Source organism: Acinetobacter sp. YH12129, from assembly GCF_013418685.1.
In the GTDB taxonomy this organism is placed as follows: Bacteria; Pseudomonadota; Gammaproteobacteria; order Pseudomonadales; family Moraxellaceae; genus Acinetobacter; species Acinetobacter amyesii.
Window position 1 is genome coordinate 1 of sequence record NZ_VPBP01000018.1, and the last position, 57,671, is coordinate 57,671.

Genomic DNA, 57,671 nt, shown 5'->3' on the forward strand with positions numbered 1-57,671 from the left:
ACTTAAAGCAGCGTAATAAAATAGAGACTTTATTTAGCCTGTTAAAAGGGAAATATCATTTGGTGACGAGTAAAGCGAGAAGCATTGAAGGATACTTAGCTGGAATTTATGCATCTCTATGTGCTTACCAGTTATGCCATCAAAACAAGCCAACCATTCGAGTAATGGAATGATTGGCTTAAGCAGGATTCAGGTTAAACTTAATATTTTATATTACAAAGAACCCATGTGTGCCATCATTCTTAAGCTGATCGACTAAACCGAACTCCCAGTCTAGATAAGATTGCATTGCTTCTCTTGAATTATCGGTACCTTCATAAGGGCGTTTATATCGATCAATCTCTTCTGAAAGTAAATCTAATTCTTGCTCTAATGGCAGACCTGTCTGCACCCAAGCAGCATTACCACCTTTTAAGATATATACTTTTTGATTTGAATTAAGTTGAGCTTTGATTTCTGGCACTGCATATTGAGCAAGCAAACTAGAACCACAAGTTACAACAATGGCATCTTTGTTTGTAAATTCTGACTGCTGGATCAGTTTAGCTACATCTGCTTTTAAAACCCATTGTGCATTTGGAATATGCCCTTTTTTGTAGTTAGCTGCAGTAGTGAAATCCCAAATAGCAATATTTTGTGTTGCTGAAAGTTGTTGCAGCTCTTCTGGAGAAATAAATAAGTCAACATCTATCTGGGGTGTAGCAGGTTTCCAGCCTCCCGCTTCAGCCAGAAGTTTTACAAAATCATCTTCAAGTACATAAACATCCCAGTTCATTTGTGCTAACCAAGAACCGGTCATATATGCCCGAACAAGTTGATCGTCAACTAAAACAATACAAGCACCACGCACTGCAGCATAATGGTCAGTTTCCTGTACCAGCTGACCACCTGCTACCCAACGACTACCAGGTAAATGCCCTGCTGCATATTCCTGCTCAGTACGTACATCAAAAATATAAGTGGTTTTATCTTCTTGTGCCTGTAGATCCTGTAAGTCAGTTAAACTGATTTGCTTTACACCTGCTTGCTTTGCCAATTCTTCAGCATTTTGTTTTGCCTGCTCGTCAATCTGGGTATCAAGAGCTACAAATGAACGTTGCTGACCATGCTCTAGTTGTTGTCCAGCGAGTGTCCAGCCAATCGTTCCATTTCGTAATGCAAAAATTTCATGAGGCAACTTAGCATTAATTAGTGATTGAGTACCAATAATACTGCGAGTACGACCAGCACAATTTACAATAATCTGGGTGTTTTCATCTTTAACCAATGAAGGAGCACGCAGAACCAATTCTGCGCCTGGAACACTCATCCCAGTTGGGATACTCATAGTCTGATATTCATCAAAACGTCGAGCATCTAAAATGACGATATTTTCTTGAGCATCAATTTTTGCTTTTAGTTCCTCGGCACTAAGAGATGGTGTGCCCTTATGATGCTCTACAAACTCACCAAATGCTTTACTGGCAGAGTTAACATCAATGAATAATTCACCACCATCACGTTGCCATGCTTCTACGCCACCTTCTAAAACTGCAATGTTACTATAACCATACTCGCTAAGTTTTTTATAGGCGCGCTCAACACGACCATCGCCATCATCATAAATAACCGTGAGTGTATTTAGACGAGGAATACGGTTATAAATTTCAATTTCGAGACGTGATAAAGATATATTTGTCGCAAATAAGGGGTGATTTTGAGCGAAGATATGCTCTTCCCTTAAATCTACAATAGCAACTTCCTCGCCAGCCAGTAATTTTTCACGGATTTCTTGATAAACGATAGTTTTCATTCTTTTAACATCACTCTTTAAAAATTTGAATAACCAGAAATAAATGGTTTAGCTGTACCGTCTAGTTGATAGGTAAAACGCTCAACTTTGCCTATATTTGCACCATAAATATGGATACTGATTGAGACTTTATCCTCAAAGGCATTGTTAACAGCATGAATATCTCCCGTAGTTGGTGTAAACCAGTCGATATCTCCCACTTCGAGATACTCGCCTTGAGCAACTGAATGTAAACCTGCCTCATCACAGGTATAAGGTGTAGAGACTTCTGCACCTTCAAGCACACCAATTGCACCCCATACTTCGTGGTTATGAATTGGTGTTTTTTGACCTGGTCCCCAAACAAAGCTGACAATGGAAAAACGCTCTTCAGGATCTAGATACAATAGATATTGTTGATAATATTCTGGATGCGGTTTTTTAAACTCTGGTTCAAGCCAGGTTGAATCCTGGAGGAGCTTTTTAAACTCAGGTGTAAAGCGCTGAATTAAGTTTTGCTCATCCAGTTGTTCTACTAATCCTTGCTCAATAGCATTAATTACAGATGCTAAAGCATTCAGATATTTAGTCATATTAATTTCCTGCCTGCTTTGTATTAAACTCACGATCAAACAGACCGCTTACATCAATTTTCTGATTTAATAATTGGTGTTTATGATAGAAATCTGCTGTGTCTTGCGAAGTGGCAATTACATCATCAGTAATACTAGTCCATGTGGCATTTTTTCGTTTGAATGCTAATGTGGCTGGTTCTTCTGGAATTCCGGTGATTTTTGCAAGTTCTTTACCAAATGACTGGTAGTTTTTATTTACCCATTCCTGAGATTCTTCAAGCCGGTAGATAAAGTCCTGAATAGCTGCACGCTTCTGCTGATCATTTAAAGCTTGCTCTGTACCGGCAAGGAATGTAAAACCTGAATATAATCCACGTCCATTTTCAATGATTCGAAAACCATCAATGACTTCAGCATAGGCAGTGTATGGATCCCAAACTGCCCATACATCAACATTGCCATTTGCAACAGCAAGTTTGCCATCTGCTGGTGGCAAAAATTTAAAATTTACATCAGAAGCTTTCAAGCCAGCACGTTCTACAGCACGTAATGTAACCAGCTGACCAATCGAGCCCTTATTCGCTGTAATAGTTTTTCCTTTGATATCCTGAATGGATTTAATCGGACTATCTTTAGGCACTAGTAAAGCTACTGCATACGGATCATATCGGTTAACCGCAATTGCACGTGCATGACCACCATTTGCATTTGCAAAGATGAATGGTGCATCTCCAAGATAACCAATATCAATCGCGGTAGCATTTAATGCTTCGGCAACTGGAGCTGCTGCCGGGAATTCATACCATGAAATTTTATAATCGATACCATCTAGAAGTTTTGATGCCTCTAGCTGGGCACGCATATTTCCTTTTTGATCACCAATTTTGAGTTCAATTTGTGCTGAATTTTTAAGTTTAGTCACTTCTTTTGTATTTTCAGCTTGATTAACCTGTTTATCACAAGCAGTTAAACTTATTGAAACAGCACTAATAATGCCAACTAATATTTTTTTCATTTCAATCACACTTTTTAATATTTTGTCAGCAAGGCCTAGGCAATCTTGTTTAATTTATCCAGTTCGGCTGTTTTATAACGGATGCTTGGTAGTAGTTCTTTGCCGTATTCAATGACATCATTTAATGGGTCAAAACCACGAATCAATACGCTGTTAATACCTAGCTTATAATATTCTGCAATAGATTCTGCTACTTGCTCTGGTGTACCTACTAAAGCTGTAGAGTTATGGTTGCCATGTACTAAGGTAGAAATGCCAGTCCATAAATTAGTGTCATGCACTTCTTGTGATGCCAACTCCACTAAACGCTGGGCTCCTACACTTTGAGCACTTTGTTTATCTTTGCGCAGACCGCGGTTTTCAATTTGCTCTCGAGTCAGACTGTAAATATCCTGTGCCTTTTCCCAAGCCTGTGTTTCGGTATCTGCAATAATTGGACGGAAAGAGATATTAAAATCCAGTGGATTTTTACGCTCAAAATTTACTTCATTTGCTCGAATATTTTTTATAAGCTCTTCAGCACCAGCTAAAGGCTCACCCCAAAGTGCAAATACATCTGCATGTTCAGCAGCTACATTTAATGCTTCTTGAGAAGAACCTCCGAAATATACTGGCAAATGAGATTGATAAGGTTTGATTTCTGAGAAACCATCTTTGACTTGATAGTATTTACCACTGTACTGGAAGGGGTTATCGCTGTACCAGGAAAGCTTAGCGATGTCTAAAAATTCTTTTGTACGGGCATATCGTTCGGCTTTAGTTAAGAAATCACCATCACGCTGCTGTTCTGGATCACTTCCCCCGGTAATAACATGAATTGCTAAACGACCTTTAAGTAAATGATCTAGAGTTGCATACTTACGTGCAGCTAAAGTTGGCGCTATAAAACCTGGACGATGTGCTAATAAAAACTTTAATTTCGAAGTATTTGCACCTGCATGAGCCGCCACAATAAAGCCATCGGGCTGATCTGACCATTGACCAATCAATACCCGATCAAATCCAGCATCCTCATGGGCTTTAGCAAAATTTGCAACATAATCTGGATTAAATACTGGGCCTTCTGCTGGGATCGTTTCCGAAGCAAGACGATGGCCAATCATGCCTAAAATTTGAATTGTCATTTCAATTTCCAAAATATTTTTTTGAACTTGAAACAACTGTAATTTAAAAATTAGTATGTGTTAAATAAATATTTATCATAAACTAATATTAATTTTACGCATAAGAATGCGTTTTTAGATTACGTTAAATGCAATTTTTGGTTAAAACGTTCCATAATTACATCAAACAATTCAGTTTGTGCATGGCTCAGGTTTTCTCGACGTGCATTGTAAACAATGACATCTAGATTTAGTTCTCCAGTATCTATAATTGATAATTGGTGAAAATGAGGAGTTTGAAAGATTAATTCCTGTGCCAAGAAACCTGCACCAACTCCCTGTTGTATTAAATCCAACTGGATTCTAGTTCCAGTAACTTCAATCTTTAAATTTAGCTGTTTATACTGTTTTTCTAATTGTTCAGTTAAAAATTCTCTAAATCCACATCCTTTATTATTTAAAATCCAACCTAGATCCTGCAAGTCTTCCCATGTTGAAACACCTGATCTGCTTAAAGATTTTGCTACTACAGGTCTAATATGTAAGGTACCCATAATTTTCAGAGAATAATCTTTTGGAAAAGCATTATGTTCTTTTGCAGTAGAAATCACGCCATCAAGTTCATCGTGAGCTAATTTAGATAATAATTCCTTACCCCACCCTGTACTAATTTCAATTTTTGCAGAGGGAAAATCTTTTTGGAGGTCTTGTATCATTCCAAAAATACCAGACTCTGACAGGCTATTTGGAATTCCTATCCTAAGATGTGTTGAATCTGCACTTTGTAAAGCAATGATCTGCTTCAATCTATTGAACTCTTGCTCGATAATACAGCACTGTTCATATATTTCTCGTCCTTTTGCGGTTAACTTTAAAGGGCGAGTATTTCGGTCAAAAAGTTGAACTGAACAGGCTTGTTCTAGACTCTGGATGCGACGTGTAACTGCAGGTTGTGTGATACCTAATTGTTGAGCAGTAAGACTCGTGGATTGCAATTTAACAAAAGCAATAAAAGCATGGATGTCTTCAATCTTCATTAAAAATTTAACCTCGGCATAATCGCGCTGCACAGCTGTCTGCTTGAAATCTAATTTGATATTTGAATAGCTCATATCATACTGGCTATCAAATTTATTTAAAAATTCAGGAGCTTATTCTATGTGAATTTAATATGAATTATTTAGAAAGATCAGTATTCTCTTCATTCATACAAAGGAAATTTTCTAACAAAAAATACTCAATTAAGGGTTTCTAGTTTTTAACAGAGCGAATCAACTCCTATTCACCTAAATTGAGTATCTAAAGTAGATGGTGCAAGTGACTATCTTACAAATTAACTTTGAATATTTAGATTAAATTATAACAAAAGATATTAAAAAACAAATTCTTAGCTATAAATTGATCTATATTCATTTTTCGCGGATTCTAGATTCCCTCTAATTTAAAGCGAAGTGAATATAATTCATATGAAAAGATAAAATTCAGAATAAGCTATGTTTTGTTTATAAAAGAATGAAAGTAACGTTATTATCTCAATCAATAAATTACAGAAATGTTTTTAATAAATATTACTAACACACTGATATAATTAACAAATTCTATACTAAAGCATAATTTTTCATTATAATTTTATTAGAATTATTGATATAAATCTTCTGTAAAGGGTGGAGAATAGATCAATCTTAAATTTAGCATTCATTATTTTTATATAATTTTATTAAAAATATTTATTTTAAACATATTAAATTCTCATTTATGTTGAGCTGAATAGGACTACTGCATCAGTGATGCTGAGCTAAACATAGAGAATAAATGATGATACAACTACAGGATCTTAAGAAAACATTTATCCAAAAGGATGGTCAATTCACGGCTGTTTCCGATGTTAGTCTAAATATTCATCAAGGTGATGTATTTGGCATTATCGGTTTTAGTGGTGCAGGAAAATCAACATTATTGCGCATGATTAACCTGCTAGAACGTCCCAATACTGGTGATATTAAAATAGAAGGTGTTTCCCTTTTACGATTATCAAAAAAGCAATTACTCGAACAGCGTAAATCCATTGGTATGATTTTTCAGCATTTTAACTTGCTGACCAACCGCACTGCTCTAGAAAATATTGAGTTGCCGTTAGAATTTTCAGGTGTGCCAAAAGCAGAACGTCATAAACGTGCTTTAGAATGCTTGGAAATTGTTGATTTGTTAGATAAAAAAGATGCTTATCCAAGTCAACTTAGCGGTGGACAGAAACAGCGTATTGCAATTGCCCGCGCTATTGTGACCCAGCCCAAAATTCTGCTCTGCGATGAGCCAACTTCTGCTGTCGATCCACAAACTAAAGAATCGATTCTGCATTACCTGTCAAAGATCAATAAACAGTTTGGTATCACCATAGTAATCGTGACTCATGAAATGCAACTAGTACACAAAATCTGTAACCGTGTGGCGGTAATGGAACAAGGCCAAGTCATTGAAGAGTTTGACCTCAATCAGCCAATCCAGCAACCAGTCAAATCTATTATTTCAAAATTATTACTCAATGATGTCAGTACTAGTTTAAAAGAGGCTTCCTAATATGTACGAAAAAGTAATTGGTATTTGGCCTGAAATTCAAACAGCACTTGGCGAAACCTTTTATATGCTGTCTGTCACGATTCTACTTGGCATTATTTTTGGTGGAATAGTAGGCACTGCCCTGTATTTAACTCGTGATGGCTCAATTTCTAGCAATAAGTTGGTAAATGGAGTTTTAAATGCTGTGGTGAACTTCATACGTTCTTTCCCTTTTTTAATTCTCGCTATTTCCATTGTGCCCTTAACACGCTTAATTGTGGGAACTTCAATTGGTACAACAGCCGCCATTGTTCCTATGACAATTAGTTGTATTCCATATTTTGCCCGTTTTGTTGAGGCAGCTTTGCTAGAAGTCAACCGTGGGGTAATTGAAGCAGCGGAAGCAATGGGCGCAACTAAATTTCAAATTGTACATAAAGTACTGTTTTCAGAAGCACGTGCAGCAATTGTTAACTCAATCACTATCGTGACAGTAAGTTATTTTTCCTATTCCACGATTGTTGGCATCGTTGGTGGTGGTGGTATCGGTGACTTTGCTATTCGTTATGGTTTTCACCGCTTTGAAACCGACATTCTGATTGTAACTGTACTCATCATTATCTTTATTGTTCAAGTAATTCAATTTACCGGGAACTATTTTGTTAAACGTTTAGATAAGCGTATTTAAAGAATCAAATTCAACATGACCTTACAGTGGAATAACTTTTAAGAAGGTCACTTGGAAAAAATGAATTACACATATTAGGAAAAGTTTTTATGAATATTAAAGTTCAGGAGGTAGAGAATAGTGTACGTCCCTATCATGAACGCAAAGAGTTTCTTGCACTAATTGAAACTATTAAAGCTGATTTGGCTATTCGTGATGCAAATGGCGAACAGCCACCAGCACAGATTATTCAATACTTAAAATCTCAGAAAATCGGTGCATTGCGCTTACCCAAACAATATGGAGGGCAAGCACTAAGTATTGAAGAGTTATTTGCTGTAGTTATTGAATTAGGTCGTGTTGATTCTGATGTTGCTCATATTTTCCACTCACATTTTAACTTTACAGAAGAAGTAATAAGGCATCCTGATCCAGCTTATCGCGAGAAATGGTTCAAGCGTATAGCTGGTGGAAAAATTATCAGCAATGCACTTGCAGAACCATCATCAAATAATGTCGGTAGTGGCAAGGTAAATACAAAAATTCTTAATGAAAATGGTCAATTATTTTTAGACGGTAAAAAGTATTTTACTACCGGTACTTTGTATGCAGATTATGTATTGGTATTCGCACAAAGTCATCTAGGTACTTTATGTCATGTTGTTGTACCGACTAATCGAGAAGGTGTAGAAATTTTTGATGATTGGATCGGGATTGGACAACGAAATACTGCTAGTGGGACTACGGTATTTAATCATGTAATCATATCTGAGGATGAGATCCGTTGGCCTAAACCCCATGGTTTAATTAATAAACCATTCGCACAACTGTATATTCAAGCGATCATTGCTGGTCAAACAAAAGCTGTAGAAGATCGCACTGCAGTACTGCTTGCTAATCGAGGTCGAACTTTTAATTATGGGAATGCTGAACAAGCTCGTGATGAGCCCCTCTTTCTCGAAAAAGCAGGAGAAATATCATCAATTGCTTTTATTGTAGAACAAGCAGTATTACGAGCGGCGCACTCACTAGACCAGGTTATTCAGCATTTAAACCAGCCGACTTATGATGATTTTTTGCAGAAAGCTGCTATAGAAACTGCAAAAGTAAAAGTTTCAATTGATCCATTAGCACTCAAAGCAGCCAATTTAATGTTTGAAGTCATTGAGGCATCTGCTATGGGGCACGAGACATTGAATGATCGACATTGGCGCAATATTCGTACCTTATCTACCCACAATCCAGTTAGCCTCAAGGCAAAGGTATTGGGAGATATTCTAGTGAATAAACGCACTGTACCCAATATTAGTTATTTCTAATCTAACCATATATTTAACCATTCTCAATATTTGAATGTAATTCTAAAAAGTAGCGCTAATAGCGCTTTAGGGGCTATTTATTTATGAAACTTAAATCTTTATTAACTGCTGTTTTTACAGCATCAATTGGTCTTGGATTAACAGGCTGCTCTAAACAGGAAAAAACAGTTTCTAGTGAAAGTAGTGAAAAAAAAGTAGTTACCTTACTTACACGTGATAACCCTCCATATCCACAAGTTGCTGAATATGTAAGGGATAAAGTCAAAAAACAAAATATTGAACTGAAAATTAAATATGCTAATGATGGCCTGATTCCAAATAAATCTGTGGCAGAAAATGAAGCAGATTTAAACTATTTTCAGCATAAGTATTATATGCAGTCAGCAAAAGAATTAAATAATTGGGATTTAATAGCAATTGCCTCTACTTTTAATGGAATGTTCGGGGCATATTCCCCTAAATATAAAAATATCAATGATCTTCCAGATAAGGCTAAAATCGTAATTCCATCAGATCCTTCAAATGGTGGACGTGCATTAAATCTATTGGCACGAGCAAAATTGATCGAGTTAAAACCGAATACTGGTGCAAAAACAAGTTTAAAAGATATTACAGCTAATCCAAAGAACTTACAGTTTTTAGAAGTTGAACATGCTTTAGTACCAGTTAGCTTTAAAGATTCAGATTTAGCAATTATGGCTGGTGCATATACTATTCATGCTGACTTATTGCCAAAACGTGATTCAATTTATCTTGAACAAGATAATCAAGAATACGATAGCGTTCTCGTATCCAATAGCAAAGCATCTCAAAAACCTGAAGTACAACTTGTTAAAGATGCTTTTATTGCAGACGATACGCGTGAATTTGTTTTAAAAAATTATGCCGAAACGGTTACCTGGCCAAAACGATAAAACTGTTTCATAACTTTATAGGTTGTCTCAGACCTCTACGTTGACATAGTGGAGGTTTGGGAATTTTTCATTTTTAACTCTAAAAAAACATCGAATTCATCAAGTTCATGAACTGGAAAAATTTAAATATTAAAACTATACAGACAAGTTGTTGATTTTATTAATGTTTAAATGATGTTTTTCTATGTGCTAGACTTTAGGTGAACATAAGTTAAATAGAATATCCAAGACTGTGGCCTACACAACGCATCCGTTGCCACAGCTCGACATCGTGAATCTGTAAAATTATCATTCACGATGCCGAGTACGCTAATGAACATAATATACGTTATGCCGAAATCAGAATCTTATCAATTGGCGAATCTGACGTTCCTGATGTTTAAATTCAAACCCTCTCATTTTTTCAACTCGCTCAGGTTATAATAATGGTCTCCCAAAATATGATTGATCTAATATGAGCACCTCCAATGACCCTTTACACGGCAAAAAACTTGCTGACATCTTGGATGAATTATTGGATTACTACGGTGGTTTTGAAGGCTTAAGCCGCAAAATTGAAATTAGATGTTTTTGCATAGATCCAAGCGTTAAATCATCACTACGATTCTTACGTACTACACCTTGGGCACGTGAAAAAGTAGAAAGCTTATATTTGTATGTCTTACGCCAAAAAGCCAAACAGAAAGCGTAACGATTAATACCTACGCTCAAATAATCTTGTATAGCAGTTTGTGTTTTAAGATAAAATGAAACTGCTGAATCCTTCTAGCTATTCCTTGCACGCAGTATTTTCGCCTCAGATTTAATTCGATCCCTATTATGAGCAATACTTTTTCCCAGCATCCTCAAATTGGTGTAGTCACTACATTTTCTGAATTGATTCATCGTCATTTCGAAGGTCAAATGAATGCGCTTTGCTGGCAACGCAGCATACAAGGCGACTTTAAAGAAATAGTCGAAAAACTCGAACTGATTGAAAATATAACCGAAATTTCTATAGATGATCTGATGAAGTTAACACTTTCATCGCAAGGCCATTTAGCCAGAGAAGTTATTTTAAATGATCTGCAACAATTAACAGCATTTGGTGCATCACCTTCGTTGAACTTGCTCAAATGTTATGAACGAGATGATGAATTCGATTTCATCTCAACCGATGTTTATTCCTTTCATGTCGATCGATCACCTATCGCTACCGATACCTTTTTATGTACATATTATGGTGCTTCCAGTGATATTGTGCCAAATGATCAAGTGACACAAAGAATCTTAATTCCTAAAATACGAGAACAACTTAAAGATTTGTACGATGGCCCTACCTCAGAATTTGATGATTTTTTAGCGGAATATTTTTTTGATTTACATTATCAGCTCAAAGAAAATGCTGTGCCTGTAAATCTAGGCAATGGTCATCTTTGGCGTTTAGCGGTGGATCATCCTACACAGCAAGTTTTGCCTTGTGTGCACCGCGCACCTGTAGAAAATGTAGGTGAATATCGGCTTATACTGATTTGCTGATTTTAGCTGTGTTTAAATATTGATAAATCGTAAGTCCATACGATCCATTCTGTCTAATGAATGAACCGTATGGGTTAATGCAATATCGTTTTAATCAAAATTGCTTAGTCTAGATTATTGAGATCGAGCTGTATTAAGCCAGCGGTAAAGCACTGGCAATAGCACCAAGGTCAGCAAGGTGGAAGAAAGAATACCGCCGATCACAACCGTGGCTAAAGGCCGTTGCACTTCCGCACCTGTACCTGTTGCCAAAGCCATTGGTACAAAACCTAAAGAGGCAACACAGGCAGTCATGAGTACTGGGCGTAATCGAAGTACAGCGCCCTGCCATACGGCTTCATGCAATGGATACTTGTCCCCCAGTTCTTTAATGAAGGTCAGCATGACCAGGCCATTCAGCACAGCAACACCTGAGAGTGCAATAAATCCAATCCCTGCAGACATCGAAAGCGGAATATCTCTTAACCAAAGAAACAATACACCGCCCGTTAAGGCAAAGGGTACGCCAGTAAAGACCAGCAGACTTTCTTTCACATTATGAAATACTGCCATTAATAAAATAAAGATGGTCAGTAGTGCTAAAGGAATGACAATTTGCATTCTTGCTTTGGCAGATGCAAGGTTTTCAAATTGACCGCCATATTCAATCCAATAACCGCTTGGTAATGCATATTGTTTCAGCTGAGTCTGCATACCCGCCACAAAAGAACCTAAATCACGGCCCTCAACATTGGCAGTCACTACAATACGGCGTTTACCATTCTCACGGCTGACTTGATTGATCCCATCTACATTAGACACTGTGGCAACATTTGAGAGTACAATACTGCCACCATTTGGCAACTTTAACGGTAGTTGTGAAATTGTACTTACATTACGATCTTGATCATTTAAACGAATAACAAAATCAAAACGGCGATCACCTTCTAAAATCTCCCCTACACTTTGTCCACCGACACTGGCTGCCACAGTATCCTGTATAGATTTAACGTTTAAACCATATTGCGCAGCCAAAGCCTTATCTATTTCAATATTTAATAAAGGTAAACCTGAAGTTTGTTCAACTTTTACGGCGCTGCTCCCCGCAACTTGCTGCATAATTTTGGCGATCTTAGTGGCTTCTGTGTTGAGCACTTGCATATCATCGCCAAATATTTTGACGCCCACATCACTACGCACACCTGAGATCAACTCATTAAAGCGCAGTTCAATAGGTTGGGAAAACTCACTGTTATTACCTGGAATTGTAGCCACATAAGCCACCATACGGCCACGCAGTTCATCCACACTTTCTTTAGGGTTTGGCCATTCATTACGTGGTTTGAGCATGATATAACCATCGGAAATGTTCGGAGGCATTACATCGGTTGCTACTTCTGCCGTACCTGTACGAGCAAATACAGCCTGAATCTCTGGGAATTTTTTCAACAGCAGTTTCTCAGCGTTTTCCTGCATTCTTAATGATTCTTCTAAACCAGTGCTAGGAGAGCGCATCAGTTGAACTGCAAAATCACCTTCACTCAGCTGTGGTGCAAACTCACTGCCAATTTTGGTGCTTAAAAGCCCAGTAATGAGCAGTAAACACAGTGCAAAAGTCATCACTACAGCCTTGTAATGAAAGGCTTTATTTAAAATTTGAAGATACTGCTTTTTCAGCCAATTCATCCAACGGCTTTCTGTTTCTTTAATTTCACCTTTCACCCAAAGCGCTACAGCAGCAGGTACAAATGTAATAGACAGAATGATCGCCGCCACAAGTGCCAATACCACAGTTAATGCCATCGGATGGAACATTTTTGCTTCTACACCACTTAAAGCAAAAATTGGCAAATAAACCACTAAAATAATTAACTGACCGAATATCAGCGGACGGCGCGCCTGACGTGCAGCCAAAAAGACTTCTTTAAAGCGTTCATTTTGCGTTAATGGACGTTTCAAAATTTGCTGTGCATGGGCTAAACGTCGTATACAGTTTTCAACAATCACCACTGCACCATCAACAATAATCCCGAAATCCAATGCGCCTAAGCTCATTAGGTTCGCGCTGATATTCTTTTGTGCCATGCCGGTTAAGGTAAACAGCATGGATAGTGGAATAACGCAGGCAGTAATTAAGGCGGCACGGATATTACCTAAAAAGATAAATAAAATGATGATGACTAGAATTGCGCCTTCAACCAAGTTCTTTTGAACGGTTTTAATGGCTTTTTCCACCAATGTGGTACGGTCATAAACTGTTTCAATGATCACGCCTTTGGGTAAGCTGGATTGAATGTCTTTAATTTTGACATCTACAGCTTTCGAGACAGTTCGGCTATTTTGTCCCATGGCCATCATGGCAATACCTAAAACCGTTTCTTCGCCGTTATAGGTTGCACCACCTGTTCGCAAATCATGCCCTATCGATACTTGTGCAATATCACCCACCCGAATTGGACTGCCATTAGGGCTGTCAATCATGGTGTTTTCAATATCTGAAATGGTGTTTAAGGTTCCCGGCACTCGAACTGTTAACTGCTGACCATTTTCTTCAATAAAACCTGCACCACGGTTTTCATTATTTTCCGTAAGCGCTTGCTGTAATTGTTCTAATGACAGATTCAGCTGTTGCATACGGTTTAAATCAGGTGAAACCACGTAGGTTTTATTAAAGCCACCAATACTGTTGACCTCGGCAACACCTTGTACACGCTGTAATTGCGGACGCACAATCCAGTCCTGAATTTCACGCAAATCCATCGCGCTATATGCCGTGCCATCTGCTTTTTTTGCATTGGGTTCTGCTTTCAGCACCCATTGATAAATCTCGCCCAAACCTGTCGAAACGGGCGACATCGTCGGAGAAACCTGAGCAGGCAATGTCGACTGAACTTCTTGTACCCGCTGATTAATTTGCTGACGCGCCCAGTAAATATCCGTACCATCTTTAAAGACAATCGTGACTTGTGACAGGCCATAACGTGAAATTGAGCGGGTCAGCTCCAAATCTGGAATACCTGCCATTGCATTTTCAATCGGATAAGTAATCCGCTGTTCAACTTCTAACGCTGTAAAGCCATTGGCCTGCGTATTAATTTGCACTTGGGTGTTGGTAATATCAGGTACTGCATCAATCGGCAGTTTTTGATAACTGTAAATCCCGACGGCAATCCATGTGCAGACAAACAGCATCACCCAAATTGCATTTTGAATTGAAAACTGAATAATGCGTTCGAATAGACCTGCTGGCTTTGGTAAATTTGTGTTCGGATTCTCTGAATTAGTGTTCATGGCCAGCCTCGTCTTTTTCCAGTTCCGATTTCAGTAAAAAACTGCCTTGGGAAATATACTTTTGCCCTGCATCAAGACCCGAAATCACTTCTAGCCATTGCCCATCACTGGATGCTTGTCCAAGTTTTAGCGCTTGCGCTTTTAAATGCACTTGACCTTTTTGTTCAGATTCAACAATAAAAATACTGTCTTTACCCTCTATGCTTTGCACGGCGGACTTTTGCACCCGTAATACATTTTTAGTACCTGAATCTGCCAATAGCACGTTGACCATCACATTCGGGCGAAGCTCAGCAGATTGTTGTTTTAATTTGGCACGTACCACCAAGCGTCCCGTTTGCACATCTGCCTTTGACGTCAGGCTTTGTACCTCTGCGCTATAGAGCTGATCTGAACTATTGATTTTGAAAGAGACGATTTGACCCGTTTGTAATTGTGCGGAATATTGATGAGCTAAGTTAAATTCCAGCCACAAATCTTTAAGCTGTTCGATGGTGAACAATTGGTCTGCCAATTGCACATTTTCACCCACCACAATATCTTTTTGACTAATCACGCCAGCGATTGGCGCACGAATAATAAATCGTCCGTTTTGACCGCTATTCGCGCCCAAAGCTTGTAAGCGCGATTGTGCTGACTGTACGCTAATTTGAGCCTGACGATAGGCATTTTCAGCACGCTGGAAGTCCTGTTTGGCAGAAATTCCTTGAGACCATAGCTTTTGCTCACGCTGATAATCTTGACGGGCTAAATCTAAATTGGCTTCTGCCATACGTAAATTGGCTTGCTGATCAATCAATTCAGGTACTGACAGCACAGCTAAAGTTTGACCTTTTTGTACAGTTTGACCGAGTGCTACACTGACTTGTTCGACATGACCGCTGAAGTTTGGGGAAATATGTGCCTGCTGATCTGTATTGACCGCCAATTTACCCGGCAATTGAATAATATTTTCGACCAGACCATTTTCTACAGTCGCAATTTTAATTCCTTGTTCCACCATTTGTTGAGTGGTGAGTTGCAGTTCACCTTCTTCCGCATGTTCTGCTTCAGTATCACTCTTTTTGGCTTCGCTATTTTCACCTTCCGACTCAGTTTTATCCGCATCGGATTTATTTGTACTTAACCAAATAGCAGTACACAGCATCAGCGTTAGGCCAACCAAAACTGCAATCATCAAAGGCTGTGAAATTTTTCCATCTTGTTTAATTTTCATGTGATTAACTGCCTTATTGTGCTGATGCGCTGTTGATGAGATTTTGGGATGCCTCAATGGCTTTCTTATTGAGTTGGCTATAAGCATCTGAACGGCTGATTTCTTCATAACTGGTTCCAATACTTAAGGCTTCAGCACTGAGTGCGCTTTGCCAAGCCTGCGCCAAAATTTGCATTTGGCTAAGTCGAAGGTCTTGGAGTTGTTTTGTGGTTTGCTGTACGTCTGTAATAGCAAATTTACCTGCCTGAAAACCTTGCAAAGTTCGGTTTTGAACCTTTTCAGCCAAACCAATCTGATTGCCTGTGGCATCAAACTGCATACGCAGACCTTTAAGCTGGTGAATGCTATTGGCAATATCTAAAACTTGCTGTTTTAACTCGCGCTGTTGCTGATGATTTAATAAAATTTGCTGTTTTTGCGCCATTGGAATGGCATATTGCTGGCGGTTAAAAATATTGAGCGGAATATCCACACCAAGTACCAAGGCCGTATCATTGGCGTCAGTTGGAGATTTGGTACGTGACATGCCCATATTTAGGGTTGGGTTTGGGCGTGCCTGTACTTTTAAATGTTCAATTTGCTGATTTGCCTGCTGAATATTCAAGGCATACAATTTTTGTAACCAACCTTCCGATAAATTACATTCAACTAAACTTTGGCTCTGTTCAGGCCAAGGCGTAACGCTGTTATTCAACGCGATTTGCGACGTGGATTCACCCCATAAATTAGAAAGCTGACGTGCCGCAGTTTGCTGTTTTAAAACTGCCTGTTGGTATAAACGCTGTATTTCCAAAGCTTCAATTTGAGCGCGCTCCACATCTACCAAAGCGATACTGCCAGCTTGATAACGTTTTTGTGCACTGTCCAAATTAGATTTACTGAGTTTGAGCTGTGTAGCGTAAATTGATTGCTCATTTTGAGCGATGGCTAGCTGTGACCATGCAAACTTCACAATCAGCTGACTTTGCGCATTCCAAATCTGCTGTTGCAACTGAATTTGCTGTGCAGAGGTACTCGCGAGTGCTTGATTGATTTTACGTTGACCGAATACATCCAGTGGCTGACTGATTCCGATACTGAGCTCTTGATCTTGATTTTTACCAAAACCATTTTGTTCAATCGATAGACTTGGATTCTGCCAAAGCTTGCTTTGGCGCACATTAAAATCTGAGATTTGCTGTTGTTGTTGCCAAATATCTGTTTGTGCTTGGTAGTTTTGTACTTTGGCAAATGCAGATTCAAAACTACTGACATTTTCGGCAAACGTACTTTGTAAGGCCGTCGAAATACCGACAGCTAAGCCTAGACGTATAAACGCCGTAAAATATAAAGACATGATTTTTCCCACTCATTTATTAAAAAAAGTGGCGGGAATTTTTTAGGCTACCCCGCCATTAGCGGGGCATAAACAGGAGGAGGTGTTTGCAGTAATAAATCAGGGGCTTGATAAAGATTCTTCCAAACAAATTTTGGCGAATATTCAAAGCTCTGATGTGCAATAAAAAGAATCGATTGTTGATTTTGCACAATCAAATGCGTCATAGACGGCAAATGGTCTTGATGATCTTCACCGAGTTGCAGATCGTTAGCGATATTTTTGACTGGTTTGCTACTGGATTCATCAGATGCTTGATGCAACGAATGCTGTGGATCGGTTTCATTGCTAACGCATAAGATATTTTGATGATGACCAAAATGATAGCTTTGAACAACTTGAGTTTGCTCTTCATGCACACAGAAAGCGGCTGCCACGTTCCAAAGGCTTTGGAACATGAACAATCCAACTAAGACTGTTATCCATGTCGCAGAACGCATATTGCATCAATCAAGAAAATTTTAACGATTATAAAGCTTGGAGTCGGTCGAAGGTCAAGTGAATCTTTGAATTTGTCTTAAAAATGGATTGCCATAGAGATATAACGTAAGGCATTCGCTTTAATCCCCTGACACGGCACATGCTAAAGACAATCCATTGGTTCATGATTACGATTTTTATCGGCGAAACCTTTATTTTTAATTCAGTTCGGAATCATTCTTTACTCTAGATTTTCTTGTCACAACTAAGCCGCAGATAACCACCAATGTCGTAACACCTAAAGATAATGAAGTTTCATAACTGTAGGCTGGAGATAAAAACATATAGATCAGCACACTTAAGATCACCAAAATGACTGCCCATGTGAGCCATGGAAATAGCCACATTTTAAACGCAACCTCAGTTCCATTTTTTTCGATTTGTGTTCTCAATTTAAGCTGTGAAAATGCAATCACTAAATAAACCAATAAGGCAATTGAACCTGTTGTAGACAGTAAAAATCCAAATACTTGGCCTGGAAATAAATAATTGACTGCACAGCAAATTAAGCCCACTACAGACGATGCAAATACTGCAATTGCAGGTACACCAGAGGCATTAATGGATGTGACCCATTGAGGTGCTTCTTTACGTGTCCCCAATGAAAATAACATCCTTGAAGAACTATAAAGTGCGGCATTCATACAACTTGCAACCGCAATAAAGACCACACTATCAATAATCAATTTTGATTGTGGGATATTTAAGCTGACCAAGACATACTGGAAGGTGCCTAATTGTTGTAATTGTGGTGAACGCCAATCTACCAGTGCAACCGTTATAAAAATTGAAACCACAAAAAATAAGATGACCCGATACAGTACTAAATTGGTTGCACGTTTAATTTTTTGTTCAGGATCTTTTGATTCTGCTGCAGCGATAGACAGTATTTCTACACCAAAGAATGAAAATGCTGAAATCAATATTGCTGAAAGTACACCACCCAGGCCATTTGGCATAAATCCATCATTTTTAAACAGATTTTCTACACCACTTACATTAGGTGCTAAGGGCCAAAACCCCAATATGGCGGTGAGTCCAATGCCGATAAAAATTACAATAGCCAAGACTTTTATCAGAGAAAACCAAAATTCAAACTCACCAAAACTCCGAGTACTAAAAAAGTTCGCTAAACTGAGAAGCACAATAAAGAATGTCGCAAAGACAGCGCTGGATATTGATGGAAACCATGCATGCAGAATTTCTGCACCAGCGATTGCTTCAATTGGAATAACTAAAACCCAAAACCACCAATATAACCATCCGATGGTAAAGCCCGCCCAAGGCCCAATGGCTTTTCTTGCATAGGTTGAAAATGAGCCGGTGTCAGGTTGAGCTACAGCCATTTCTCCCAACATTCGCATGATTAAAAAAACCAAAATACTGGTAGTAATATAAGCAAGAACGGCGGCAGGCCCTGCTTTTGCAATCGCAGCAGATGATCCAACAAACAGTCCAGCACCAATTACACCACCAATACTGATCATTGTAATATGCCGATTAGATAGCCCTGCACCCAGTTTTGCAGTTGAATTATGTGTGGCTAAGCTATCATCATGCATCGATTAGATTCCCTGTCTGCACGGTCAGTCGTACAAATCATTATTTCCAAGATCATTAGGAATAAAAAAGGGAAAACGCTGTGTTCTCCCTTGTTTTGTAACAATTTAATCTAGAAAATGAGTTTTTCATAGTTCTAATCAAAACTTTAAGATGCAGCTTAATACCATTTTTTCATCTAATTCACTGTTATTACTTATATAATTTATATTTATTTAAAAACTTATTTGACCATTTTCTAGATGCAAAATATGGGCTTTTAAATAATCTAACTCATCACTATGATGCGTGACATATATCATCGGCAGCGCCGACTGTTCTTTCACCGTGTTTAAAAATGGCAATATTTGATCTTTCAGCCTGCGGTCAAGTCCTGTCAGCGGTTCATCTAACAGCAGTAAGTCAGGCTGTGACAGCAATGCGCGTCCTATGGAAACGCGCTGCGCCTCACCGCCAGAAAGTTCATGCGCCCGCCGTTTGAGCAGTGGCTGTAACTCAAGCAGATCCGCTACTTGCTGAAACTGAAATTGCGCATTTTCCTGAGCGCTTAACTTCTCTGCATATTGCAGATTTTGCTGCACATTCATATGTGGGAAAAGCCATGCTTTTTGGAAAATCAGCGCAATACGGCGTTTATGCATTGGCAAGTTAATTTTTTGCGCCGCATCGAACACTTCACACTGATTCAGCGAAATAAACCCTTGCTGCGGCTGCAGCAAACCAACCAAATTTTTCAGCAGCGTAGATTTCCCACTACCTGATGGCCCCATAATGCCCAGCAGCTGATCCTGCATCTGCAGCCGAGCCTGCAACTTAAAATCGGTGTATTGAAACTGAAAATCACACTGAAGCATGGCCGGCTCCGAGTTTTCGCTGATAGCGCTGTAAAATATAATAATTGGCAATCAATGCGCCAAAAGCCGCCAGCAATGAAAGGATCACTAAACGCATTGCGGATTCTTCGCCATTGGGCTGCTGTATCAGCGAATAAATGGCGATAGGAATGGTTCGGGTTTCATCAGGAATATTACCCACAAAGGTAATGGTTGCGCCAAATTCGCCCAGACTGCGGCTAAATCCTAAAATACTGCCAATTAAAATCCCTGGTAAAGCCAGCGGCAGGCTGATTGAGACAAATACCCGTAAAGGATGTGCGCCTAGTGAGCCTGCAACCTGCTCCAGCTGTTGATTGATCATTTGAAAAGACAAACGGATTGGCTGCACAACCAGCGGAAATGACACAATCATCGAAGCCAGTACTGCACCTTTCCAATTAAAAGCCAGTTGAATTCCCCATTCAATTAGCATCTGTCCAATCCAGCCATTTGAACCAAACAGTACTAGCAGCAGATAACCCAAAACCACCGGCGGCAGCACCATCGGCATTTGTAACAGCGCTTCGACCAAAAATTTCAAATGAAACTCATAACGTGCTAAAACCCATGCCAGCCCAATAGCAAATGGCAAGCAAAATACAGTGGCGCAAACGGCAACTTTAGCCGATAGATACAATGCGCTCCACTCTTCTAGGCTCAGCATGCTTTAGCCTTTCACACCAAAGCCATAATACTTAAACAGCATTTTGCTTTGCGCATGGTCTTTAAGATAACGGTAAAACTTCACGGCCTCAGGTTTAGCTGCGCCTTGCTGTGTTAAAGCCAATGGGTAAATGATCGGTTGATGAGTATGATTTGGAAAAATCCCGGCTATTTTAACTTTAGAACTGATCATCGCATCGGTACGATAAACAATCCCCGCTTGGCACTCACCTCGTTCGACAAAAGCCAGTGCTGAACGTACATCATCTGTTCCAACAATGCGGCCATTTAAACTCGTCAGCCATCCCAACTTGGTCAAGCTTTGTTTAGCATATTTTCCTGCAGGTACAGATTCCATATGCCCTGTACATAAGTGACCTTGAAATGCCTTGGCAAAATTAAACTGCGGCACGGCCCTAAATTGCATATTCACCGCTTTAGGCGTAATCAGCACCAAATCATTGCTCAGCATATTGAACACTTGCTTTGCAGGTATTTTCTGTTTTTGCACCAAATAATTCATCCAGTCCACATCTGCTGAAAAATACAAATCACTTGGCGCACCGGCTTCAATCTGTTTGGCTAAAGCAGATGACGCGCCAAATACCGGTACAATTTTGATGTCTGGATTCTGTGCCTGATATTGCTTTGCAATATCGCTGATAGCATTGCTTAAACTGGCTGCAGCATAAATTTTGACTGTTTCCGCCTGAGATGCGCCAGCAATGAAGCTCACTCCTAGTGCTAAAATAAATTTGAATCGCATAGCAAACTCCTAATGCTGAATAAATACGCCTTGAAGAATTTGTCCTGCTTGCACAGACTGCCCTGCAGGAATCCGAACAATGCAATTAGCTTGCATTAAATTGCTCAACATATGCGACTGCTGTTTAGACAGGCTGGTTAGTTGAAGCTTGCCTTGCTTATCAAAGTGCGCCGACATTCTTAAAAACCGCTCACGTGCATCTGCTTTTAGGTCATGTGTCATGACTGCGCTGAACCAGTCCAGCTCAGGTGTTTGACCTTGTAGGGCTTTCATTAATGTATCTGTATAAATTTGCATGCCGACATAAACAGCAGCGGGATTGCCCGGTAGTCCAAGTAAATAACAGGAGGTGCTGTCTGGACGTAAGTATTGTGCAAACAGCATCGGTTTGCCGGGTTTTTGTTTTACTTTCCAGAAAATTTGCTGAAAGCCGATGTCCAAGGCTGCCGGCCGAACAAAATCATAATCACCGACAGATACGCCGCCAGTCGTTAAAATTAAATCAAAGCTGTCTTTTAAGCGGTTGAATAAATCTAAAACCGCTTGTTTTTTATCTGCAACATGCATAATTTCAACTTGTACAAGCTGAGCCTGAAACCACGCAGCGATTAATGGCGCATTGGCATCAAAAATCTTACCCGCGCTATAGTCCTCGATATTTTCTGCGACTTCATCACCTGTAATTACAACTGCAACCTTGGGGTAAGCATAGACCTCACAATCTGCTATGCCTGCCATACTCAGTGCTGCAATTGCTCCCACGGACAGTTTTTGGCCTTTGCTTGCCAACATTTGGCCTATTGAAATTTCCTCACCTGCATCTCGTGTATCAGCATGCTGTTTTAGCGCTGTTGTCAGTACAATTTTCTGCTCAGCCACATTTACGATTTCTTGGCGCGCTACAGTCGTTGTCCCATCTGGAATTGGCGCACCAGTGAAAATACGCACCGCCAGCCCATTTTTTAATGCGACATCAGCTGTTTGCCCTGCGCGGATTTCTCCAATGAGCTCAAATTGCGTACCTGCTTTAATTTCACCCGCCGCGCAAATGGCATAGCCGTCTACAGCGCTTTGAGCAAATAAGGGCAGCTGAATTTGTGAATGCACATCTGCCGCCAAATAACGGCCTAAAGCGTGTTGAAGTTCCAAAGTTTCATGCGCCAAACTTTGCGTATGTGTCTGAATCAGCGCAAGAGCCTCGTCAACTGAAATCAGTCCAGCCTCAGCACCGCAGCCTGTATGCAATACAGCTTGGTTCATTGATAGCCTCCTGCATGCGGAATATTCTTCTGAACATCAAATAGATGTACCAAGGCAGGTAAAATGGCAATAAGTGATTCTTTTGCGCCTTGTCTGCTGCCCGGCAATGTAATGACAAGGCTGTTATCTATATAGCCCGCAACACCACGGCTAAGCGCAGCATAAGGTGTGCGTTTTTGACCAAAACTGCGTGAAGCCTCCATCAAGCCCGGAATTTGACGTTTTAGCAGTGGCTGTATCGTTTCTACAGTTAAATCTTTTGGCCCTAAACCCGTACCGCCAACCGTCAATATCAGCGGGTATTGATTTTTTTGCTGCTCAATCAAGGTAAGCAGCTGTTCAGGACTGTCTGGTATCACTTGATAGCTGATGTTGCTGAAGTTTGCTTCTTCTAAAATTTCGAGGACATTTTGCCCCGCAGTATCTGGTTTTTTACCGGCAGCAACTGTATCTGAAAGCACAATAATCGAAGCCGATAAGCTTTCTTTTAATACACGGGTAAAATGTGATTTACCGCCTTTTTTCTTTTGCAGTTTCACTTGATCTAAGCATAAATCTTCAGGTTCACAATGCGGTTTCAGCATGTCATACAGCGTTAAACCGGCAAGACTGACCGCAGTCAAAGCTTCCATTTCCACACCCGTTGGACCAATGGTTTCAACCACTGCACTGATTTCGACATGCGCCTCAAATAATTCATACTCCACATCTGCACGGTAGATTGGCAGCGGATGACAGAGCGGAATAAGTTCATCTGTACGTTTAGAGCCCAAAATACCTGCAATACGTGCGGTTTTCAGCGCGTCGCCTTTTTCTGTATTGCCATTTCGCAGCAGTTCAATGCAATGTGGCGGTGCATGCAGTATTCCAGTTGCAATGGCTGTACGGTAACTTTCCGCTTTCATGCCCACATTTTTCATTGCTTTGTCCTTATCTTATTCATTTGCATGTGCAGTATTAAATTTGAGGTTTTATAGATGCCATTGATAAATATTGGCATTCAAATGCATAGTCTGATGGCTGCTTTGGTGTGAATGTTCACATAACTCGCCATGGATATGTGTATGCTTCGTTTCGTGATCTGCCACTTCAGGCGCGTGATCCTTACGAATACAGCAGCCCTCTACATATTGACTGCTGCCATCCATATAAAACTCTTCTTTCCACACCGGTACTTCATGCTTAACCCGCTCAACCGCTTCTTCACAGGCTGCAAAAGCCTCACGGCGGTGCGGCGCATAGGCCATGGCGATAATGGCCATATCACCGACCTGCAGCGCGCCAATACGGTGTACAACACGGACATAAGACACGCCGTATTTGGCTTGAATTTCCTGCTCAATTTGACGGATCATTTTTTCAGCCACAGGCGCATAAGCGGTATATTTCAAAGCTTTTACAGATTTGCCTTCATGGTGATTACGCACCGCGCCAATAAATACACCTATACCGCCACATTCAGGAAATGCCTCAATGCTGTCAAAATCAGCTTGGCTGAATACCGTATCTTGTATGCGTGAAATATGCTTGAGCTCCATATTCAGCCTCCCGCTACAGGTGACAGCAGCACAACGGTGCTGTCCTGCACCAATGCGGTTTGTCTTGGTACAATATCTTCCCCAATGGCACAGGCGCAGCGTTCAAGCATGCTGAATGACTCCGGAAATTGATCTGTAACTTGCTGTAAAACCTCTGCAATTGATTGCTGTGCCAAGCAAGTCAGACTCAAATTCGCTGGCAGCAGGCGTTCAATAGCACCAAAAGATTCTATTTTGATGGTGATCTGACTCATCATTAGCCTCCAATCATATGCATGCTGATTTTTCTAGATGGACTGGATTGAGCTGTTATGGCATGAAAGCCTTGCTCCTTCTGCCAAATATAACTGCCTAATTTTTGCTGCAAAGCCATTGCATCGAGCGGCATTAACTCTGTTGTTTTACTGCTTTTCAGCTGCTGAATTTCATGACTGAGATTTAAACCTTTTCGGGCAAACAGGCAGTTAAAAAACTCGCCTTGCGCATTCAGTCTTAGACGGTCGCAGCTGCCGCAAAAAGAATTGCTGATGGTTGAAATAATACCTATAGGCAAGCCGTTGATTAAGTAAGATCTGGCTGGTGACGCACCTTGACCGTGCAATGTTTGCACGTCAAAAACAGTCTTGAGTTTATCCAGTATGTCTTGTTCGGTAACGACCGCAGCTTTAGACCAGTTTTGATCACCATCCAGCGGCATAAACTCGATAAACCGCAGTTCGAAACCTTGTTGCAGCGCCCATTTTGTTAATGCAATGATTTGCTGTTCATTTAAACCTTTCATTAACACGGTATTGATTTTTATTTCAAAGCCCGCTTGCTGAGCCGCTTCAATACCTTTTAATACAGGCTGTAATTGTTTTTGTGTCAGCTGGAAAAATTGCGCTTCATCCAAACTGTCCAAGCTGATATTTATGCCATCTAGGCCAGCTTGTTTTAGGGCCTGTGCATATTGCTTCAGATAATGTCCATTGGTGGTCATGGAAATACGTTTAAGGCCTAGCTTTCTCAGCTGCTGCAGCTGTTCAATAAAATGCACAACGCCTTGACGTATAAGAGGTTCACCGCCGGTGATCCGGATTTGATCAATCCCGCGCAGCACCATAAACTCACAAAAATTGTAAAGTGATTCAAAACTAAGAAGATTATGTTTTTTCATCCATTCAGGATGCTCAGGCATGCAATAGACACATTTAAAATTACAGCGGTCTGTCACTGAAATGCGCAACTTGCGTTTTTCACGGCCAAACTGATCCTTAAAAATGGTCGCTGGCTGTAATTGTGTCATGCTGTTCATGTTTATCTTCCATGGTGCTGTCATTTGCCCTGTCTTAGCTCAGTACAAATTTTGCGCCTTCTTTTCTTGCAGTAAAAATTGCAATAAGTGTTCCAACTTTGCGCTTTTTTAAATATTTATTTCAGAGGATTTGGTTTATTTTTTTGACATACAAAATCAACAACTTACAAACAACCAATAGCAATTAAAAATATAAATTGCCGTTAAGCCCATTATCAAAGGTATAAAAGCAGTCTGTTTTATCGCTATATATCATGCTCAAAAGCTTCATATTGGCTGTAAATTTTCTCTCTGGGTTCAAAAACAGCACATTAGGCTCATCATTTAAAATGAAAGCTCCGCAAAAGGTACAGCTTTCAGAGAAAATTCAGCTGACGGTGCTGCTGCAGCTCATCTAAAGAGTTAATACTGTGAAAAAAGAGTGCATTATTTTGAAAACGTGCAACCTGCATGTGCATTTGACTGAAACACCCCTTCAAACTGCGCTGTTTTTGATCAAGATGGGCTTGCAGCATTGTGAGACTGCTTCGTTTCAGCAAACAAAATGGATACAGCGCTTTGCCATTAATTTCCACAACTGCCACTTCACACAATGGATCCCGCTGCATGGCCTGATGCAGCCTAGACAGCACTTTCTTCGGAATATAGGTCACATCGCACGGCACAAACAGCACATAATCAGACTCAACATGTGACCACGCACTTTTCATCCCCATCAATGGCCCTAAAAACCCGGCTTCATCATCTTGATAAAAGCGGATCGAGGGAATGAGCCGTTTATAAATCGAATGATCGCGATGGCTGTTGATCCAGACATTTTCAGCCCGTGATTTCAACTGCTGATGGATCTTAATCAGCTGAATTTCATCATCAAATTTTTGTAAAACTTTATTTATACCGTTCATTCTGCGGGCTTGACCGCCCGCCAAAATGACCAAGTCTGTTTCTGGATAGCCTACTGATTTGGTGATTTTCTTCATCATTCTGCGTACTCCGTCTGACAGGCTTTAATTAAGCCTCGAATTTCTGATAAGCACGAACCGCAATTGCCGCCGGCCTTTAAACATGCAGTAACTTGTTTTTCATGGCTAATATTCTTTTCTTTAATGGTTTCGATAATGGTATTTTTACCGACTTTAAAGCAGCTGCACACCAGCGGACCTGCACTGTTGGTCATGTTCATCGGCTGACCTGCAAGCAGCGCTTTGCGGTGCATTGCGCTGAGTCGTTCACGCTTAAACATGCCAGCAATCCAATCACGGTCTGGCAGCATAGAGCGTTGCGCAATATATAGACTGGCAATTAAATGCCCATCTTGCAGCACCACGGTATGGCTCAAATCGGCAGTTTGATCTTCCAAATTCAGCCATTCAAATGATTCGTCAGTAAATGGCAGTAATGTTTTCAGCTGCTGAACCGTGTTTCTAAATTTTTTACGATCGGCCAACTCAAAACGCGTCGCTTTCGCTGTTTTAATTTTGGTCCACCACACCGTGTTTTGAATGGTGTTTTGCACCATTTGCTCAAAGCCGTCACGTACATACAGTACACCTTGCCACTGTGTATAAAACGGCTGTACAAATACAGGTGTATGTTTAAATTCAGGCTCACCAGATAGTGCATCGACCACAGGATTCACCACTTTGCCTATACGCGCATCCGATGCGACTTGGTCATTCCAATGAATTGGCGCAAAGATTTGACCGCGTCGAATTTTACTGCTGACCTGTGCACGTAAAATACATAAGCCCCACTGTGATTTCACCTCAACCAGTTCACCATCTTTGACACCAAATTTCAGTGCATCTTGCGGGTGTATTTCACAAAATGGCTCAGCGATATGCGTACTCAAATTTGCAGATAAACCTGTACGGCTCATGGTGTGCCATTGGTCACGGATACGGCCAGTATTTAAAATCAGCGGATATTCGCTGCAAACCTTATTTAGAGGATCAACAGCGGTTGTCGCGACAAATTTGGCTTTTGCATCGGCATGACTGAATTGGCCTGCTGCAAACAAACGGCTGACTGCATCAGCGCACTGATCTAACCGCCAAACTGGCCATTGCACAGGCTTTAATTCATCATAATCTTGTGCAGATAACTTACTTAAACCCTGCAAGTTAAAGTAGCGGAAAGACTCAGTTGTATCACGTTGATCTAAAGGCGCATTTTGATAAGCAGATAATTTTGCATGTTCAATAAATATGTCATAGCTGCTGCTGTAGTCAAAACCGCTATAACCCATCTTTTTCGCAACTTGTGCAATAGACCACCAGTCTGCTCTGGATTCACCCGGCGCATCTAAAAATGCAGTTTGACGTGAAATACGGCGTTCAGAATTGGTCACGGTTCCGTCTTTTTCACCCCAGCCCAATGCAGGTAAAAGCACATCTGCATATATTGCTGTGTCTGTGTCTTTGCAAATATCCGACACCACTACAAACTCGCATTGCTCTAAGGCACGTTTGACTTGATCTGCATCTGGCAAGCTCACAACAGGATTTGTCGCCATAATCCAAATGGCTTTGATTTTCCCGCTTTCTACAGCCTGAAACAGATCAACTGCTTTTAATCCCGCTTTATTGGCAATAAATGGACTTTGCCAAAACTCTTGTACTAATGCCTGATGCGCCGTGTTATCGACATCTAAGTGCGCAGCCAGCATATTGGCTAAGCCGCCAACCTCGCGGCCGCCCATCGCATTGGGCTGACCTGTCATAGAAAATGGCGCTGCACCTAATTTTCCGATTTTGCCTGTAAGTAAATGGCAATTAATAATACTGTTGGCTTTGTCTACACCGCGCGAAGACTGATTAACCCCCATCGAAAATAGCGACATAACTTTGTCAGTTTGCGCAAATTTTTCAAAAAATAGCTGTAATTTTTCTAAAGAAATACCTGTACGTTCAGCAACTGCTGTCATAGAAGTTTCTGTTTCACTTTGCTCCAGCGCTTGCATCAAACCTTGAGTATGTTTGGCGATAAAATCTACATCACTATGATTATTTTGTACTAGATACTGCAGCAAACCGTTGAACAGTGCGACATCTTGCCCCGGTAAAATCGGCAAATGCAAATCTGCAGCCTCACAGGTACTGGTAAAGCGCGGATCAATGACCACCACGAACAAATCACGTTCTTCTTTGGCTTTCATAATGCGCTGATACAGCACGGGATGGCACCATGCTGTATTGGATCCGACCAGCACCACCATATCTGTATGCTCAAAGTCTTCATAGCTTGCTGGTACAAGGTCTTCACCAAATGCACGCTTATGTGCCGCCACAGCCGATGACATGCAAAGCCGTGAATTGGTGTCAATATTTGCCGTACCTAAATAGCCTTTGACAAATTTGTTAACGGCATAGTAATCCTCCGTCAGCAGTTGGCCCGACACATAAAAAGCGATGCTTTCACGTCCGTAAAGATCTATACATTGCTGAAATTTTTCGGCAATCAAAGCTGTTGCTGTGTTCCAGTCTGTAGCCTGACGAGTATTAAATGGTGATGTTTGACGCCCAAGCATTGGCTGTAAGACACGTGTTTCTAATCCAATCGTATCGGCTAAGTTACTGCCTTTAATGCACAGCTTGCCATAGTTTGATGGATGGTTCGTATCGCCAGTCACACTGACTTTTTGCCCTAAAGCAGTCTGTTCAACTGTTGCGCTCACGCCGCAGCCGACACCACAATATGGACAGGTGGTTTGCGTTGTTTTAATTTTATTTTCTGTGGAGCTATGCAGTTCCACGATCGGGATGCTATTCACTTCTGCCGGCTCCTTTTTCCAAACTCAATTAATTGAGTGTTACGACCAATTTCAAAAGATGACTAAATTATTTAAATTTAAGTTAAAACTAACTATCGTGTGGTGGCATGGATGCCATCGTTGGGCGGGGTATAGGATGTACCCTTCGCCCAACAAAGGATTTTTGTCACTTTTGATCCTTCAAAAGTGAGGCAACACCTACGCAAATACAAATTTCTTAAAAATGAAATTGCGCGGTCGTGACTATATTCTTTGATTAATAATGAATCACCCTGCTTTCTTTAATGCAAAATCCTTACCAAACAGCAATTTGTTTCGGATACTTGAAATTGGAGTTTGATCTGAAATCAATTCTGCATACCACGCACCGTCTTCTGTATCACCAAACAGCACAGCGCCAATCACTCTATCTTTTTGAATAATAATGCGTTTATAAATTTGACGCTTTTCATCATTCAAAATGATGTCTTCAAAATCATCCTGCGGTTCAAAGTTTCCTGCTGAAAATACGTCACAGCCGCTGACTTTTAACTGCGTCGGAACCATAGGCGCTTTGAAGGTTAAGCTGCCATGTTCAGCCAAATGTGATGCACAAATGAAAGCCTGTCCCCAAAGCGGTTCAACCAGACCAAAGGTTTGACTGCGGTGTTCAATACATTCCCCAACGGCATATATACTTGGGTCAAAGGTTTGCATGGTGTCATTCACCATCACACCGCGTCCGCATCGAAGCTCTGCACTTTGTGCCAATGCAATATTTGGACGAATACCAACTGCAAACACGACAAGATCTGCAGCTAATACCGTGCCATCCTGCAAACGTAATTGCGTCACATGACTATCTTGCCCAATTAACTCTTGGGTATTCGCTGCAGTCAAAATCCGAATGCCTTTTTGCTCAATCGCTGATTTCAGCATCAGGCTGGCTTTTTCATCCAGCTGACGGTCCATAATACGATCCATCAAATGCAATACCGTAACATTCATGCCACGCTGTTTCAGACCATAAGCTGCTTCTAGCCCTAATAAACCGCCGCCAATCACCACTGCATTTTTCTTCGTTTTGCAGTAGTCCAGCATTTTGTTGACATCATAAATATCACGGAAGCTTAAAACGCCTTTGAAGTCAGTTCCCGGTATTGGTGGAATAAACGGCTTAGAACCTGTTGCTAAAATCAGACGGTCATAATCGATGACCAAGCCTTTTTCTGTGTATACCTGCTTGCGCGGACGGTCTATGCGTACCGCCGCATCACCTGCTACAAAACGGATATTTTTGTCTTTATACCAAGCATGTGAATGCAGCATGATATCTTCAATGGTTTTATCACCTGAAAGCACAGGTGAAAGCATAATTCGGTTGTAATTACCCCAAGGTTCTTCACCAATGACCGTAATTTCATAACGCTCTGGGGCCATATCCAGCAGATCTTCTAAGCAACGCATACCTGCTAAGCCATTGCCGACCAAAACAAGTTTCATCAACTCAGACGATGGCGCGTTATTGGTAATATAGGTTTTTTGAGCAGTTGGACTAATCAGCACACGGCCATTTTCAATTTTGCTTGGAAAAACCAAGAGTTTTTGGTCTTTATCTTCTAAGCAGCGTCCAGTAGCAAGGCTGAAATGCTGTTTATAAATGGGTGATGCCACAACACGCTCACCCTGCAAGTCACCAATAATACCGCGGGACATAACATAGGCTTGACTAAACGGATCTTGATTGCTCAGTGCATAAACCCGCTTTTCTTCACCGACACGGAATATCGCAATTTGCTGATTTTCAATCAGTGCGCCCACACCTGTATTTGGCGTAATATCATCTAATGCACAAACATCAAACCAGTCTAAATCATTCATTTCTTTTAAAATTGTCATATTCTTGATCCTTTTTAAACTTCTTTTAGATCACTATCTTTTCATTTTCGCCTTAGCGAGAAACCGAATAAGGATGTAAATCAAATAAAAGAAGTTTTAAATTCGTTATTCTCTTAAGCTTCAACCACTGGAATGCGTGTCGTATCGCGTTCAGCTTCTGTTTTGGGTCTGATTTGACCGCGAACGGATGCAAACTGAATATGCGGATCATTTTGCTGTTCTGCTTTTGCATTCACGAAAGTCACAAAGCGTTTACGTACTTCAGGATCTTCTACAGCAGTACGCCATTCATCTTGATATGTACCCACAACATGGCTCATACGGCGTTCAAGTTCAGCAGCTACGCCAAGCGAATCATTCACAACGACATCTTTCAGGTAATCTAAACCGCCTTCCATGTTGTCGCGCCATACAGAAGTACGCTGCAAACGGTCTGCTGTTTGAATGTAGAACATAAAGAAACGGTCAATGTATTTGATCAATGTTTGCGTATCTAAGTCTGATGCCAAAAGCTCTGCGTGACGCGGCTTCATACCGCCGTTGCCGCATACATAAAGGTTCCAGCCTTTTTCAGTCGCAATCACGCCAACATCTTTACTTTGCGCTTCAGCACATTCACGGGTACAGCCTGATACTGCCATTTTCAATTTATGCGGTGAACGCAGGCCTTTGTAGCGGTTTTCTAGGAAAATCGCCAAACCCACAGAGTCGTCTACGCCGTAGCGGCACCAAGTACTGCCGACACATGATTTCACTGTACGCAATGATTTACCGTATGCATGACCAGACTCAAAACCTGCAGCAATCAATTTTTCCCAAATTTCAGGCAACTGATGCACTTGTGCACCAAACATATCGACACGCTGACCACCTGTCAGTTTGGTATATAGACCATATTCTTTCGCAATTTGACCTACGGCAATTAATCCATCCGGAGTAACTTCACCGCCTGCCATACGTGGCACGACTGAATAAGAGCCGTCTTTTTGTATGTTGCCGAGGTAGTAGTCATTACTGTCTTGCAAGCCTGCATGGCTTGGTTTAAGTACAAAGTCATTCCAGCATGACGCTAGGATATTGGCTGCCGTCGGTTTACAGATGTCACAGCCTAAACCATGGCCATGCTGTTGAATCAGGTCATCAAAGGTTTTGATTTCGTTCACACGTACCAAGTGATAGAGCTCTTGGCGTGAATAAGCAAAGTGTTCACATAAATGGTTATTTACAGTGACACCTTGACGCTGAAGCTCAGATTTAAGTACTTGAGTGACTAATGGCGCACAGCCGCCGCAAGCTGTTGCAGCTTTGGTGCATTTTTTCAATGCGCCTAAAGAGGTCGATCCGTCTGCAATGGCTGAGCAAATATCTGCTTTAGAGACATTGTTGCATGAACAAATCGTGGCGCTGTCTGGCAGCAGATCGACACCGCTGCCGCCCGATTTACCTGTAGATTGTGCATAGCCAGGCATGATTAGGCTTTCTGGGCTTTCAGGAACGTCTAAGCCATTCAGCATCATTTGCAGCAGGTCATTGTATTCTTTAGCACAGCCCACCAATACTGCACCAAGTAGCTTGGTTTTATCAGCATTCACGACAATTTTTTTATAAACCTGAGCTGCTTCATCTGCATAGAAATAGCTTAAAGAATTTGGTGTCATTGCATGCGCATCGCCTACAGATGCAACATCAACTCCCATCAGTTTCAGCTTGGTGCTCATATCTGCACCAGCGAAAAGCGTGCAGTTTTGTTCCATCACATGCTTTGCTGCAATACGTGCCATGTCATAGCCCGGCGCAACTAGGCCATAAATTTTATTCTGCCAAAGCGCACATTCACCAATGGCATAAATGTCAGGGTTTGAGGTTTGGCAATAATCGTTAATTACAATACCGCCACGCTCACCAATGGCTAAACCACTTTGGCGCGCTAATTCATCGCGTGGGCGGATACCTGCAGAGAATAAGATGATGTCGGTTTCCAGTTCAGAACCATCACCAAACTTCATTACATGCTTCGCATTTGCACCATCTTCGATGCAAGATGTCGCTTTTTGCGTATGGACTTTAACACCTAGATTTTCAATTTTAGAGCGTAAAACTTTACCGCCTAGATCATCAATCTGAACTGCCATTAAGCGTGGTGCAAATTCAACAACATGGGTTTCTAAGTTTAAATCACGCAGCGCTTTTGCTGCTTCCAGACCCAATAAACCGCCGCCGATCACCACACCTGTTTTAGCATTCAAGCTTGCGGCACGGATGGCATCTAAGTCTTCAATGGTACGGTACACAAAGCAGTTTTCACGCTCATTGCCTGGAATTGGCGGCACAAATGCATATGAACCTGTTGCGAGCACCAGCTTGTCAAAAGAAAGAATATCACCGTGATTGGTTGTGACCGTTTTATTGCGCTGATCAATTTCAACCGCTTTGGTGCTAAGGCGTAAATCTATACCGTATGCATCGGCAAAGTCGCTGCGGCATAGGGTTAAATCTTTAGCCGATTTACCGCTGAAATATTCAGTTAAATGCACACGGTCATAGGCTAAACGCGGCTCTTCAGCCAAAATGGTTAATTCAACATCATCACCTGCGTGTTCCAGTACAGATTCGATAAATTTATGGCCAACCATGCCATGTCCAATCATGATGATTTTCATATTCTTTCTCCGCAAGATTTTTTTATTTGCCCCTAAATCGCGATGTTTAGAGGCAACTTTTCAGTATTAGTTTTGAGCTTCAGCTAAATTTCGTTCATTTACAGCTTGTTCAAATAGGCGCTGTTCTTTTTCTTTATGCTCTACAGAGAAGCGGATCATCAGTACACAGCTTGCAGCGATAACCACTAGACCGCCCAACACCATAAGCGTGGTTTGAATATCCAGCATGCCTTTAAGCAAGAAGCCTGCAGCCACTGCACCTACGTTACCGCCTGCACCGATAATGCCTGCAACACCGCCTAAAGCATCACGGTCAATGAATGGCACCAGCGCATAGGTAGCACCGCAAGCCATATGTGTGAAGAGCGCAAAGACTGTCATTGCAAGGATTGCAAGCACTGCAGTATTCATTTGTGAGAAGACAATCAGGAATAAGCCTTCTAGCAGAATCATGGCAAATAACACTTTGGTACGGCCATCTAAGCCTTTTTTAGTCGCTACTTTGTCCGAAACAATGCCGCCAAGCGCACGAGCAAACAATGCAAGCAAACCAAAGATACCTGCTGCCATACCCGCCTCTTTTAATCCAAAGCTGAAATGGTCGACGTAGTACATTGCTACAATGTTGTGAATAAAGATTTCAATACCGAAACAAGCTGCGTAAGCGCCAAATAGAATCCATACACGGTAATTGCGTGCTGCATGCATTAGAATTGCCAAGCCGCCTTTTTTGTCACTGCCAACACTGATGCCTTGTTCGCGAAGTTCTTTAAAGTTGCCTTGCGGACAGTCTTGTGTGAACTTCCAGTAAAGCGCACCAACAATCAGCATCATCACACCGGGTACAATCAGCGCAATACGCCAGCCCATCGCTTGCTCTACACCAAACATAACGAGAGCGCCAAGCAGTAAAGGCATGAGGGCTTGAGTTGCACCGCCGCCTGCATTACCCCAGCCTGCTGTTGCAGCATTGGCTGTACCCACCACATTAGGCGCAAACATAATGCTTGTATGGTATTGAGTGATGACGAAGCTTGCGCCAATCGCACCGATCAGCAAGCGGAAGAAAAGAAAGGATTCATAGCTGCTCGCAGAAGCGACACCAAAGACTGGAATACTGCCGATGATTAATAAAGCTGTATAGGTTTTACGCGGGCCATATTTATCACATAAAGGACCAACGATCAGACGGACTAAAATCGTGATCGCAACAGCGGCAATATTAATATTGGCAATTTGATCTTTCGTGAGGTGAAATTCGCCAGCAATCACTGGCATCAACGGTGCACAGGCAAACCATGCAAAGAAGCAAACAAAGAATGCGAGCCAACTCATGTGGAAGGCCCGCATTGCTGCTGAAGAAAAATTAAATAGACTTATTTTTGTGGCTTTTTTGGCATTTAAATTTGAAGACATAACCTTCTCCTGACTGAACTGAACGCATGAATTACTCGGTTATGTCGCTAACACATAACAGAGTCGATCAGAACGGACGTCGTTGGCCGTCTAACAAATTTTTAGAGTCTTCTTTGACTCAATAAGTATTAAGCACGATACGTGCCAAGTTTTTATTTCAATCGTAAATTTCATCTCTATATTTAAGCATTGAGCGCCGATCTATCCGAAAATAAGCGAATTAAGGTAAATAGATAGTCAATATGCCTATAGAGATGCGGCTGAATGTTCAAACGTGGTTCAGCCCTGCACAAGATCAGTGCACGGAAATGGTTCAATTTTAAAATGTGCATATAACCAAGCTAAAATTTAGAAGCAGATTTATATTTTGTATTGTCTTAAAATTTGGCATTTAAATTGCTTAGAAAACTAAATACGTATTTGTTTGGCTCTGTCTGAGCGTTTGCATGCCAAAACTAAAAATAGCCCTAATTGATGATGATCAAGAACGCGCTGAATTTATTCAAGCCTCATTAATTCAACATGACTTTGATGTGGTCGCCAGTTTCATGATTGATCATTTAAATATGTCATATCTGCAAAATATTCAGGCAGATGTGATTTTATTGGATATGGATCATCCACATCGCGATGTCATTGAAAGCTGTGTCAGCCAATTTGACTTACCGACTGTTCTGTTCACTAAAAATTCGAGTCTTGAAATCATCCGAAGCGCGATTGATGCGGGTGTCACGGCATATATTGTCGATGGTATTGACCCTGCACGTTTGAATAGCATTTTAGAAATTTCGATTGAACAATATAAAAAGCATAAAAAACTGCTGAATGATTTGGCTGAAACCAAGTGCAAACTGGCCGATCGAAAAGATATTGAAAAAGCCAAAGTGCTTTTAATACAAATGCATGGTTTAACCGAAGATCAAGCATTTAATTTGCTGAGAAAAAATGCCATGAGTCACCGTATGACGATGGGTGAAATGGCGCGCCGACTGCTTGATGCGCAAGCGCTGTTACAGTCTCAATTTAAGGAATAAACCATGCAAAAGCTTGAAAAAACTGATATTCAATTGGGCTATATTCCTTTACTTGACTGTGTTGCTTTGCTCTGGGCAGAACATCAAGGTTATTTTGCGGAACAAGGGTTGAACGTCACGCTGACTCAAGAACCATCTTGGGCAAGTTTACGCGACCGTCTAGCTTTTGGTTTTTTAGATGTAGCACACTGTTTATCGGCCATGCTGCCTGCGTCTGTGACGGGCAAAGACCATCTCGGCATTCCCTTACAAACCTCTCTTACACTCAGTACTAACTGCGCTTATATTAGTTTGAGTCAAAAGCTGTGCTATGAATTAAATATCCATGCTTTAGATCTACCAATTAATTCAGCAGAGAAAATCGTATCTGCGATAAAACAGAATCAAATGATTCAGTTGGCACATGTTTTTCAGCATTCGATTCATCATTATATTTTAAGAGAATGGCTGGCACTTGCCGACACAGAAATTGCTCAAACACAGAACTTTTCAACTCTACCACCGCCTTATATGGTGGAAGCAATATCAACGCAACGAATTGATGGATTCTGTGTTGGAGAGCCGTGGAATACGCAAGCTGAAATACAAGGCTATAGTCGTATTATCGTCAATAGCCAAGATATTATTGATCATATTCCAGATAAAGTTTTGGCTTTTACCCATGATTGGGCAGAAAAACATCCCAATACCTTAAAGGCAATCAATTTTTCCATCCAAAAAGCCCAAAACGATCTACTTCAACAAACGTATTTCTCTGAAATATTTTCTTTGTTAAAGCAATATCACATCATCCGTTTTGATTGTTCTGAGCAGATTCACGTCGAGGCTTTTCATCGGATCAAAAGCATCATTCAAAATTTTGGCAAGACCCAAGCGCCACAAACTTCAGACTTTGAATGGATGATTCAAAAAATGCAGCAATACGATCAATTAAATATTGAAGATGAAAAGGTTTTTGAAATAGCACAATCTTGTATTTATCAGGATGCTTTGGGCTGAAGTGATTGATATTCCATAAGACCCTATCATCTGAATAGTGGATCTTGTGTTACATCGACCATGAAACCTTGATTAGTTATGCATCTGCATCGATGGCGTGTAAGTCGATATTTTCTTCAACGAAGACTTCACGAATGCAATCCAGTATCTTTGGAATGTAATTACTATGATCCATATTTCGTACTGACAAAGAGATTGGACTATAGGCTTCCAAATCTAAGATTGGGATGTACATCAAATTTTTCATGCCAATATCACTGGCACTTTCAGGAATCAGGGAAATGCCCTCTCCTGACGCCACCAAGCCCAAAGCCATATGAATTTCACGCACTTCGGTTAAATGTTTAGGTACAAGTCCTAATTCGGTAAATATCGATTGAATGAGAGTGGAAAAATTCGGTTTCGGTGTTGTTGGATAGGCAAAAATTGGTTCATCTAAAATTTGAGAAAGATAAATGCCTTTGTCTTTAAATTCAGCCAAATGATGGTTTTTATGAATAGCTAAACGTAGCGCTTCTTTTCGTAATAAAACACGTTTAATAGACGGATCTGTTAATCGAAGTCGTCCAAAACCAATATCGATTCGACCAGTTTTTAAGGCTTCAATCTGGTCGCGTGTGCCACATTCTATGAGTTCAACATGAATATCTGGGTTACGTTGTCGAAATAAATAAATAATTTGCGGCAATAATGCGTATAAAAGCGAACTGACATAACCAATGCGGACAGTTTTATCGACGGCATTAATCCGCTGTGCCATGGTTGTGGCCTGGGCGGTATGCGTCAATATCTGCACAGCATGCTCATAAAAAAACATACCTGCTTCTGTGGTTTTCACGGGTCTAGAACCACGCTCAAACAAGGTAATCCCCAGCTCTTCTTCAAGTTTTTGAATTTGGCGGCTCAAAGGTGGCTGAGCAATACATAATTTTTCTGCTGCCTTGGTAATACTTTGCTCTTCAACCACGGTGACAAAGTAACGTAAGTGCCTTAATTCCATTTATATACCTTTTAAGTATCTAAAAATACCAAAATCGCTCTAGTTAAAGATATTACATTAAATTAGGGTATATAAATAGTTGGATAGATAAGAAATATGCAAGATGTATAAGTCGATTGAAACCCTGCTCGTGGAAATCCCAACAATCCGTCCGCACAAGATGGCTGTTGCAACCATGCAAACGCAAACCCTTGTTTTGATTAAAATCACTACCGAAGATGGTTATATCGGTTGGGGTGAAGCGACGACGATTGGTGGTCTAGGCTATGGTGAAGAAAGCCCTGAAAGCATTCGTACCAATATTGAAACTTATTTTAGTCCTTTACTGAAAACCCTCACTGGTTTGAATGTTGCTCAAACCATGCAAGCCATTAAACGTAATATTAACGGCAATCGCTTTGCTAAATGTGCCACTCAAACGGCGCTACTCGATATTTTGGCGCAGCGTTTAAATTTGCCTTTAAGCGAAGTATTGGGCGGGCGCTTACGTGACAGCTTACCTGTTCTTTGGGTACTTGCGTCTGGCAATACAGAAAAAGACATTGCCGAAGCACAAAAAATGATTGCGGCAAAACGACATAATATTTTCAAACTTAAAATCGGTTCACGCCCCGTTGAAGCCGACGTTGAACATGTTTTAGCCATTAAAAAAGCGTTAGGTGCGGACATTTCTATCCGTGTGGATGTTAACCGTGCTTGGTCTGAATTAGATGCCATTAAAGGCATTCAGTTGTTACAAGATGGTGGTGTTGACCTGATTGAGCAGCCTTGCGCGATCGATAACATTGACGCGATGCGCCGCTTAACTCGTCGTTTTGATATAGCCATTATGGCAGATGAATCACTGATGGGGCCTCAAACGGCATATCAACTTGCTCGGCACAATTCTGCCTCTGTTTTTGCAGTCAAAGTTGCACAGTCTGGCGGTTTAATCGAAGGCTGTGAGGTTTCTAAAATCGCCAAACTTGCGGGTATCGATTTATATGGTGGAACCATGCTTGAAGGCCCTGTGGGCACTATTGCATCGGCACATGCATTTTCTACATTTGACAATTTAGCTTATGGCACAGAGCTTTTTGGTCCATTGCTGCTAACTGAAGAAATTTTAAAAACCCCACTTCAATATCAAGATTTCGAACTCAAGATTCCGACCACAGCGGGTTTAGGGATTGAAATTGATGAAAACAAAATTGATGACTTACGTCGCAAATAACATTTAGCTAGGAGTAAGAAATGCTTTTCCAAGTACGCATGGATGTCAATATTCCATTAGATATGCCAGTCGAAAAAGCCAATGAAATTAAAGCTGTAGAAAAGGCTTATTCACAAGATTTACAACGTCAAGGCAAATGGCGTCATATCTGGCGCATTACCGGTCAATATTCAAATATCAGTATTTTTGATGTTGAAAGCAATGAAGAGTTACACAACATTTTACAAGGGCTTCCCCTTTACCCGTATATGAATATTGAAGTTATGGCTTTAAATCGTCATCCCTCTTCTGTTCGTGGTGATGACAGCTGATGTGATTGGATTCCAATTGTGTAGCACATGATTAGAATCCATTTATATGCATTTTTAAGTTTGTAAATATTTGAAATAAAAGATTATCTGCCTTGTATGACTGAAGTGGTTAGTCAGGTAAATAGTTTTATCGTTCTTGATGAAGGATCGTAGCATGATTGATAAAAGTACCGCTTCCTTAACAGAAGCACTTTCTCAAATTAAGGATGGATCTACCATTATGATTGGCGGCTTCGGTACGGCTGGTCAGCCTGCTGAACTGATTGATGGACTGATTGAACTTGGCATCAAAGATCTCATCATCGTCAACAACAATGCAGGGAATGGTGACTATGGACTGGCTAAATTACTCAAAGCTGGTGCTGTCCGTAAGATGATTTGTTCTTTCCCTCGCCAATCCGACTCTTGGGTGTTCGATGAATTATATCGTGCAGGAAAGATAGAACTTGAGCTTGTACCACAAGGTAATTTGGCTTGCCGTATTCAGGCTGCAGGTATGGGGTTGGGTCCAATTTATACACCAACTGGTTTCGGTACGTTGCTGGCAGAAGGCAAACCTACACTCAATTATGAAGGCAAAGATTTTGTTCTCGAAAATCCAATTAAAGCTGATTTTGCTTTAATCAAAGCTCATCAGGGCGACCGCTGGGGCAACTTGGTTTACAACAAATCAGCGCGTAACTTTGGCCCCATTATGGCCATGGCGGCAGATGTGACGATTGCTCAAGTCTCAGAAGTGGTTGAACTTGGTGCATTGGACCCAGAGCACATTATTACCCCTGGCATTTTTGTACAACATGTTGTGGCTGTTCAACCTGCACAGCTTGAGCAATCTGCATAAATCACGTGAGGAAAGAACCATGAGCTATACCAAATTAACCCGTGATCAAATTGCTGAACGTGTTGCACAAGATATTCCAGATGGCGCTTATGTCAATTTAGGCATTGGCTTGCCCACTAAAATTTCAAATTATTTACCAACAGACAAAGATGTTTTTCTACATTCAGAAAATGGCCTTTTGGCTTTTGGTCCTCCTCCGGCTAAAGGCGAAGAAGACCCTGAATTAATTAATGCAGGAAAAGAGTTTGTCACTATGCAAACGGGTGGCTGCTTTTTTCATCACGGTGACTCTTTTGCCATGATGCGTGGCGGTCATTTAGATATTGCAGTATTAGGCGCTTTTCAGGTTGCCCAAAATGGTGACTTAGCAAATTGGCATACTGGTGCGCCAGATGCAATTCCTGCTGTAGGTGGTGCAATGGATTTGGCTGTTGGGGCGAAAAAAGTCTTTATTACTACAGACCATGTGACCAAAAAAGGTGAACCGAAAATTGTCGCCGAATTGTCATACCCTGCGACAGGCCTGCAATGTGTCGATCGTATTTACACAGATTTGTGCGTGATTGATGTAACAATTGAAGGCATGAAAGTGATTGAAAAAGTTGCGGGGCTGAGCTTTGACGAATTACAGTCAATGACAGGTGCGAAGCTGATTGATGCGACAGCTTAAAGCAAAAAGTCCCTCCTTGATTAAAGGAGGGATTTAGGGAGGATTAATTTAAAAAATTAACTTCCTGTAAATCCCTCCCAACCTCCCGTTAAAAGGGAGGAGCTGAGTTTTTAGGATTTATAAAATGAAAAATGCCTATATTATTGATGCAATCCGCACCCCTTTCGGTCGCTATGCGGGCGGTTTGGCAGCAGTGCGTACCGACGACCTCGGTGCCTTACCCATTAAGGCACTGATGCAGCGAAATCCAAGTATTGCTTGGGAGTCAGTGGATGACGTGATTTACGGCTGCGCGAACCAAGCCGGTGAAGATAACCGTAATGTTGCACGAATGTCGTCGCTACTTGCAGGTGTACCTTTTCAAGTTCCTGCTACAACTGTAAACCGACTTTGTGGTTCATCACTTGATGCGATTGCGATGGCAGCCCGTGCAATTAAAGCAAATGAAGCAGACTTAATTATTGCCGGCGGTGTAGAGAGTATGTCCCGTGCGCCCTTTGTTATGGGTAAATCGGAAAGTGCTTATGGACGCAGCCAAAAGATAGAAGACACCACCATGGGTTGGCGTTTTATCAATCCAATCCTTAAGCAAATGTATGGCGTGGAAACCATGCCTCAAACCGCTGAAAATGTGGCAGAACAATTCAATATTAACCGTGAAGATCAAGATGCTTTTGCCTTAGAAAGTCAGCGCCGTACAGCCGCTGCACAAGCCAATGGTTTTTTTGAGAAAGAAATCATCCCTGTAATCATTCCACAGCGTAAAGGCGACCCACTGATAGTCGATACAGATGAGCATCCACGTGCATCGACGACAGCAGAAGGCTTAGCAAAACTCAAACCTGTGGTGAAAGCAGATGGGACGGTCACTGCGGGCAATGCTTCAGGGATCAATGATGGTGCAGCTGCACTACTGATTGCTTCTGATAATGCTGTCAACAAATTTAAGTTAAAGCCACGGGCCAAAATTATTGCGGCAACGGTGGTGGGTGTTGAACCCAAAATCATGGGCTTTGGTCCTGCGCCTGCCATAAAAAAGTTGTTAGCTCAAACAGGTCTAAGCCTTGAACAAATGGATGTAATCGAGCTGAATGAAGCTTTTGCGGCTCAAGCCTTAGCGGTTACCCGTGAACTAGGTTTGGAAGATGGCGCTAAACATGTCAATCCAAACGGTGGCGCTATTGCTTTGGGGCATCCTTTAGGTGCATCTGGAGCCCGTTTAGTTATGACTGCGTTAAATCACCTTGAGGCAATTTCAGGTCAATATGCCCTCTGTTCGATGTGCATTGGTGTCGGTCAAGGCATCGCTTTGATTATTGAACGTGTTTAATCCTCAATAAAAGTCCTCCTTCTCATAGGGGGATTTAGGAGATTTATAAAATTAAGGATTCAAAATATGCCTACATTCATATCCAATGATGCAACGATTAATTACGCAACTTTTGGTGATACCAATAAACCTGCGATTGTCTTTTCTAATTCTTTAGGCACAAAGTTCAGCATGTGGAAGCCTCAGATAGAGGCGCTGCAGCAGGATTATTTTGTCATTTGTTATGATACACGTGGTCATGGTGCATCTTCTGCCCCTCAAGGGCCTTATAGCCTTGATCAATTGGGTACAGATGTCATCCATTTATTGGATCATTTAAATATTCAACAGGCCACATTTTGTGGAATATCGATGGGTGGTTTAACAGGTCAATGGCTTGCAATACATCATCCTGAACGCTTTAACCATGTCATTGTATGCAATACCGCTGCAAAAATTGGGCAAGAATCAGCTTGGAATGAACGTGCACAGTTAGTCCGTCAACAAGGTCTGAAACCAATTGCAGAAACGGCAGCATCACGATGGTTTACAGAACCCTTTATCCAAAGTAACACGGCAACTGTACAATCTTTGAGTAACGACCTCGGAGCTGGCAGCCCAGAAGGTTATGCAAGTTGTTGTGAAGCTTTGGCTAAAGCGGATTTACGCAATGAAATCTCGTCTATTCACGTACCTGTATTAATTATTGCAGGTCAACAAGACCCTGTAACTACAGTTGCAGATGGTCAATTTATGCAAGAACACATTACAAATAGCCAATTATTTGAAATTAATGCATCGCATATTTCAAACATTGAACAGCCAGATGCATTTAATCAGGCTTTGCAGAATTTTATACAGCAATAATATGCAGCTGAACAAATTCAATGTAATGTTATTAAAATAGAGCCTTGCCATTGTGCAGGGCTTTATTTCGTTTGAAGGCTTTGATTTAATGTCCGTTCTTAAAATAAATGGACAATTAGAAGAATGGTTCATCTATATAAAAAACGGATCAATATTACTTTTTAGTTTAATCATTGGCTTTAGTTCTACGATTTCTTATGCAGATGTTAAAACTCAGCGTATTAAGGATATAAAGACTTATACTCTCGTCAATGGAGATGGTATCGAAATCTTTCTGTGCAATTAGTAGACTTGAAAAATAGGCATATAAATGCTTATTGCGTGCAGCATTGCGGAAATTGGTTTGTGTATAATCCAGAATTTGAAAGTTATAGCTTAAAGAAAAAATATCAAGGCGCAAAAGTATGGACATCTCTTTCATACAAAAAAATAAAGACCGTATTGCAGGCCCAAGCTTTGATGAATAATTATACTTTATCTAGAAAATTAACATTAAAAGCACTCCGTAAATGAATATTGATATTGAAAAAGACCGAAGTATTGGAGTCCTTCGGTCTAAACTTTTAACTCCACTCATTCCACATAGGCGTTTAAGCCCATATATTGAAGAATAGTTTGAAGAATAATCCCATGAAATTTTAAGCTGCAGGATGATTGAGTTGATCAATGATGCCTTGTGCAGCCAATTCATTTAATTCAGCTTCAGTTCTATATTGGGACAAAATTTCTGTCGTGTGCTGCCCTAACTGTGGAGGTGCATGACGGTATTCCACAGGCGTATCAGATAATTTCATCGGTGATCCAATCACTTTAAAATCATGATTTAAAGCATGTGGAATATTCACCACCATTTGACGGTGTTGAATTTGTGGTTCATTTAATGCTTCTTCTACAGAGTTGATTACACCGACTGGCACTTTTACCGCATGAATCGCATCGACCCAAACTTGAGCATCTTGAGTGAGAAAATAGGCACTCAATAATGGAATTAATTCTTCACGGTGCTTTACCCGATCTTGATTACGTAAATAGTTTGGTTGATCTAGCAGTTCTTTATAGCCAATCGCAATACACAAGTCTTTAAATTGCTTGTCATTACCACAGGCAATAATAAATTCCTTATCTTTGGCTTTAAAAGTTTGATACGGCACAATATTCGGGTGATTATTTCCCATACGCTTGGGTGCTTTACCCGAGGTCAAATAGTTCATGCCTTGATTGGCCAGAGCCGCCACCTGTACGTCTAGTAAGGACATATCAATATATTGACCACGGCCTGTATGCTGCCGCGCCAACAATGCCGCCTGAATGGCAATCGTTGAGTACAGTCCGGTCTGAATATCGACCACAGCGACCCCCACCTTTTGTGCGCCTCCACCGATTACATCATCAGATTCACCAGTAATACTCATCAAACCTGACATACCTTGAATAATAAAGTCATAGCCCGGTTCTTCCGCGCGTGGCCCATCCTGACCAAAACCTGTAATTGAGCAATATACGATATTTGGATTTAGCGCACTGAGCGATGCATAATCCAAACCATATTTGGCAAGTGAACCTGCTTTGTAGTTTTCAATCACGACATCTGCAGTTTGGGCAATTTCACGGACTAGGGTTTGCCCTTCTTCACTGGCAATATCAATGGCTACAGAATATTTATTACGGTTCGCACATTGGTAATAGCCTGATTCTTTCGTCGCTTGACCTTGCTGATTTGGCATCCAAGGTGGTCCCCACATACGGGTATCATCCCCGACTTTAGGACGCTCAATTTTGATTACCTCTGCACCTAAATCAGCCAATATTTGACCGCACCAAGGACCTGCTAAAACACGGCTTAAGTCCAATACACGAATTCCTTTTAATGCACCCATAGTTCACTCCAGATGTGCCATAGTATTGAGCTATGGCACAGATCTTTTTAATTATTTTACTGTTGCAGTTTTTGCAGACGCTTTTTGCTCTGCATCAGCTACATGTATATCTAAACTGGCCAGTTTTTCTTTTTCCGCATCTGAAGAAAGTGATGCTTGCTGCGGGTCATATTGACGTTCACGAATGAACAAGCCTGGAATAACACCTGCAATAAAGTAAGCAGCACCCATCACAATAAAGGCCATAGTGAACGATCCGCCTGCGGCAATCATACCAATGGTTGCTGGTGCAATGGCTGCGCCTAAGCGCCCCATATTGTAAGCACCGCCAATGGCTGTACCGCGCACATCCGTAGAGAAACTTTCTGCCATATAAGTTGCATTTACACCGTATGGAATACCGTATAAGAAACCGAAAGTTACGAGTAAATAGGCAATGTTGGTTGGTGTGTTATAGAAAATGATGATCGGTAAAAATGCTGCCGTAGCTACCGTACCAAACACAAAGGTAATACGACGTCCGAACTTGTCAGCGGCATAGCCGGCTAAAATTTTACCCATAATCATGGCGGTATATGCACCTACCATGTAGCCTGTCATGGCTTTAAAGTTCATGCTGAGTTCAGTTTCTAGATACGTTGGCATCCAGTTGTTAACACCGTAATAACCGAATTGTAGAAATGCAGCGGTCGACATCCAAAAGAAGAACATTTTGCGATGATTAGTGTGTCCAAAAATACGTTTATAAATACTTTCAGAAGATGCATTTTGATTGACTGCAGCTTGCTGCTGTACAGGTTCAAGTTTTAATTCACGGCGTTTTAGCTGCTCAATTTTTGCTTCCTGCCAAGATTTTGGTTCAGGAACAAAACGCATAAAGATCAGGGCAAAAGCAGCAGGAATAATCGTGACATAAAATAGCATGCGCCAGCCGTGATCTGGAATAATGGCACCCGCCATCAGCGTTGCAACGATATACCCCACAGTTTGACCCGTCTGCAAAGTCCCAAGTACTGTTGTGCGGTATTTGGTTGGTACATATTCTGCCATCAGCGTATTACACGCCATATAAAGTGAGCCCAGACCAAATGCGCCAATAAAACGTAAAATTAAAAATTGTTCATAGCTTTGGGTAAAGCCTAAAATACAGGTCATGATTGAGAAAAATACGACCGACCAAGCAATAGTTTTCACACGGCCAAATTTATCGCACGCCCATCCACCCGAAATACCACCCAGCGCCATCCCTGCTAAAGAAGAACTGCCGAGCATTCCGGCTTGAAATGTACTTAAACCAAATTCAGCCTTTAAACTGGTCAGGCTGAATGACAGCAACATGATGTCTACACCATCAATCACCAATGAAATAAAGGCAAAAATAAAAGCCATTTTCCAAGTGTTGCTGGTAATACGATGCATCGTGCCCACGTTAGAAGGCAATTTGAGCGTTCCTGCTCCGTTTTGCATTTCGTTATTCATTTCCTTGTTCCTCATTTTCCCAAATGAGTCATCGGCATTCCTATGTCTGCACATTTGCCTTTTTTATTCTTTTTATTTCATCACTGCTCAGGCTATTGCACAGAGTTACAAGAGTGTTTCACGATGAATCCTTTATTGATTAAGTTTATTTTTGCATGAAAAGTCTCTAAGGCACTCTATATAGAGCACCTTATCGATATGAAATTCAATTAGTTACCAAAAGCCGCGATGCCAGTTTGCGCACGACCAAGGATCAGCGCATGTACATCATGCGTTCCTTCATAAGTGTTGACGACTTCGAGGTTAACCAAATGGCGGGCAACACCAAACTCATCAGAAATGCCATTTCCGCCCATCATGTCTCGCGCTACGCGGGCAATATCTAGAGCCTTGCCACAGTTGTTACGTTTAATTAATGATGTGCCTTCTACAGCAGCAATGCCTTCATCTTTCATACGTCCAAATCGAAGCGCAGCTTGTAAACCCAAGGCAATCTCAGTTTGCATATCTGCAAGTTTTTTTTGAATCAGCTGATTCGCTGCCAATGGTCGGCCAAACTGTTTACGGTCCATGGTGTATTGGTGTGCTGTATGCCAACAGAACTCAGCTGCGCCCATTGCGCCCCAAGCGATACCATAACGAGCACTATTTAGACAGGTAAATGGACCTTTTAAACCACGTACTTCTGGAAAAGCATTCTCTTCAGGGACAAAGACATTGTCCATCACAATTTCACCGGTAATCGATGCACGTAAGCCAACTTTACCGTGAATTGCAGGAGCAGATAGACCTTCCCAGCCTTTTTCTAAAATAAAACCACGAATGTCACCAACATTACCTTCAGGCGATACTTCTTTCGCCCAAACAACAAACACGTCGGCAATTGGGCTGTTGGTAATCCACATTTTTGCACCCGTGAGACGATAGCCACCTTCGACTTTTTTTGCACGAGTAATCATGCTACCTGGGTCAGAGCCATGATCTGGTTCAGTTAAACCAAAACAGCCAATGTATTCGCCTGTTGCCAGTTTTGGTAGGTATTTCTGTTTTTGCTCTTCAGAGCCAAATTCATTAATCGGCACCATCACCAAAGAACTTTGCACGCTGGCCATTGAACGGTAGCCAGAATCAACATATTCAATTTCACGTGCAACTAATCCATAGCTAACATAGTTTAGACCTGCGCCGCCGTATTGCTCTGGAATCGTTGGGCCAAGTAAGCCAAGTTCGCCCATTTCTCGGAAAATAGATGCATCGGTTTTTTCATGGCGGAATTGTTCGAGTACACGTGGCTGTAAACGCTCTTGACAGTATGCATGCGCAGTATCGCGAATCATGCGTTCTTCTTCAGTTAATTGCTGTTCCAAAAGAAACGGATCTTGCCAGTTAAATTGTACTTTTGGTTTTTTTACATTGACCATTTGATTCATCGCATCCTCTGCTTTTTCGGGCTTTCTTTGTTTTATTCGATGCTATGTGTGAAAAGTGATTCATTCAAACGATTAATTTGCATGTAGATATGCGCCTTTCGCATACCTGAGCTTTGTTCACGGCGTGTTAAGCACTTTAGCCACTGATTTGAACTGCGGATTGCTTTATTTATAGACTATAGTGGTATATGAAAATCATTCTTATATGCCATTTTGTGATACCTATCGATAAAAAGGACTTTATCTATGCGGCGTAATATTCCGTCATTGCAAAGCTTAATTTGCTTTGAATCTGCTGCAAAACACGCAAGCTATACGCATGCTTCTCAAGAGTTATTTATTACGCAAAGTGCCGTGTCACGCCAAATTCAGCAGCTTGAAGAGTACTTAGGTGTCATGCTATTTAGCCGAACACGTCACGGTGTCGATCTCACAGAAGCAGGCAAACAATATGCAAAAAGTATTAAACCCTTTTTGCAAGGCATCGAAAAAAGCACCTCTGATATCATGACGCACAAAGGCTTAGGTGGTACTTTAAAGCTGGGCGTTGTGCCAACGTTTGCCACACGTTGGCTGTTGCCAAAATTACATAAATTAAATTCACAGCATCCTGAAATTACCGTGCATTTGGAAACCAGTACCAAACCTTTTTTGTTTAATGAAAATGTCTTTGACGCAGCTATTTTTGCAGGAACGCAACAGCAAATTGAGCATTGGCCTGGCATTCAAGCGCATTATTTAATGGATGAGGAAGTAGTTCCTGTCTGCTCCCCCAAATTGATTGAAAACAACTTTCCACTTGCGGAAATGACCGATGATCACAGTTTTAATTTAAGCGATGAAGAATTGCTTCAATTGCCCTTATTACAGCAAACCACCCGTCCAAGTATTTGGCAAGAATGGTTTCAGGCCCATCAGATTCAGCATCCCAAACCTTTCGATGGTCAGCGACATGAACTTTTTTCCATGCTTTCTGTGGCCGCCAGTCATGGCATGGGTATGGCACTGATTCCACAAATGCTGATTGAAGCAGAACTGAGAAAAAAAGAATTGGTGATTGCATCAAATAAAAAACTGCACGGTAGCCGAAAATATTATTTAGTCCATTCGAGCCAAGACAGTTCACCGCAAATACAAAAATTTGTCGATTGGGTGCTACAAGAATTGCATCAGCTAAGTTGAAGTAATCGCTATATTTTGAGTACAGTAAATTCGCTGAATTATTCGTTCAATACATGCAACCGTACGCAATGGACTCATCAATTAAAATATAAGGCTAAATATCTATGCAAAAAATTGTGGTGTTTTCAGGTGCCGGCATGAGCGCAGAAAGCGGCATCAATACCTTCCGTGATAGTGATGGTCTTTGGGAGCAGCATCGTATTGAAGATGTGGCCACACCTAAAGCTTGGGCACGTGACCCTTCTTTAGTACAGCGTTTTTATAATGAACGCCGTAAACATATTTTAGCCGCAGAGCCAAATGCAGCGCATAAATTAATTGCTGAACTCGATGATTTTTTTGATGTACAAGTCATTACTCAAAATATTGATGACCTACATGAACGTGCAGGCAGTCAAAATGTACTACATCTGCATGGAAATATTCGTTACGCAAAAAGCTCTGGCCCTCAGGCGCAATATACGCAGGAATTGTTTCCCATTGAAGGTGCTGATTTAAACTTAGATACTGATAAATGCCCTGAAGGATATCCTTTACGGCCACATGTGGTCTGGTTTGGCGAAGCAGTTCCTGCCTACGAAGATGCAAGTGTGAGTGTGCAAACAGCAGATATTTTTATTGTGATTGGTACGAGTCTGGCTGTCTATCCTGTGGCTGGATTGATTCACGAAATCCCAGCCAACTGCCGTGCCTTTTATATCGACCCGAAAGCAGATTATCAGCGTGTACCTGAGCAGTATCAACTGATTAAAGCGGGTGCGAGTGAAGGAATGAAAAAACTTTTTTTGCAATTGCTTGCGCCATAAAAGTACATTTTGGCATCAGTATCGATCAAAAAAATGATATCGCCTGCTACTTTTGCAGGCTTTTTGTTGTTTATAGCCTATCTAACTTGGCATAAGACCAATAAATCACGGCATACACGCGTTTGGCATTCAAATTGCTTAACGGTATTACGTTTTATTAAAAAAGTAATATTGGGGCTTGGTCAGTATGGGTTATGTCGCAAGAGAGCTCAGTCCAAAAAGTAAGCTATTGCTTGGCTTAGGATCATTTTTAATCCCTGTGCTCATTTGGTGTGCAGTGAGTTATTTGCCATTTTTATGGCATCCGCAGGTGCAAATTACTCAGTCTGGCAGTGTGCCTTATTTTCAGGTGGATAGCCGTGTAGACAAAGCGGTGTTTTATGCTGAAGCGCAATCTGCGGTCAATGCAGGCGCAGAACCGCCGCAAGGTAAACTGGTCAATCCAATCTATCTACCTGCACCGCATGAAGTGGCAAAAGCATTAGTTACGGCTTTTATAACTCCACCAGCTCAGCCTGATGCCCCATGGTTTCATCAAAGCTTATGGCACAGTATTAAAATTGTGTTCAGCGCATTTTTTATTGCCTCTCTCATCGGTATTCCGCTGGGTATTCTTTGCGGTTTTTCTCAAAAAATATCACAACTGACCAAACCCTTTGTTGAGTTTTTCCGCTACTTGCCCGCTCCTGCTTTTGGTGCATTAGCCGTTGCGATTTTAGGTATTAATGATGCACCTAAAATCGCCATTATCGTGATTGGTACGCTGTTTCAGCAAATTCTGATTATTGCCAATACCACACGGATGGTTGACCGTGGCCTGATCGAAGCAGGTTTTACGCTGGGCACCAATAAATTGAAAAGCTTATTTCATGTGGTGATTCCAGCAGCGCTTCCTGATATTTACCGCGACTTGCGTGTATTGCTCGGCTGGGCTTGGACCTATCTGATCGTATCTGAACTGATCGGCACAACCTCTGGGATTACCTGGTTTATCACCCAACAAGCGCGTTACCAAAACTTTGACAATGTCTATGCCGCAATCCTCATCATTGGGGTGATTGGTTTGGTGTGCGATGTGGTGCTAATGAAACTCGGTCAACGTCTATTTAAATGGAAAGCAGGAGCAAAATAATGAACAGCACAGAGTTTAATGCCACCACTTATTTCGATGCAATTTATGCACGCCCTGTCATTTTAGAAGCAAAAAAACTTACACAAAGTTTCAAGCACGGCAAAACTGAACGCACTATTTTAAATCAGTTGGATTTAAAGATTCATAAACGTGAATTTATCTGCGTGATTGGCCCATCGGGTTGCGGTAAATCAACCTTTAGCCGAATTGTGGCTGGGCTTGATCCTTACAGTAGCGGTGAATTGCTGGTCGATGACCAAGCGATTGAAGGCCCAAGCCCTGAGCGTGGCATGGTGTTTCAAGGCTACACGCTTTTTCCATGGAAAACGGTCAAAGAAAATGTGATGTTTGGCCCTTTAATGAAAGGTGCCAGCAATGCTTCGGCCGAATCCAGCGCCCGAGAATGGATTGATATTATTGGTCTAGACAAATACCAAGATCAGTATCCGCATCAGCTTTCTGGCGGGATGAAACAACGCGTTGCCATTGCCCGCGCATTGGTCAATGAACCAAAAATATTATTGATGGATGAGCCGTTTGGCGCGCTTGACCCGCATACCCGTCAAAAAATGCAAAAACATTTAATGGATCTTTGGCAAAACATTGATATCACCATCATTTTTGTGACCCACGACATGGATGAAGCCATTTTATTGGCGGATCGTATTGTGGCGCTCAAAGCCAATCCTGGTGAAATTAAAGAAATAATTGAGGTCGATTTACCCCGTCCTCGTAATCCTGAACTCATGCTGAGTCCTGAATTTAAACAACTGCGCGAACGGGTGGATTTCTTGGTACATGCGCAGGAAGACGAGCTCGACCCAGCGATGGAAAACCTACCGAAAATTCCGCGTATGACCCAAGTCAGTACGCAAAAATAACTGGATTAATCCCTCTTCATCTTTAGGACGGCCTAAATGATGTACTACAGCGTTGGACGGCCAACATTATAGGAGTTGAAGATGAATGAATCTTATGTTTTGCCACTTGTTGATATTTCAAAAATGCAAAGCACAGTACTGTCAGAACGCTTAGAGGTGGCAACCGCGTTGGATCAAGCCTGTAAAGATGTTGGTTTTCTATATTTAAAAGGCGATCAGTTCAATTTTGATTTTGCGACATCACTGATTCAGGTGGCAAAGCGTTATTTTCAACAAGATACCGCCAGTAAAATGCAACACTATATTGGGCTGTCGAAAAATCATAGTGGCTATGTGCCAATTGGTGAAGAACAATTTGCAGGCAACAGCTACGACTTAAAAGAAGCCTATGACGTCAATTATGATTACCACGGCGAAACGACGGCATTTCCCTTGCTGGGCCCTACGTTATGGCCAAATGATGCCACATTTAAAAGTACCGTCAGTGATTATTACTGCCATTTACGCAGTATTAGTGAGCAGATTTTTCAGGCCTTTGCTTTAGCTTTGAATGTAGATGAGCATTTTTTTGAGCGCAAAATTACCCATCCGACCAGCCAACTGCGTCTAATCCATTATCCGTATAACCCTGAAGTGAAAGACGCTGAAGGTATTGGCGCACATACAGACTATGAGTGTTTTACACTGCTCTTGCCGACGGCACCAGGTTTACAAGTATTAAATAAACAAGGTGAATGGATGGATATTCCATTGATTGAAAATACCTTGGTGATGAATATTGGCGACATGATGGAAATTTTGTCGAATGGCAAATATTTGGCCACCAAACACCGTGTTAAAAAAGTCTCTGAAGAACGCTACTCTTTCCCCTTATTCTGCGCCTGCAATTACGATACGATCATTGAGCCAGTACATTCAACTGAAACGCCTAGATATCAACCCTTAATTGGTGGTGAACATTTATTTAATCAAACCGCGCAAACCTTTAGTTATCTCAAAAAACGTATCGCTTCAGGAGAGCTAAGTCTAAGAAATGCCGTGCCTTTGTCTTCATTTGGCATGGATGAAAATATGGAAATACAAGGAGCAAGTGCATGAATCTATTTCAGGCTTTAGCACAGCTTCCAGCCAGCCAAGAGATTTCAGGTCCTATTCCTGACTATTTATATGGTGCATTTCGTCGTAAAAGTATTAGTTTTTCGAATGGTTTAACGGATGAAAAAACCATTGTTTATTGGTTTCAATCGCGTAGTTTCACCATCGATCTACGTTTTAAAAGCCGTGAAAATACGCCAGTGAATGAGCGTCAAGGCTGGATTGGTAACACCCTATGGGATGCTAAACAACAATTATTGTCTTGGGACGTTAAAGCACACTCAAATTATCAAAATCATGTGCAATGGCCAGAGCCTGCCAAGTTGCATGCGATTGGCAACTGTATTTTAGAATTCTCTCCAAGCAATGCGTATGTCGAAGACTGGCGTCAGCAAGTGCATGAAGGGCTATTTTTAGGCCTGCGTTTGAAGTCAGCCCTCGATGTAGAAAGTCATCAACCATTGCCGATGGATGGCGGTTTAATTATTTGTGATAAGCATGTGGCCTTCGCACTGAGCCGTTTACCTACAGATCAGCAAACAGTTGCCAGCATCAACATATCATCTGCACCTACTATATATGAAAAGGTGATTGAAAGCTTTGAAGTATCCATCGCTGTAGATGGTCTGCATAAGTACTATACAACGACTTCCTCTCAGCAAGATCAATCACTTAATTTTGATCATTTTGAATTTATTGATGAAACACATTTAAAGCAAAACCTAATTATTAACGGTCAAGCAATACAGCTGATATTTGAGGTGGATATTTATGTTCCACATTATGCATTTCAGCATCACACTGATACCACGACAGAAAGCACAGATTGGTTACGAAATGAAAAACAGCACCTCTTGCACCATGCAGTAGAATGCCTATAGGAAATCAATGTCGTTTATATATTTGCTCATTGCAATCATTGCCGAAGTGATTGCTACATCCGCCTTAAAAGCCAGTAATGGCTTTACCGAACTAGTACCGATTATTTTTACCGTGTTGGGCTATGCCATTGCGCTCTTTTTTTTAGGTTTGACCTTTAAATCGATTCCCATGGGCTTAGCCTACGCCATGTGGTCCGCTGCAGGCATTGTGCTTATTTCATGTGTGGGCTGGGTTGTGTTTAAACAAAATTTAGACCTGCCTGCCATGATTGGTTTGGCCTTTATTTTATTAGGCATTGTGATTATTAATGTTTTTTCTAAAAGCACAGAGCTTTGAAATGTCAGTTTTGAAATGAAGTTTTTAAATAATATCTCTGAAATTTTAAAGACTTAAATTGCTATAGATAAAAATGCTCTAGCTTGCTGTTGCACACTAGAGCATACGTTTCGAATGAATTAACTGTGATCAGTCGGCTTCTATAAAATGCCTTTCACTAGAAAAAAGCATCCAACAATACATAACAGCACCGCAAAACATTTTTTCAGTACTGCTGGTGAAAGCGCATGCGCAGTTTTCGCGCCATATTTAGCCGTAAAGAAACTCATCACACTAATGCCCAAAAAGGCATAGATATGAATAAAGCCAATGGTATTTGGAATTTCAACTTGCTGTTGCATACCAAAAAACATAAAGCCTAATGCACCAGCAATGGCAATGGGTAAACCGCAAGCCGCAGACGTCCCGACCGCTTTTTGCATCACCACGCCATTTGCCGTTAAATACGGTACCGTAATACTGCCGCCGCCAATCCCGAAGATGGCCGATGCAACGCCAATACCCGAACCCGCCACAATTTGCTTGCCTGTAGATGGCAGTGTTTTGTTGGGATCGACTGGCTTTTTTGCACCCATAAACATGTTATAAGCCACCCAAAGTAAAAACACACCGACAATCATTTGCAGATGCAAACCTGACAGCCAGCCTGCAATGCCCGCGCCTGCAAAACAGCCAATCGCCATTGGCGGAGCTAAATTTTTAAATACAGGCCAAATCACAGCGCCATTTTTATTGTGCGCCATTAAGGAGCTGATCGATGTCACCACAATCGTAGCCAAAGATGTACCAAGCGCCAAATGCATAATCACATCAGGGCTATAGCCCATTTGGCTAAAAACAATATAGAGCAATGGCACAATGATGGTGCCACCACCGACACCAAACAGCCCCGCAGCAAAACCTGCAAATGCGCCAATAATTAAGAAAGTAATGAGTTCCACGAAATAGATACTTTTAAAGTGATGTATTGAAGAAGTCTGACTGGTTTAAGCCAACTCCACTTGACCTACAGCATGATAAGCACGGTTGAAATACACCAAACTCTCTTCCTGCTGACTTTGCTTGATTGCGACCACACGGCACATAAACACACTGTGCGTACCCACTTCTTGAATCTGTTCAATCTGACAGTCAAAACTGACCAAAGCATCTTTGAGTATTGGTGAACCTGTTTCTAATGTGGTCCAAGAACCCAATTTAAACCGCTCTTCCGAACTGAATTTGCTTGAAGCAAAAGCATTGGAAATTTGCTCATGCCGTGCGCCCAAAACATTGACAGACAGAACTTTATTTTCAAGAAAATGCGCATGAGAACGAGAGGATTGATTCATACAAACCAGCAAAGTTGGCGGTGTATCTGTCACACTGCATACTGCTGATGCTGTAAATCCATGCATGCCTGCTTCGCCTTCAGTCGTAATCACGTTGACTGCAGTCGTCAATAAAGACATTGCATTTCTAAAATCAGTTGCTTCAATCATCTCTTCAATCTCAATGGTCTATATGGCTTATCTCTTTCTCAGGTTTGGGCAATAGCAAATTTAATTTACTTATTGCCCTTACATGAAACCGAGTCAGCTCGAATTTATGCGGTCAATTCTTGGCGAATAATGGCAGCGCCTGCGCTTAACGCATTTAGTTTGCCTTGCGCCACTTGGCGAGGTAAAGGCGCCATACCGCAGTTTGTTGAAGGATATAGCTTGTCGGCATCTACAAACTGCAATGCTTTGCGTAATGTATTAGCTACTTCTTCTGCTGTTTCAACCTGATTGGTTGCTACATCAATGGCGCCAACCATCACTTTTTTACCGCGAATCAGTTCGATTAAATCCATCGGTACACGAGAGTTTTGGCATTCAAGCGAGATAATATCGAGCTTAGATTGCTGCAGTTTCGGGAATGATTCTTCGTATTGGCGCCATTCATTACCCAAAGTCTGTTTCCAATCGGTATTGGCTTTGATGCCATAACCATAGCAAATGTGAACAGCAGTTTCACATTTCAAACCTTCAAGCGCACGCTCTAAGGTCGCAATACCCCAGTCATTGACTTCATCAAAAAATACGTTAAACGCAGGCTCATCAAATTGAATGATATCTACGCCTGCCGCTTCAAGCTCTAACGCTTCTTGATTCAGGATTTTAGCAAATTCCCAAGCCAATTTTTCACGGCTCTTGTAATGACCATCATACAAAGTATCAATCATCGTCATTGGGCCAGGCAGTGCCCATTTGATCGGCTGATTGGTTTGGCTGCGTAGGAATTTTGCATCATCAACAAACACTGCTTTCTTACGCGATACTTCGCCCACCACAGACGGGACACTTGCATCGTAACGATTACGAATACGCATCGTTTCACGCTTTTCGAAATCTACCCCTTCAAGATGTTCAATAAATGTGGTCACAAAATGCTGACGGGTTTGTTCACCATCACTGACAATATCAATGCCTGCATGGATTTGTTCATGCAAAGATAATTTCAACGCATCACGTTTTGCATCTAATAATTCTTCGCCTTCAAGTTTCCATGCTGACCACAATTTTTCAGGTTCAGCCAGCCAAGATGGTTTAGGTAAGCTGCCAGCAGTTGAAGTTGGGAGTAAAATGGCCATATTCGATCTTCTATCTCTATATTCTAAATTTCGCAAAAACAAAATGTCATCAATTGATTATTAAATTCATATTGAGAGTCCCTTCTCCCTTTGGGATGAGGAGCGTGCTCCGCAAGAGGATGAGGGGCATGCTCCGCAAGAGGATGAGGGCACTTTTCATATAAATCCTCTCCCTAACCCTCTCCTTAAAAGGAGAGGGAAATTTCTTTATGAAATAAATATTGATCAAAAATTAACTGATGCATGAAACAT

The 57,671-nt window shown here is 41.2% G+C and carries 52 protein-coding genes and 1 pseudogene; 23 read left to right on the forward strand and 30 right to left on the reverse strand.

What is annotated here, in order from left to right; genetic code table 11:
- Positions 1-173: pseudogene (locus tag FTU65_RS10245) on the forward strand (IS982 family transposase); the annotation flags it as partial.
- Positions 174-208: 35 nt separating this feature from the next.
- Here FTU65_RS10245 and FTU65_RS10250 read toward each other — a convergent pair.
- The 5 genes from FTU65_RS10250 to FTU65_RS10270 form a co-directional block, all read right to left on the reverse strand.
- Entirely contained in the window at positions 209-1,792 is a 1,584-nt protein-coding gene (locus FTU65_RS10250; RefSeq protein ID WP_180011221.1) for a rhodanese-like domain-containing protein, read from the reverse strand.
- A 17-nt stretch (positions 1,793-1,809) separates the two neighbouring features.
- On the reverse strand, positions 1,810-2,364 hold the full coding sequence (locus tag FTU65_RS10255; RefSeq protein ID WP_180011219.1) for a cysteine dioxygenase: 555 nt from the start codon (positions 2,362-2,364) through the stop codon (positions 1,810-1,812).
- Between the two features lies 1 nt (position 2,365).
- On the reverse strand, positions 2,366-3,361 hold the full coding sequence (locus FTU65_RS10260) for an ABC transporter substrate-binding protein (RefSeq protein ID WP_180011217.1): 996 nt from the start codon (positions 3,359-3,361) through the stop codon (positions 2,366-2,368).
- Between the two features lie 35 nt (positions 3,362-3,396).
- On the reverse strand, positions 3,397-4,485 hold the full coding sequence (locus FTU65_RS10265; RefSeq protein ID WP_180011215.1) for an LLM class flavin-dependent oxidoreductase: 1,089 nt from the start codon (positions 4,483-4,485) through the stop codon (positions 3,397-3,399).
- A 119-nt stretch (positions 4,486-4,604) separates the two neighbouring features.
- Positions 4,605-5,576: a LysR family transcriptional regulator gene (locus tag FTU65_RS10270; RefSeq protein WP_180011212.1), complete on the reverse strand. Its 972-nt coding sequence runs from the start codon at positions 5,574-5,576 to the stop codon at positions 4,605-4,607.
- Positions 5,577-6,276: 700 nt separating this feature from the next.
- Here FTU65_RS10270 and FTU65_RS10275 point away from each other — a divergent pair.
- From FTU65_RS10275 to FTU65_RS10300, 6 genes are all read left to right on the forward strand, one after another.
- On the forward strand, positions 6,277-7,041 hold the full coding sequence (locus FTU65_RS10275; protein ID WP_218949698.1) for a methionine ABC transporter ATP-binding protein: 765 nt from the start codon (positions 6,277-6,279) through the stop codon (positions 7,039-7,041).
- A 1-nt stretch (position 7,042) separates the two neighbouring features.
- Positions 7,043-7,708 carry a methionine ABC transporter permease gene (locus tag FTU65_RS10280; protein WP_180011210.1) on the forward strand — a complete coding sequence of 222 codons (666 nt, stop codon included), beginning with the start codon at positions 7,043-7,045 and terminating at the stop codon, positions 7,706-7,708.
- Between the two features lie 89 nt (positions 7,709-7,797).
- Entirely contained in the window at positions 7,798-9,006 is a 1,209-nt protein-coding gene (locus tag FTU65_RS10285) for an acyl-CoA dehydrogenase family protein (protein ID WP_180011209.1), read from the forward strand.
- A gap of 83 nt (positions 9,007-9,089) precedes the next feature.
- The gene (locus tag FTU65_RS10290; protein WP_180011207.1) at positions 9,090-9,920 is read left to right on the forward strand and encodes a MetQ/NlpA family ABC transporter substrate-binding protein; all 831 of its coding nucleotides are present in this window, start codon (positions 9,090-9,092) and stop codon (positions 9,918-9,920) included.
- Between the two features lie 454 nt (positions 9,921-10,374).
- Positions 10,375-10,611: a VF530 family DNA-binding protein gene (locus FTU65_RS10295; RefSeq protein ID WP_078193741.1), complete on the forward strand. Its 237-nt coding sequence runs from the start codon at positions 10,375-10,377 to the stop codon at positions 10,609-10,611.
- Between the two features lie 128 nt (positions 10,612-10,739).
- On the forward strand, positions 10,740-11,438 hold the full coding sequence (locus FTU65_RS10300) for a DUF1826 domain-containing protein (protein WP_180011206.1): 699 nt from the start codon (positions 10,740-10,742) through the stop codon (positions 11,436-11,438).
- A gap of 114 nt (positions 11,439-11,552) precedes the next feature.
- On the opposite strand, the gene FTU65_RS10305 is transcribed toward FTU65_RS10300, so the two are convergent.
- The 18 genes from FTU65_RS10305 to FTU65_RS10390 all read right to left on the reverse strand — a co-directional run bounded on the left by FTU65_RS10305 (position 11,553) and on the right by FTU65_RS10390 (position 35,461).
- Complete coding sequence (locus FTU65_RS10305; protein ID WP_180065442.1) at positions 11,553-14,708, reverse strand: efflux RND transporter permease subunit; 3,156 nt, start codon at positions 14,706-14,708, stop codon at positions 11,553-11,555.
- Positions 14,698-15,924: an efflux RND transporter periplasmic adaptor subunit gene (locus FTU65_RS10310; protein ID WP_180065440.1), complete on the reverse strand. Its 1,227-nt coding sequence runs from the start codon at positions 15,922-15,924 to the stop codon at positions 14,698-14,700. The genes FTU65_RS10305 and FTU65_RS10310 overlap by 11 nt, the downstream gene beginning before the upstream one ends.
- Before the next feature lie 13 nt (positions 15,925-15,937).
- Positions 15,938-17,260 (reverse strand): TolC family protein, encoded by a 1,323-nt coding sequence (locus FTU65_RS10315; RefSeq protein ID WP_180021865.1) that lies wholly within the window; start codon positions 17,258-17,260, stop codon positions 15,938-15,940.
- 47 nt (positions 17,261-17,307) lie between these two features.
- A complete protein-coding gene (locus FTU65_RS10320) occupies positions 17,308-17,739 on the reverse strand; it encodes a cation efflux protein, CzcI-like (RefSeq protein WP_218949694.1) in 432 nt (143 codons plus the stop codon).
- A 198-nt stretch (positions 17,740-17,937) separates the two neighbouring features.
- Positions 17,938-19,341 (reverse strand): amino acid permease, encoded by a 1,404-nt coding sequence (locus tag FTU65_RS10325; protein WP_180065438.1) that lies wholly within the window; start codon positions 19,339-19,341, stop codon positions 17,938-17,940.
- A gap of 213 nt (positions 19,342-19,554) precedes the next feature.
- On the reverse strand, positions 19,555-20,193 hold the full coding sequence (locus FTU65_RS10330) for an ATP-binding cassette domain-containing protein (protein ID WP_180065436.1): 639 nt from the start codon (positions 20,191-20,193) through the stop codon (positions 19,555-19,557).
- The gene (gene modB / locus FTU65_RS10335; protein ID WP_180065434.1) at positions 20,180-20,878 is read right to left on the reverse strand and encodes a molybdate ABC transporter permease subunit; all 699 of its coding nucleotides are present in this window, start codon (positions 20,876-20,878) and stop codon (positions 20,180-20,182) included. The genes FTU65_RS10330 and modB overlap by 14 nt, the downstream gene beginning before the upstream one ends.
- Before the next feature lie 3 nt (positions 20,879-20,881).
- Entirely contained in the window at positions 20,882-21,643 is a 762-nt protein-coding gene (gene modA / locus FTU65_RS10340; RefSeq protein WP_180065432.1) for a molybdate ABC transporter substrate-binding protein, read from the reverse strand.
- 9 nt (positions 21,644-21,652) lie between these two features.
- The gene (locus FTU65_RS10345) at positions 21,653-22,903 is read right to left on the reverse strand and encodes a molybdopterin molybdotransferase MoeA (RefSeq protein WP_180065430.1); all 1,251 of its coding nucleotides are present in this window, start codon (positions 22,901-22,903) and stop codon (positions 21,653-21,655) included.
- Positions 22,900-23,823 (reverse strand): bifunctional molybdenum cofactor biosynthesis protein MoaC/MoaB, encoded by a 924-nt coding sequence (gene moaCB, locus FTU65_RS10350; RefSeq protein ID WP_180065429.1) that lies wholly within the window; start codon positions 23,821-23,823, stop codon positions 22,900-22,902. Before moaCB ends, FTU65_RS10345 begins: the two co-directional genes overlap by 4 nt.
- Before the next feature lie 51 nt (positions 23,824-23,874).
- Positions 23,875-24,441 carry a molybdenum cofactor biosynthesis protein MoaE gene (locus tag FTU65_RS10355; RefSeq protein ID WP_180065427.1) on the reverse strand — a complete coding sequence of 189 codons (567 nt, stop codon included), beginning with the start codon at positions 24,439-24,441 and terminating at the stop codon, positions 23,875-23,877.
- Between the two features lie 2 nt (positions 24,442-24,443).
- Positions 24,444-24,695 carry a MoaD/ThiS family protein gene (locus FTU65_RS10360; protein ID WP_180021849.1) on the reverse strand — a complete coding sequence of 84 codons (252 nt, stop codon included), beginning with the start codon at positions 24,693-24,695 and terminating at the stop codon, positions 24,444-24,446.
- Between the two features lie 2 nt (positions 24,696-24,697).
- Entirely contained in the window at positions 24,698-25,735 is a 1,038-nt protein-coding gene (gene moaA, locus FTU65_RS10365) for a GTP 3',8-cyclase MoaA (protein ID WP_180065425.1), read from the reverse strand.
- Between the two features lie 356 nt (positions 25,736-26,091).
- On the reverse strand, positions 26,092-26,715 hold the full coding sequence (locus tag FTU65_RS10370; RefSeq protein WP_373683463.1) for a molybdenum cofactor guanylyltransferase: 624 nt from the start codon (positions 26,713-26,715) through the stop codon (positions 26,092-26,094).
- Positions 26,715-29,507 carry a nitrate reductase gene (locus tag FTU65_RS10375; protein WP_180065421.1) on the reverse strand — a complete coding sequence of 931 codons (2,793 nt, stop codon included), beginning with the start codon at positions 29,505-29,507 and terminating at the stop codon, positions 26,715-26,717. The genes FTU65_RS10370 and FTU65_RS10375 overlap by 1 nt, the downstream gene beginning before the upstream one ends.
- Positions 29,508-29,774: 267 nt before the next feature.
- Positions 29,775-31,385, reverse strand: coding sequence for a nitrite reductase small subunit NirD (gene nirD, locus FTU65_RS10380; protein WP_180065419.1), 1,611 nt, complete (start codon positions 31,383-31,385; stop codon positions 29,775-29,777).
- A gap of 113 nt (positions 31,386-31,498) precedes the next feature.
- A complete protein-coding gene (gene nirB / locus FTU65_RS10385; protein WP_218949692.1) occupies positions 31,499-34,045 on the reverse strand; it encodes a nitrite reductase large subunit NirB in 2,547 nt (848 codons plus the stop codon).
- Positions 34,046-34,111: 66 nt separating this feature from the next.
- Entirely contained in the window at positions 34,112-35,461 is a 1,350-nt protein-coding gene (locus FTU65_RS10390) for an MFS transporter (protein ID WP_180009439.1), read from the reverse strand.
- A gap of 446 nt (positions 35,462-35,907) precedes the next feature.
- Between FTU65_RS10390 and FTU65_RS10395 the strand changes: the two genes are divergently transcribed.
- Both FTU65_RS10395 and FTU65_RS10400 read left to right on the forward strand, forming a co-directional pair.
- The gene (locus FTU65_RS10395; RefSeq protein WP_078190882.1) at positions 35,908-36,495 is read left to right on the forward strand and encodes an ANTAR domain-containing response regulator; all 588 of its coding nucleotides are present in this window, start codon (positions 35,908-35,910) and stop codon (positions 36,493-36,495) included.
- 3 nt (positions 36,496-36,498) lie between these two features.
- Positions 36,499-37,494 carry an ABC transporter substrate-binding protein gene (locus tag FTU65_RS10400; protein WP_180065416.1) on the forward strand — a complete coding sequence of 332 codons (996 nt, stop codon included), beginning with the start codon at positions 36,499-36,501 and terminating at the stop codon, positions 37,492-37,494.
- A 76-nt stretch (positions 37,495-37,570) separates the two neighbouring features.
- Here the strand turns inward: FTU65_RS10400 and catM are convergent, their stop codons facing one another.
- The gene (gene catM / locus FTU65_RS10405; RefSeq protein WP_180059977.1) at positions 37,571-38,494 is read right to left on the reverse strand and encodes a cis,cis-muconate-binding transcription regulator CatM; all 924 of its coding nucleotides are present in this window, start codon (positions 38,492-38,494) and stop codon (positions 37,571-37,573) included.
- A 103-nt stretch (positions 38,495-38,597) separates the two neighbouring features.
- Between catM and FTU65_RS10410 the strand changes: the two genes are divergently transcribed.
- The 7 genes from FTU65_RS10410 to FTU65_RS16350 all read left to right on the forward strand — a co-directional run bounded on the left by FTU65_RS10410 (position 38,598) and on the right by FTU65_RS16350 (position 44,218).
- Positions 38,598-39,707, forward strand: a complete 1,110-nt coding sequence (locus FTU65_RS10410; RefSeq protein WP_180065414.1) for a muconate/chloromuconate family cycloisomerase — start codon at positions 38,598-38,600, stop codon at positions 39,705-39,707.
- A 20-nt stretch (positions 39,708-39,727) separates the two neighbouring features.
- Complete coding sequence (catC, locus tag FTU65_RS10415) at positions 39,728-40,018, forward strand: muconolactone Delta-isomerase (protein WP_180011176.1); 291 nt, start codon at positions 39,728-39,730, stop codon at positions 40,016-40,018.
- A gap of 154 nt (positions 40,019-40,172) precedes the next feature.
- A complete protein-coding gene (locus tag FTU65_RS10420) occupies positions 40,173-40,859 on the forward strand; it encodes a 3-oxoacid CoA-transferase subunit A (protein ID WP_078193765.1) in 687 nt (228 codons plus the stop codon).
- Between the two features lie 19 nt (positions 40,860-40,878).
- A complete protein-coding gene (locus FTU65_RS10425) occupies positions 40,879-41,529 on the forward strand; it encodes a 3-oxoacid CoA-transferase subunit B (RefSeq protein ID WP_180065412.1) in 651 nt (216 codons plus the stop codon).
- Positions 41,530-41,653: 124 nt separating this feature from the next.
- Positions 41,654-42,859 carry a 3-oxoadipyl-CoA thiolase gene (gene pcaF, locus FTU65_RS10430; protein WP_180004403.1) on the forward strand — a complete coding sequence of 402 codons (1,206 nt, stop codon included), beginning with the start codon at positions 41,654-41,656 and terminating at the stop codon, positions 42,857-42,859.
- Between the two features lie 66 nt (positions 42,860-42,925).
- Positions 42,926-43,705, forward strand: coding sequence for a 3-oxoadipate enol-lactonase (pcaD, locus tag FTU65_RS10435; protein WP_180011170.1), 780 nt, complete (start codon positions 42,926-42,928; stop codon positions 43,703-43,705).
- Positions 43,706-43,981: 276 nt separating this feature from the next.
- Entirely contained in the window at positions 43,982-44,218 is a 237-nt protein-coding gene (locus FTU65_RS16350) for a hypothetical protein (RefSeq protein WP_257222993.1), read from the forward strand.
- 125 nt (positions 44,219-44,343) lie between these two features.
- Here FTU65_RS16350 and FTU65_RS10445 read toward each other — a convergent pair whose 3' ends face one another.
- From FTU65_RS10445 to FTU65_RS10455, 3 genes are all read right to left on the reverse strand, one after another.
- A complete protein-coding gene (locus FTU65_RS10445; RefSeq protein ID WP_180065411.1) occupies positions 44,344-45,582 on the reverse strand; it encodes a CaiB/BaiF CoA-transferase family protein in 1,239 nt (412 codons plus the stop codon).
- Between the two features lie 51 nt (positions 45,583-45,633).
- Positions 45,634-47,061, reverse strand: coding sequence for an MFS transporter (locus FTU65_RS10450; RefSeq protein WP_180065409.1), 1,428 nt, complete (start codon positions 47,059-47,061; stop codon positions 45,634-45,636).
- Positions 47,062-47,270: 209 nt separating this feature from the next.
- A complete protein-coding gene (locus FTU65_RS10455; RefSeq protein ID WP_078193771.1) occupies positions 47,271-48,491 on the reverse strand; it encodes an acyl-CoA dehydrogenase in 1,221 nt (406 codons plus the stop codon).
- 246 nt (positions 48,492-48,737) lie between these two features.
- On the opposite strand from FTU65_RS10455, the gene FTU65_RS10460 reads away from it, so the two are divergent.
- The 7 genes from FTU65_RS10460 to FTU65_RS10490 all read left to right on the forward strand — a co-directional run bounded on the left by FTU65_RS10460 (position 48,738) and on the right by FTU65_RS10490 (position 54,805).
- On the forward strand, positions 48,738-49,673 hold the full coding sequence (locus FTU65_RS10460) for a LysR substrate-binding domain-containing protein (protein ID WP_180004399.1): 936 nt from the start codon (positions 48,738-48,740) through the stop codon (positions 49,671-49,673).
- 104 nt (positions 49,674-49,777) lie between these two features.
- Entirely contained in the window at positions 49,778-50,479 is a 702-nt protein-coding gene (locus tag FTU65_RS10465; RefSeq protein ID WP_180011160.1) for a Sir2 family NAD-dependent protein deacetylase, read from the forward strand.
- Positions 50,480-50,666: 187 nt separating this feature from the next.
- On the forward strand, positions 50,667-51,611 hold the full coding sequence (locus tag FTU65_RS10470; RefSeq protein ID WP_180005635.1) for an ABC transporter permease: 945 nt from the start codon (positions 50,667-50,669) through the stop codon (positions 51,609-51,611).
- Positions 51,611-52,492, forward strand: coding sequence for an ABC transporter ATP-binding protein (locus tag FTU65_RS10475; protein WP_180066764.1), 882 nt, complete (start codon positions 51,611-51,613; stop codon positions 52,490-52,492). The genes FTU65_RS10470 and FTU65_RS10475 overlap by 1 nt, the downstream gene beginning before the upstream one ends.
- Positions 52,493-52,573: 81 nt before the next feature.
- On the forward strand, positions 52,574-53,590 hold the full coding sequence (locus tag FTU65_RS10480; RefSeq protein ID WP_180066766.1) for an isopenicillin N synthase family oxygenase: 1,017 nt from the start codon (positions 52,574-52,576) through the stop codon (positions 53,588-53,590).
- Complete coding sequence (locus FTU65_RS10485) at positions 53,587-54,468, forward strand: hypothetical protein (RefSeq protein ID WP_180066768.1); 882 nt, start codon at positions 53,587-53,589, stop codon at positions 54,466-54,468. Before FTU65_RS10480 ends, FTU65_RS10485 begins: the two co-directional genes overlap by 4 nt.
- Positions 54,469-54,475: 7 nt before the next feature.
- Complete coding sequence (locus FTU65_RS10490) at positions 54,476-54,805, forward strand: multidrug efflux SMR transporter (RefSeq protein WP_117007380.1); 330 nt, start codon at positions 54,476-54,478, stop codon at positions 54,803-54,805.
- Positions 54,806-54,945: 140 nt separating this feature from the next.
- Here FTU65_RS10490 and FTU65_RS10495 read toward each other — a convergent pair whose 3' ends face one another.
- The 3 genes from FTU65_RS10495 to FTU65_RS10505 form a co-directional block, all read right to left on the reverse strand.
- Positions 54,946-55,746: a sulfite exporter TauE/SafE family protein gene (locus tag FTU65_RS10495; protein WP_078193778.1), complete on the reverse strand. Its 801-nt coding sequence runs from the start codon at positions 55,744-55,746 to the stop codon at positions 54,946-54,948.
- A gap of 45 nt (positions 55,747-55,791) precedes the next feature.
- Positions 55,792-56,286 carry a flavin reductase gene (locus FTU65_RS10500; protein ID WP_180011153.1) on the reverse strand — a complete coding sequence of 165 codons (495 nt, stop codon included), beginning with the start codon at positions 56,284-56,286 and terminating at the stop codon, positions 55,792-55,794.
- Positions 56,287-56,390: 104 nt separating this feature from the next.
- Positions 56,391-57,419, reverse strand: a complete 1,029-nt coding sequence (locus FTU65_RS10505; protein ID WP_078193780.1) for a methionine synthase — start codon at positions 57,417-57,419, stop codon at positions 56,391-56,393.
- Positions 57,420-57,671 lie beyond the last annotated feature (252 nt).

Bases quoted from the DNA above. Each gene is read 5' to 3' on its own strand.
- FTU65_RS10490 (WP_117007380.1), top strand. From the start codon at position 54,476: ATGTCGTTTATATATTTGCTCATTGCAATCATTGCCGAAGTGATTGCT.
- FTU65_RS10280 (WP_180011210.1), top strand. From the start codon at position 7,043: ATGTACGAAAAAGTAATTGGTATTTGGCCTGAAATTCAAACAGCACTT.
- catM (WP_180059977.1), bottom strand. From the start codon at position 38,494: ATGGAATTAAGGCACTTACGTTACTTTGTCACCGTGGTTGAAGAGCAA.
- FTU65_RS10255 (WP_180011219.1), bottom strand. From the start codon at position 2,364: ATGACTAAATATCTGAATGCTTTAGCATCTGTAATTAATGCTATTGAG.
- moaCB (WP_180065429.1), bottom strand. From the start codon at position 23,823: ATGAAAAATGTGGGCATGAAAGCGGAAAGTTACCGTACAGCCATTGCA.
- FTU65_RS10320 (WP_218949694.1), bottom strand. From the start codon at position 17,739: ATGCGTTCTGCGACATGGATAACAGTCTTAGTTGGATTGTTCATGTTC.
- FTU65_RS10370 (WP_373683463.1), bottom strand. From the start codon at position 26,715: ATGAAGAAAATCACCAAATCAGTAGGCTATCCAGAAACAGACTTGGTC.
- FTU65_RS10265 (WP_180011215.1), bottom strand. From the start codon at position 4,485: ATGACAATTCAAATTTTAGGCATGATTGGCCATCGTCTTGCTTCGGAA.
- FTU65_RS10400 (WP_180065416.1), top strand. From the start codon at position 36,499: ATGCAAAAGCTTGAAAAAACTGATATTCAATTGGGCTATATTCCTTTA.
- FTU65_RS10305 (WP_180065442.1), bottom strand. From the start codon at position 14,708: ATGAACACTAATTCAGAGAATCCGAACACAAATTTACCAAAGCCAGCA.
- FTU65_RS10445 (WP_180065411.1), bottom strand. From the start codon at position 45,582: ATGGGTGCATTAAAAGGAATTCGTGTATTGGACTTAAGCCGTGTTTTA.
- FTU65_RS10310 (WP_180065440.1), bottom strand. From the start codon at position 15,924: ATGAAAATTAAACAAGATGGAAAAATTTCACAGCCTTTGATGATTGCA.
- FTU65_RS10425 (WP_180065412.1), top strand. From the start codon at position 40,879: ATGAGCTATACCAAATTAACCCGTGATCAAATTGCTGAACGTGTTGCA.
- modB (WP_180065434.1), bottom strand. From the start codon at position 20,878: ATGCTGAGCCTAGAAGAGTGGAGCGCATTGTATCTATCGGCTAAAGTT.
- nirD (WP_180065419.1), bottom strand. From the start codon at position 31,385: ATGACAATTTTAAAAGAAATGAATGATTTAGACTGGTTTGATGTTTGT.
- FTU65_RS10470 (WP_180005635.1), top strand. From the start codon at position 50,667: ATGGGTTATGTCGCAAGAGAGCTCAGTCCAAAAAGTAAGCTATTGCTT.
- FTU65_RS10420 (WP_078193765.1), top strand. From the start codon at position 40,173: ATGATTGATAAAAGTACCGCTTCCTTAACAGAAGCACTTTCTCAAATT.
- FTU65_RS10260 (WP_180011217.1), bottom strand. From the start codon at position 3,361: ATGAAAAAAATATTAGTTGGCATTATTAGTGCTGTTTCAATAAGTTTA.
- FTU65_RS10410 (WP_180065414.1), top strand. From the start codon at position 38,598: ATGTATAAGTCGATTGAAACCCTGCTCGTGGAAATCCCAACAATCCGT.
- FTU65_RS10285 (WP_180011209.1), top strand. From the start codon at position 7,798: ATGAATATTAAAGTTCAGGAGGTAGAGAATAGTGTACGTCCCTATCAT.
- moaA (WP_180065425.1), bottom strand. From the start codon at position 25,735: ATGAACAGCATGACACAATTACAGCCAGCGACCATTTTTAAGGATCAG.
- FTU65_RS10345 (WP_180065430.1), bottom strand. From the start codon at position 22,903: ATGAACCAAGCTGTATTGCATACAGGCTGCGGTGCTGAGGCTGGACTG.
- FTU65_RS10485 (WP_180066768.1), top strand. From the start codon at position 53,587: ATGAATCTATTTCAGGCTTTAGCACAGCTTCCAGCCAGCCAAGAGATT.
- FTU65_RS10455 (WP_078193771.1), bottom strand. From the start codon at position 48,491: ATGAATCAAATGGTCAATGTAAAAAAACCAAAAGTACAATTTAACTGG.
- FTU65_RS10475 (WP_180066764.1), top strand. From the start codon at position 51,611: ATGAACAGCACAGAGTTTAATGCCACCACTTATTTCGATGCAATTTAT.
- FTU65_RS10360 (WP_180021849.1), bottom strand. From the start codon at position 24,695: ATGAGTCAGATCACCATCAAAATAGAATCTTTTGGTGCTATTGAACGC.
- FTU65_RS10505 (WP_078193780.1), bottom strand. From the start codon at position 57,419: ATGGCCATTTTACTCCCAACTTCAACTGCTGGCAGCTTACCTAAACCA.
- FTU65_RS10330 (WP_180065436.1), bottom strand. From the start codon at position 20,193: ATGCTTCAGTGTGATTTTCAGTTTCAATACACCGATTTTAAGTTGCAG.
- FTU65_RS10390 (WP_180009439.1), bottom strand. From the start codon at position 35,461: ATGTCTTCAAATTTAAATGCCAAAAAAGCCACAAAAATAAGTCTATTT.
- FTU65_RS10395 (WP_078190882.1), top strand. From the start codon at position 35,908: ATGCCAAAACTAAAAATAGCCCTAATTGATGATGATCAAGAACGCGCT.
- nirB (WP_218949692.1), bottom strand. From the start codon at position 34,045: ATGAAAATCATCATGATTGGACATGGCATGGTTGGCCATAAATTTATC.
- FTU65_RS10270 (WP_180011212.1), bottom strand. From the start codon at position 5,576: ATGAGCTATTCAAATATCAAATTAGATTTCAAGCAGACAGCTGTGCAG.
- FTU65_RS10355 (WP_180065427.1), bottom strand. From the start codon at position 24,441: ATGGAGCTCAAGCATATTTCACGCATACAAGATACGGTATTCAGCCAA.
- FTU65_RS10315 (WP_180021865.1), bottom strand. From the start codon at position 17,260: ATGTCTTTATATTTTACGGCGTTTATACGTCTAGGCTTAGCTGTCGGT.
- modA (WP_180065432.1), bottom strand. From the start codon at position 21,643: ATGCGATTCAAATTTATTTTAGCACTAGGAGTGAGCTTCATTGCTGGC.
- FTU65_RS10450 (WP_180065409.1), bottom strand. From the start codon at position 47,061: ATGAATAACGAAATGCAAAACGGAGCAGGAACGCTCAAATTGCCTTCT.
- FTU65_RS10460 (WP_180004399.1), top strand. From the start codon at position 48,738: ATGCGGCGTAATATTCCGTCATTGCAAAGCTTAATTTGCTTTGAATCT.
- pcaD (WP_180011170.1), top strand. From the start codon at position 42,926: ATGCCTACATTCATATCCAATGATGCAACGATTAATTACGCAACTTTT.
- FTU65_RS10500 (WP_180011153.1), bottom strand. From the start codon at position 56,286: ATGATTGAAGCAACTGATTTTAGAAATGCAATGTCTTTATTGACGACT.
- FTU65_RS10290 (WP_180011207.1), top strand. From the start codon at position 9,090: ATGAAACTTAAATCTTTATTAACTGCTGTTTTTACAGCATCAATTGGT.
- pcaF (WP_180004403.1), top strand. From the start codon at position 41,654: ATGAAAAATGCCTATATTATTGATGCAATCCGCACCCCTTTCGGTCGC.
- catC (WP_180011176.1), top strand. From the start codon at position 39,728: ATGCTTTTCCAAGTACGCATGGATGTCAATATTCCATTAGATATGCCA.
- FTU65_RS10325 (WP_180065438.1), bottom strand. From the start codon at position 19,341: ATGCATGATGATAGCTTAGCCACACATAATTCAACTGCAAAACTGGGT.
- FTU65_RS10300 (WP_180011206.1), top strand. From the start codon at position 10,740: ATGAGCAATACTTTTTCCCAGCATCCTCAAATTGGTGTAGTCACTACA.
- FTU65_RS10295 (WP_078193741.1), top strand. From the start codon at position 10,375: ATGAGCACCTCCAATGACCCTTTACACGGCAAAAAACTTGCTGACATC.
- FTU65_RS10480 (WP_180066766.1), top strand. From the start codon at position 52,574: ATGAATGAATCTTATGTTTTGCCACTTGTTGATATTTCAAAAATGCAA.
- FTU65_RS10275 (WP_218949698.1), top strand. From the start codon at position 6,277: ATGATGATACAACTACAGGATCTTAAGAAAACATTTATCCAAAAGGAT.
- FTU65_RS10465 (WP_180011160.1), top strand. From the start codon at position 49,778: ATGCAAAAAATTGTGGTGTTTTCAGGTGCCGGCATGAGCGCAGAAAGC.
- FTU65_RS10250 (WP_180011221.1), bottom strand. From the start codon at position 1,792: ATGAAAACTATCGTTTATCAAGAAATCCGTGAAAAATTACTGGCTGGC.